52 protein-coding genes, 3 tRNA genes and 1 pseudogene (2 of these 56 only partly in view) are annotated in these 56,319 nt (G+C 69.2%); 38 read left to right on the top strand and 18 right to left on the bottom strand.

Annotation, left to right across the window (positions count from 1 at the left end; translation table 11 throughout):
- The 5 genes in view from ABD693_RS06945 to argS are tightly spaced (at most 10 nt apart) and all read right to left on the bottom strand, a layout consistent with a single transcriptional unit that may run on beyond the window.
- Positions 1-464, bottom strand: partial view of a segregation and condensation protein A gene (locus tag ABD693_RS06945; RefSeq protein ID WP_344696290.1) — the 5' portion only. Its footprint begins 280 nt before the window's first position; 464 of the gene's 744 nt are visible here — the first part of the coding sequence; the start codon lies at positions 462-464; its stop codon lies beyond the left edge, outside the window.
- Between the two features lie 10 nt (positions 465-474).
- On the bottom strand, positions 475-1,485 hold the full coding sequence (nagZ, locus tag ABD693_RS06940) for a beta-N-acetylhexosaminidase (RefSeq protein ID WP_344696289.1): 1,011 nt from the start codon (positions 1,483-1,485) through the stop codon (positions 475-477).
- A gap of 4 nt (positions 1,486-1,489) precedes the next feature.
- On the bottom strand, positions 1,490-2,155 hold the full coding sequence (locus ABD693_RS06935) for an SPOR domain-containing protein (protein WP_344696288.1): 666 nt from the start codon (positions 2,153-2,155) through the stop codon (positions 1,490-1,492).
- 2 nt (positions 2,156-2,157) lie between these two features.
- Positions 2,158-2,940, bottom strand: coding sequence for an SPOR domain-containing protein (locus ABD693_RS06930; RefSeq protein ID WP_344696287.1), 783 nt, complete (start codon positions 2,938-2,940; stop codon positions 2,158-2,160).
- A 3-nt stretch (positions 2,941-2,943) separates the two neighbouring features.
- Positions 2,944-4,674, bottom strand: a complete 1,731-nt coding sequence (gene argS / locus ABD693_RS06925; RefSeq protein ID WP_344696286.1) for an arginine--tRNA ligase — start codon at positions 4,672-4,674, stop codon at positions 2,944-2,946.
- Positions 4,675-4,781: 107 nt separating this feature from the next.
- Between argS and ABD693_RS06920 the strand changes: the two genes are divergently transcribed.
- From ABD693_RS06920 to ABD693_RS06910, 3 genes are all read left to right on the top strand, one after another.
- Positions 4,782-6,146, top strand: a complete 1,365-nt coding sequence (locus ABD693_RS06920) for a M48 family metalloprotease (protein WP_425567264.1) — start codon at positions 4,782-4,784, stop codon at positions 6,144-6,146.
- Positions 6,143-6,865 carry a DsbA family protein gene (locus tag ABD693_RS06915; RefSeq protein ID WP_344696285.1) on the top strand — a complete coding sequence of 241 codons (723 nt, stop codon included), beginning with the start codon at positions 6,143-6,145 and terminating at the stop codon, positions 6,863-6,865. Before ABD693_RS06920 ends, ABD693_RS06915 begins: the two co-directional genes overlap by 4 nt.
- 88 nt (positions 6,866-6,953) lie before the next feature.
- Positions 6,954-7,406, top strand: a complete 453-nt coding sequence (locus ABD693_RS06910) for a tRNA (cytidine(34)-2'-O)-methyltransferase (protein WP_344696284.1) — start codon at positions 6,954-6,956, stop codon at positions 7,404-7,406.
- Here ABD693_RS06910 and ABD693_RS06905 read toward each other — a convergent pair.
- Both ABD693_RS06905 and ABD693_RS06900 read right to left on the bottom strand, forming a co-directional pair.
- Positions 7,403-8,536 carry a DUF1501 domain-containing protein gene (locus tag ABD693_RS06905; RefSeq protein WP_344696283.1) on the bottom strand — a complete coding sequence of 378 codons (1,134 nt, stop codon included), beginning with the start codon at positions 8,534-8,536 and terminating at the stop codon, positions 7,403-7,405. The genes ABD693_RS06910 and ABD693_RS06905 overlap by 4 nt on opposite strands.
- Before the next feature lie 5 nt (positions 8,537-8,541).
- Positions 8,542-9,978, bottom strand: a complete 1,437-nt coding sequence (locus tag ABD693_RS06900; protein ID WP_344696282.1) for a DUF1800 domain-containing protein — start codon at positions 9,976-9,978, stop codon at positions 8,542-8,544.
- 94 nt (positions 9,979-10,072) lie between these two features.
- Between ABD693_RS06900 and ABD693_RS06895 the strand changes: the two genes are divergently transcribed.
- From ABD693_RS06895 to ABD693_RS06885, 3 genes are all read left to right on the top strand, one after another.
- Positions 10,073-10,333, top strand: a complete 261-nt coding sequence (locus ABD693_RS06895) for a hypothetical protein (protein WP_344696281.1) — start codon at positions 10,073-10,075, stop codon at positions 10,331-10,333.
- Positions 10,334-10,424: 91 nt separating this feature from the next.
- On the top strand, positions 10,425-11,348 hold the full coding sequence (locus tag ABD693_RS06890) for an ABC transporter ATP-binding protein (RefSeq protein WP_344696280.1): 924 nt from the start codon (positions 10,425-10,427) through the stop codon (positions 11,346-11,348).
- Complete coding sequence (locus ABD693_RS06885) at positions 11,345-12,835, top strand: ABC transporter permease (protein ID WP_344696279.1); 1,491 nt, start codon at positions 11,345-11,347, stop codon at positions 12,833-12,835. Before ABD693_RS06890 ends, ABD693_RS06885 begins: the two co-directional genes overlap by 4 nt.
- Positions 12,836-12,963: 128 nt before the next feature.
- On the opposite strand, the gene ABD693_RS06880 is transcribed toward ABD693_RS06885, so the two are convergent.
- Positions 12,964-13,620 (bottom strand): RlmE family RNA methyltransferase, encoded by a 657-nt coding sequence (locus ABD693_RS06880; RefSeq protein WP_344696278.1) that lies wholly within the window; start codon positions 13,618-13,620, stop codon positions 12,964-12,966.
- Complete coding sequence (locus ABD693_RS06875; RefSeq protein WP_344696277.1) at positions 13,617-14,675, bottom strand: Ppx/GppA phosphatase family protein; 1,059 nt, start codon at positions 14,673-14,675, stop codon at positions 13,617-13,619. Before ABD693_RS06875 ends, ABD693_RS06880 begins: the two co-directional genes overlap by 4 nt.
- Positions 14,676-14,843: 168 nt before the next feature.
- Between ABD693_RS06875 and ABD693_RS06870 the strand changes: the two genes are divergently transcribed.
- Positions 14,844-14,917, top strand: a tRNA-Gln gene (locus ABD693_RS06870).
- Between the two features lie 164 nt (positions 14,918-15,081).
- Positions 15,082-16,644 carry a peptide chain release factor 3 gene (locus tag ABD693_RS06865; protein WP_344697589.1) on the top strand — a complete coding sequence of 521 codons (1,563 nt, stop codon included), beginning with the start codon at positions 15,082-15,084 and terminating at the stop codon, positions 16,642-16,644.
- A 30-nt stretch (positions 16,645-16,674) separates the two neighbouring features.
- Here ABD693_RS06865 and ABD693_RS06860 read toward each other — a convergent pair whose 3' ends face one another.
- Positions 16,675-17,604: a YciC family protein gene (locus ABD693_RS06860; protein ID WP_344696276.1), complete on the bottom strand. Its 930-nt coding sequence runs from the start codon at positions 17,602-17,604 to the stop codon at positions 16,675-16,677.
- On the opposite strand from ABD693_RS06860, the gene ABD693_RS06855 reads away from it, so the two are divergent.
- The 7 genes and pseudogenes from ABD693_RS06855 to ABD693_RS06825 all read left to right on the top strand — a co-directional run.
- A complete protein-coding gene (locus ABD693_RS06855) occupies positions 17,594-18,298 on the top strand; it encodes a DUF4129 domain-containing protein (protein ID WP_344696275.1) in 705 nt (234 codons plus the stop codon). The two genes, ABD693_RS06860 and ABD693_RS06855, sit on opposite strands and share 11 nt — an antisense overlap.
- Complete coding sequence (locus ABD693_RS06850; protein ID WP_344696273.1) at positions 18,295-19,503, top strand: DUF4350 domain-containing protein; 1,209 nt, start codon at positions 18,295-18,297, stop codon at positions 19,501-19,503. Before ABD693_RS06855 ends, ABD693_RS06850 begins: the two co-directional genes overlap by 4 nt.
- Complete coding sequence (locus ABD693_RS06845) at positions 19,500-20,456, top strand: AAA family ATPase (RefSeq protein ID WP_344696272.1); 957 nt, start codon at positions 19,500-19,502, stop codon at positions 20,454-20,456. Before ABD693_RS06850 ends, ABD693_RS06845 begins: the two co-directional genes overlap by 4 nt.
- Positions 20,453-21,757 carry a DUF58 domain-containing protein gene (locus tag ABD693_RS06840; protein ID WP_344696271.1) on the top strand — a complete coding sequence of 435 codons (1,305 nt, stop codon included), beginning with the start codon at positions 20,453-20,455 and terminating at the stop codon, positions 21,755-21,757. The genes ABD693_RS06845 and ABD693_RS06840 overlap by 4 nt, the downstream gene beginning before the upstream one ends.
- Entirely contained in the window at positions 21,754-22,752 is a 999-nt protein-coding gene (locus ABD693_RS06835) for a stage II sporulation protein M (protein ID WP_344696270.1), read from the top strand. Before ABD693_RS06840 ends, ABD693_RS06835 begins: the two co-directional genes overlap by 4 nt.
- Complete coding sequence (locus ABD693_RS06830) at positions 22,752-23,606, top strand: RDD family protein (protein WP_344696269.1); 855 nt, start codon at positions 22,752-22,754, stop codon at positions 23,604-23,606. The genes ABD693_RS06835 and ABD693_RS06830 overlap by 1 nt, the downstream gene beginning before the upstream one ends.
- Before the next feature lie 17 nt (positions 23,607-23,623).
- Positions 23,624-25,834: pseudogene (locus ABD693_RS06825) on the top strand (autotransporter assembly complex protein TamA); the annotation flags it as partial.
- Positions 25,835-25,868: 34 nt separating this feature from the next.
- Here the strand turns inward: ABD693_RS06825 and ABD693_RS06820 are convergent.
- Complete coding sequence (locus tag ABD693_RS06820; protein ID WP_344696268.1) at positions 25,869-27,425, bottom strand: M24B family metallopeptidase; 1,557 nt, start codon at positions 27,423-27,425, stop codon at positions 25,869-25,871.
- A 153-nt stretch (positions 27,426-27,578) separates the two neighbouring features.
- Here ABD693_RS06820 and ABD693_RS06815 point away from each other — a divergent pair, with 153 nt between their 5' ends.
- From ABD693_RS06815 to ABD693_RS06795, 5 genes are read left to right on the top strand one after another with little or no spacing between them, the layout of a single operon-like run.
- A complete protein-coding gene (locus ABD693_RS06815; RefSeq protein WP_344697588.1) occupies positions 27,579-29,702 on the top strand; it encodes a S9 family peptidase in 2,124 nt (707 codons plus the stop codon).
- An 11-nt stretch (positions 29,703-29,713) separates the two neighbouring features.
- The gene (locus tag ABD693_RS06810) at positions 29,714-31,078 is read left to right on the top strand and encodes a gluzincin family metallopeptidase (RefSeq protein ID WP_344696267.1); all 1,365 of its coding nucleotides are present in this window, start codon (positions 29,714-29,716) and stop codon (positions 31,076-31,078) included.
- A complete protein-coding gene (locus tag ABD693_RS06805) occupies positions 31,075-31,479 on the top strand; it encodes an acyl-CoA thioesterase (RefSeq protein WP_344696266.1) in 405 nt (134 codons plus the stop codon). The genes ABD693_RS06810 and ABD693_RS06805 overlap by 4 nt, the downstream gene beginning before the upstream one ends.
- A 9-nt stretch (positions 31,480-31,488) precedes the next feature.
- On the top strand, positions 31,489-32,130 hold the full coding sequence (maiA, locus tag ABD693_RS06800; RefSeq protein ID WP_344696265.1) for a maleylacetoacetate isomerase: 642 nt from the start codon (positions 31,489-31,491) through the stop codon (positions 32,128-32,130).
- Between the two features lie 26 nt (positions 32,131-32,156).
- Complete coding sequence (locus tag ABD693_RS06795) at positions 32,157-32,942, top strand: class II aldolase/adducin family protein (protein ID WP_344697587.1); 786 nt, start codon at positions 32,157-32,159, stop codon at positions 32,940-32,942.
- Here ABD693_RS06795 and ABD693_RS06790 read toward each other — a convergent pair.
- Positions 32,939-34,681, bottom strand: coding sequence for a methyl-accepting chemotaxis protein (locus tag ABD693_RS06790; RefSeq protein ID WP_344696264.1), 1,743 nt, complete (start codon positions 34,679-34,681; stop codon positions 32,939-32,941). The two genes, ABD693_RS06795 and ABD693_RS06790, sit on opposite strands and share 4 nt — an antisense overlap.
- A 136-nt stretch (positions 34,682-34,817) precedes the next feature.
- Here ABD693_RS06790 and ABD693_RS06785 point away from each other — a divergent pair, with 136 nt between their 5' ends.
- Both ABD693_RS06785 and ABD693_RS06780 read left to right on the top strand, forming a co-directional pair.
- Complete coding sequence (locus tag ABD693_RS06785; protein ID WP_344696262.1) at positions 34,818-35,960, top strand: carbohydrate porin; 1,143 nt, start codon at positions 34,818-34,820, stop codon at positions 35,958-35,960.
- A 57-nt stretch (positions 35,961-36,017) separates the two neighbouring features.
- Positions 36,018-36,093, top strand: a tRNA-Thr gene (locus ABD693_RS06780).
- Positions 36,094-36,124: 31 nt separating this feature from the next.
- Here the strand turns inward: ABD693_RS06780 and ABD693_RS06775 are convergent.
- The 5 genes from ABD693_RS06775 to ABD693_RS06755 form a co-directional block, all read right to left on the bottom strand.
- Positions 36,125-38,056 (bottom strand): acyltransferase family protein, encoded by a 1,932-nt coding sequence (locus ABD693_RS06775; protein ID WP_344696261.1) that lies wholly within the window; start codon positions 38,054-38,056, stop codon positions 36,125-36,127.
- 62 nt (positions 38,057-38,118) lie between these two features.
- The gene (locus ABD693_RS06770; RefSeq protein ID WP_344696260.1) at positions 38,119-39,432 is read right to left on the bottom strand and encodes an ABC1 kinase family protein; all 1,314 of its coding nucleotides are present in this window, start codon (positions 39,430-39,432) and stop codon (positions 38,119-38,121) included.
- A complete protein-coding gene (locus ABD693_RS06765) occupies positions 39,429-39,776 on the bottom strand; it encodes a DCC1-like thiol-disulfide oxidoreductase family protein (protein WP_344696259.1) in 348 nt (115 codons plus the stop codon). The genes ABD693_RS06770 and ABD693_RS06765 overlap by 4 nt, the downstream gene beginning before the upstream one ends.
- 57 nt (positions 39,777-39,833) lie before the next feature.
- Complete coding sequence (locus ABD693_RS06760; protein WP_344696258.1) at positions 39,834-40,187, bottom strand: response regulator; 354 nt, start codon at positions 40,185-40,187, stop codon at positions 39,834-39,836.
- Complete coding sequence (locus ABD693_RS06755) at positions 40,180-42,510, bottom strand: PAS domain S-box protein (protein WP_344696257.1); 2,331 nt, start codon at positions 42,508-42,510, stop codon at positions 40,180-40,182. Before ABD693_RS06755 ends, ABD693_RS06760 begins: the two co-directional genes overlap by 8 nt.
- Positions 42,511-42,587: 77 nt before the next feature.
- On the opposite strand from ABD693_RS06755, the gene ABD693_RS06750 reads away from it, so the two are divergent.
- From ABD693_RS06750 to phoB, 14 genes are all read left to right on the top strand, one after another.
- Entirely contained in the window at positions 42,588-43,112 is a 525-nt protein-coding gene (locus ABD693_RS06750; protein ID WP_344696256.1) for a gamma carbonic anhydrase family protein, read from the top strand.
- Positions 43,113-43,151: 39 nt separating this feature from the next.
- The gene (locus ABD693_RS06745; protein WP_344696255.1) at positions 43,152-43,844 is read left to right on the top strand and encodes a pirin family protein; all 693 of its coding nucleotides are present in this window, start codon (positions 43,152-43,154) and stop codon (positions 43,842-43,844) included.
- An 86-nt stretch (positions 43,845-43,930) separates the two neighbouring features.
- The gene (locus tag ABD693_RS06740; protein ID WP_344696254.1) at positions 43,931-45,286 is read left to right on the top strand and encodes a hypothetical protein; all 1,356 of its coding nucleotides are present in this window, start codon (positions 43,931-43,933) and stop codon (positions 45,284-45,286) included.
- 60 nt (positions 45,287-45,346) lie between these two features.
- Positions 45,347-45,432, top strand: a tRNA-Tyr gene (locus ABD693_RS06735).
- A 217-nt stretch (positions 45,433-45,649) separates the two neighbouring features.
- Entirely contained in the window at positions 45,650-46,288 is a 639-nt protein-coding gene (locus ABD693_RS06730; protein ID WP_344696253.1) for a response regulator transcription factor, read from the top strand.
- A gap of 71 nt (positions 46,289-46,359) precedes the next feature.
- Positions 46,360-46,704: a hypothetical protein gene (locus ABD693_RS06725; protein WP_344696252.1), complete on the top strand. Its 345-nt coding sequence runs from the start codon at positions 46,360-46,362 to the stop codon at positions 46,702-46,704.
- Between the two features lie 76 nt (positions 46,705-46,780).
- Positions 46,781-47,209 (top strand): hypothetical protein, encoded by a 429-nt coding sequence (locus tag ABD693_RS06720; protein ID WP_344696251.1) that lies wholly within the window; start codon positions 46,781-46,783, stop codon positions 47,207-47,209.
- Between the two features lie 31 nt (positions 47,210-47,240).
- Positions 47,241-48,242: a sensor histidine kinase gene (locus ABD693_RS06715; RefSeq protein WP_344696250.1), complete on the top strand. Its 1,002-nt coding sequence runs from the start codon at positions 47,241-47,243 to the stop codon at positions 48,240-48,242.
- Between the two features lie 114 nt (positions 48,243-48,356).
- Positions 48,357-49,388, top strand: coding sequence for a substrate-binding domain-containing protein (locus ABD693_RS06710; RefSeq protein WP_344696249.1), 1,032 nt, complete (start codon positions 48,357-48,359; stop codon positions 49,386-49,388).
- 10 nt (positions 49,389-49,398) lie between these two features.
- Positions 49,399-50,790 carry a phosphate ABC transporter permease subunit PstC gene (gene pstC, locus ABD693_RS06705; RefSeq protein ID WP_344696248.1) on the top strand — a complete coding sequence of 464 codons (1,392 nt, stop codon included), beginning with the start codon at positions 49,399-49,401 and terminating at the stop codon, positions 50,788-50,790.
- Positions 50,783-51,676 carry a phosphate ABC transporter permease PstA gene (gene pstA, locus ABD693_RS06700; protein ID WP_344696247.1) on the top strand — a complete coding sequence of 298 codons (894 nt, stop codon included), beginning with the start codon at positions 50,783-50,785 and terminating at the stop codon, positions 51,674-51,676. Before pstC ends, pstA begins: the two co-directional genes overlap by 8 nt.
- Positions 51,677-51,860: 184 nt before the next feature.
- Positions 51,861-52,607, top strand: a complete 747-nt coding sequence (gene pstB / locus ABD693_RS06695) for a phosphate ABC transporter ATP-binding protein PstB (RefSeq protein ID WP_344697586.1) — start codon at positions 51,861-51,863, stop codon at positions 52,605-52,607.
- A 14-nt stretch (positions 52,608-52,621) separates the two neighbouring features.
- Positions 52,622-53,317 (top strand): phosphate signaling complex protein PhoU, encoded by a 696-nt coding sequence (gene phoU / locus ABD693_RS06690; protein ID WP_344696246.1) that lies wholly within the window; start codon positions 52,622-52,624, stop codon positions 53,315-53,317.
- Positions 53,317-54,009 (top strand): phosphate regulon transcriptional regulator PhoB, encoded by a 693-nt coding sequence (phoB, locus tag ABD693_RS06685; protein ID WP_344696245.1) that lies wholly within the window; start codon positions 53,317-53,319, stop codon positions 54,007-54,009. The genes phoU and phoB overlap by 1 nt, the downstream gene beginning before the upstream one ends.
- A 3-nt stretch (positions 54,010-54,012) precedes the next feature.
- Here the strand turns inward: phoB and ABD693_RS06680 are convergent, their stop codons facing one another.
- The gene (locus tag ABD693_RS06680; protein ID WP_344696244.1) at positions 54,013-54,345 is read right to left on the bottom strand and encodes a hypothetical protein; all 333 of its coding nucleotides are present in this window, start codon (positions 54,343-54,345) and stop codon (positions 54,013-54,015) included.
- Positions 54,346-54,422: 77 nt separating this feature from the next.
- On the opposite strand from ABD693_RS06680, the gene ku reads away from it, so the two are divergent.
- Positions 54,423-55,301, top strand: a complete 879-nt coding sequence (gene ku, locus ABD693_RS06675; protein ID WP_344696243.1) for a non-homologous end joining protein Ku — start codon at positions 54,423-54,425, stop codon at positions 55,299-55,301.
- A 6-nt stretch (positions 55,302-55,307) separates the two neighbouring features.
- On the top strand, positions 55,308-56,319 hold the start of the coding sequence (ligD, locus tag ABD693_RS06670; RefSeq protein ID WP_344696242.1) for a DNA ligase D. 1,508 nt of this gene lie beyond the right edge of the window; only the first 1,012 of its 2,520 coding nucleotides appear in the window; its start codon is at positions 55,308-55,310; its stop codon lies off the right edge, out of view.

Below are 56,319 nucleotides of genomic sequence, written 5' to 3'. Positions count from 1 at the left end.
CCGTAAGCGGCGGCGAGCTCGAACAGCGACACGTCCCACTTCGCCTTGCGCACCTGCCGCAGCCCCTCGGGCGCGCCCCGCACGAACACGTCGCGGCCAAGCCGGTCGCGCGCCATCAGCCGCGCCCCCGCCTCGCGCATCGCGTCCAATCGCTGCAACCGGAGTTGCAGCCGCGCCGCCAGTTCCTCGGGGCTCGGGTCCTGCTGCGGATCCTTGGGCAGCAGCAGGCAGCTTTTCAGATAGGCCAGCCACGCCGCCATCACGAGATAATCGGCCGCGATCTCGAGCCGCAACGCCTTGGCGCCCTCGAGATAGTCGAGATATTGTTCGACCAGCGCGAGGATCGAGATGTGCTTGAGGTCGACCTTCTGCGCCCGCGCGAGGCTGAGCAGCAGGTCGAGCGGCCCCTCCCATGCCCCGAGATGCAGCTGAAGCGTCTCGTCGGCGTCGGGGATCAGGGTCATGGGCTGCGCTTCAGGCCAGCGCCAGCAGCTCGTCGCGGACCGCCGCGGCCTCCGCGAAATCGGGGCCGTCCGAGCCGCCGAGCATCGCGCCCGCCATCGCCCGCGCCAGCCGCGCCTCGGCCTCGAGGGTCAGCGGCCCGACATGGCGGGCGACATCGACCATCTCGTCGAACTTGCCCGAGCAATGCAGCGTTAGGTCGCAGCCCGCCGCGATCGCCGCCGCCGAGCGTTCGCCCGCCGAGCCCGACAGCGCTTCCATCCCGATGTCGTCGGTCATGAGCAGGCCGGCGAAGCCGATCCGCTTGCGGATGATTTCCTCGATCACATAGGGCGACTGGCTCGACGGCCGCTCGGCGTCCCACGCCTCGAACAGGATGTGCGCGACCATTCCCATCGGCGCCTCGCGCAGCGCTTCGAACGGCTCGAGGTCGATCTCGAGTTCTTCGGCGGAAGCGCGGACGAGCGGCAGTTCCTTGTGGCTGTCGACCGTCGCCCGGCCATGGCCCGGCATGTGCTTGACGACCCCGACCACCCCGGCCGACGCCATGCCGTCGAGCACCGCCCGGCCGATCGCCGCGACCTGCATCGGCTCGGTGCCATAGGCCCGGTCGCCGACGATCTGGTCGGCATCGGGTTGGCGCACGTCGAGCATCGGCGCGCAATTGACGTTGATGCCATGCGCGGCGAGCAGGAGCCCGATCGCCCGCGCGTTCATCCGCGCCGCCTCGATCGCCGAGGAAGGCGCGGTACGGTAGAGCCGGTCGAACGCCCCGCCTGCCGGAAGCGCCGGCCACACCGGCGGCTTCATCCGCATCACCCGCCCGCCTTCCTGGTCGATCAGGATCGGCAGGTCGGCGCGGCCGTGGAGGTCGCGCAGCGCCGCGGTCAGCGCCTTCAACTGCTCGGGATCGCCGCAATTGCGCGCGAACAGGATGTAGCCCGCCGGATCGACCTCGCGGAAGAAGGCCGTCTCGTCCTCGGTGAGCGTCAGCCCCGACAGTCCATAGATTGCCGCCTGCATCGGCTCAGCGCACCAGGAAGCAGGCGTCGCCCGCGGCCTTGAGGAGCTGGCACGCCGCGCGCGCCTCGTCGGCACTGCCGAACACCGCGCGGAGCCGCTGCCCCTTCTGATAGGGCACGATCACCTTGCCCGCCCCCGCGATCGCCGGGAAACGGCCCGCGAGGCTGTTCCAGGCGGCATTGGCCTGCGCCGGATTGTCGTAGAAGCCGAGCTGCACGCTCGGGCCCGACGGAGCGGCGGGCGCAGCCGGCGCGGCCGGCTTGGCGGCCTCGGCCTCGGCCTCGGCAACCGGAGCCGGCTCCTTGGGCCGGGGCTTGGCGATCGCTTCCTCGGGAACGGCGTCGAGGTCGAGCTGTCCGTCGATATCCTCGCCCGCACCCGTGGCGAAGGTCGTCTCGCTGTCGCCCGCGACGTTGATCCCGCCCGGGTCGGTCGGCTTCACCTTGTACGGCCCCGGCTCGGCGCGGACGAGCTCGGGCGGTCCGCTGCCTTCCTCGGCGTGGCGCTTGCCGATCCAGTAGAGCGTGCCCGCGACCAGCCCGGCCGCGACCAGCACCACCAGAATGGCCGCGAGCATCTTGCGCGCCGACAGCGCGGGCGGTTCGTCCTCGTCCTCGACCGGCTCGAGCCACGGCAATGGCTCGCCCGTCACCCCTCGCGATGTCGCCATGATCAGTACACTACCACGCAGCTCTGCCCCGCCTTTTCGAGCTGCTGGCATATGACTGCCGATTGCGCTTGAGAAGAGGTCCCGAGCTGCAGGCGGAACATTCGCGTCCGCCGGCCCCCGCCGAGCGACCGGACGTCGACCGTGTTCACCATCTTGGGTTTGGTCGCGAGATAGGGATAGCGCCGCGTGACCCGCCGCCAGGTCTCTTCGGCCTGCGCCCGCGTCGGGAAGGCGCCGAGCTGGACCACCCGTCCGCGATTGGGATTGGGATTGTAGATGACCACCGGGGCCGGCCCGGTGGCCGGCGGCGCAGCGATGACGGGATCGTCGGCCGGGAAGGTCGAGCGGCCGGTCGCCTCGCCCGCCTCGCTAGCAATGCCGGAGTCCACCTCGATCGAGCCCCGGGTCGCGCGCGGAGCCGGGCCCTCGCGCACCGGCCGCCGGGCGGCGGGCGTCGGCGCTGGCGGCGGGGCCACGACCGGCGCGGTCAGCGGCGTATTCTCGCTGAGTGCCGGCGCGGGCGAGGTCGGCGCGGGCGCACGATTGACCGGAACCGAGACCGGGCCCTCGGCGGGCAGTTCGGGCGCGGCGGCGTCACGCTGTGCGGTGCCGAGCCACCAGGCTCCGACCCCGACCGCGACGACCAGCAATGCGAGGAGCAGGTACCAGGGCCACATGCCCCGCCCCGCATTGCCCTTGGACGAGGTCGCGCGAGCCGCGGCGGACGGGCGGGCCGCGACGGGCTCGTCTTCCAACCAGGGCAGCCGCTCGCTCGTCAACCGCATCGCCTAACGCAACTCCTCCGCCGGCTCGACGCCCATGAGGTCCAGACCGTTCCCGATGACCCGCTGAATGGCGTCCGCGAGCGCCAGCCGCGCGGCACTCAGCCCCGGCTCGCCCTCGATCAGGAAACGCCGGCCGGGATCGTCGTTGCCGCGGTTCCACAAGGCGTGGAACGCCGCCGCAAGGTCATAGAGATAGAAAGCGATGCGGTGCGGCTCGTGCGCCAGCGCCGCGCTCTCGACCACCCGCGGATAATGGCTGGCGAGCCGGACGAGCCCGAGCTCCTCGGCGTCGAGCAGCCCGAGGTCCGCCGCGCTCGCATCGAGCCCGGCCTCGGCCGCCTTGCGCTTGAGGCTGGCGATCCGCGCATGCGCATATTGGACATAGAAGACCGGATTGTCCTTCGACGCCTCGACCACCTTGGCGAAGTCGAAGTCGAGCGGCGTGTCGGCGCGCTTGGTCAGCATGATGAAGCGCACGACGTCCTTGCCGACTTCGCGCACCACGTCGGCGAGCGTGACGAAATTGCCCGCCCGCTTGCTCATCTTCACCGGCTCGCCGGCGCGCAGCAGCTGGACCATCTGCACCAGCTTGACGTCGAGATCGACGCGCCCGTCGGTCAGCGCGGTCACCGCCGCCTTGATCCGCTTCACCGTCCCCGAATGGTCGGCGCCCCAGATGTTGACCAGATGATCGGCGCTCTCCGCTTTCTGCAGGTGATAGGCCGCGTCGGCGCCGAAATAGGTCCAGCTTCCGTCCGACTTCTTCATCGGTCGATCCTGGTCGTCGCCATATTGGGTCGAGCGGAACAGGGTCAGTTCGACCGGTTCCCACGCATCGTGCTCGTCGATGCTCTTGGGTCGCTCGAGGGCGCCTTCGTAGACCAGTCCCTTGGCGCGAAGCGTGTCGAGCGCGCGGTCTGGCGCGCCCGAAGCCTGCAATTCGGCTTCCGAGCTGAACTTGTCGTGATGCACGCCGAGCAGGCCGAGGTCGTGACGGATGAGCTCCATCATTGCCGCGACCGACCGCTCGCGGAACGCCGAGAGCCATTCAGCCTCGGGCTTGCCCACCCATTGCGAGCCATATTCGGCCGCGAGCAATGTGCCGACCGGCTTCAGATAATCGCCGGGATAAAGTCCCTCGGGGATCTCGCCGATGTTTTCGCCGAGCGCTTCGCGGTAGCGCAGGTGCGCCGAGCGGGCGAGCACGTCGACCTGGCCGCCGGCGTCGTTGACGTAATATTCCTTGGTGACGTCGAAGCCCACCGCCTCGAGGAGCCGGGCCAGCGCATCGCCGACCACCGCGCCGCGGCAATGGCCCATGTGCATCGGGCCCGTCGGATTGGTCGAAACATATTCGACATTGACCCGCTCGCCCGCGCCGATCTTCGACAGGCCGTAATTGCGCCCCTCCGCCGCGATCCGGCGCAGTTCCTCGCGCCACACATCGTCCGTCAGCCGGATGTTGATGAACCCCGGTCCCGCGATCTCGACCGCCTTGACGCCCGGAAGCTTCTCGAGCCCCGCGGTCAGCAGCCCGGCAAGCGCGCGCGGATTGGTCCCGGCGGGCTTGGCCAGCACCATCGCCGCGTTGGTCGCAAGGTCCCCGTGGCTGGCGTCGCGCGGCGGCTCCACCGTGACATTGCCGCGCGGCAGCTCGGGCGGCAGCGATCCTGCCGCGGCAAGCTCGTCCAGCAGCCGGTTCAGATGGTCGGTGAAGGTGGCGAAGATGCTCAAAGCGTTTGGCTATTCTATGATCTGTGTCAGGAAGGGACATGCCTTTACGCCAGACCAGCGGCCACAGTCACCCCCCGTTAAGCCGCCTGACCCGAGAGGACACAGCCATGCGACGCCCGACCCTGGCCATGCGCTGGCTGATGCTGGCCCTGTGCGCCGTCTTCGCCGCGGCCCAGCCCGCCGTCGCGCAGGAGATATTGCGCGACAGCGAGACCGAAAAGCTCTTCGCCGACATGTCGAAGCCGCTGATCCAGGCCGCCCAGCTCGACCCCAAGAACGTCAAGATCGTCCTCATCAACGATCCCGAGATCAACGCCTTCGTCGCCGGCGGGCAGGTCGTCTACATCCACACCGGCCTCATCACCGCGGCCGACAACGCCAATCAGGTCCAGGGCGTCATCGCCCACGAGCTCGGCCACGTCGCCGGCGGCCACGCGATCCGCGACGATGGCGCCAAGAAGGCGACCGGAATCTCGATCCTCAGCCTCGTCCTCGGCGGCCTCGCGATCGCGGCGGGCGCGGGCGAGGCGGGCATGGGCGCGATGGCGCTCGGCACGCAGGTCGCGCAAAGCGGCTACCTCTCCTTCACCCGCGCGCAGGAGACCAGCGCCGATCTCGCCGGCGCCTCCTACCTCACCAAGTCCGGCATCTCGGGCAAGGGGTCGATCGACTTCTTCAAGAAGCTCCAGAACCAGGAATACCGCCTCGCCATCTACGCGACCGACAGCTACGCCCGGACCCACCCCCTGTCGTCCGAGCGCATCGCCTCGCTGACCCAGATCTACAGCAAGGACCCGGCCTGGAACCGGCCGACCGACCCCGCGCTCGAAGCCCGCTTCCAGCGTGTCCGCGCCAAGCTGATCGGCTTCATCAGCGAGAAGCAGTCGGTGCTCCGGACCTACCCCGCGAGCGACACCAGCGTGCCGGCCCGATATGCCCGCGCCTACGCCTATCACCGCCTCGGCGAGGACGAGAAGGCGCTGGTCGAGGCGAACGCGCTCCTCGCCACCGCCCCCAAGGACCCCTTCTACCTCGAGCTGAAGGGCCAGCTCCTTCTCGAAAGCGGCAAGCCCGCCGCCGCCCTCGACCCCTTGCGCGAATCGGTTGCGGTCGCCCCCGACCAGCCGATGATCCAGGCGATGCTCGGCCACGCGCTGATCGCGACCGAGAAGAACGACCTCCTCCCCGAGGCCGAGAAGGTGCTCAAGGCCTCGATCGGCCGCGACAACGACCAGCCCTTCGCCTGGTACCAGCTCGGCACCATCTACGAGCGCAAGGGAGATCCCGCCCGCGCCGCGCTCGCCACCGCCGAGCGCTACAACCTCGAGGGCAATGCCAAGTTCGCGCTCGCCAGCGCCAATGCCGCGCTGCGCGGCATCCCGGCCGGAACCCCGGACTATCTTCGCGCGCAGGATATTGCGATGGTGTCGAAGAACGAGGTCGACCGGAAGAAGGGCAAGAAGGACAAGTGAGCGAGACGGCGGGGGTGAAGAGCTGGGGCGCCGCGCTGATCGGCGCCGCCGGCGGCGCGGTGGCGGCGGTGGCGCTGGCGATCGTCGCCTTGCAGAGCGGCTGGGCCGACCGGCTGGTCCGCCAGGCGATGCTCGACAATCCCACCATCCTGCTCGAGACCGCCGACGCGCTCCGCGACCAGCAGCACGCCCCCGTCATCGCCGCCAACCGTCAGGCGATCGAAACGCCCTTCGGCTCGTCGTGGCAGGGCGCCAAGGACGCCGACGTCACGCTGGTCGAATTCTACGATTATGCCTGCGGCTATTGCAAAGCCTCGCTCCCGGTCCTCGCCCAGCTCATCAAGGAAGACCCCAAGCTGCGCGTCGTCTACCGTGAATTCCCCGTCCTCGGGCCGGGCAGCGAAGCCGCCGCGCGCCTCGCGCTTGCCGCCAGCAAGGCCGGCAAGTTCATGACCTTCCACGACGCCATGTACGAGGCCGGGCGACCGAGCGAGGCGACGCTCGCCAAGGCCGCCGCCGCCGCCGGCCTTCCCGCCGCCATCCCCTCGAGCCCCGAGTTCGACGCCGAACTCCGCCGCAACTACGAGATCGCCGGCCAGCTCGGCGCCACGGGCACCCCGCTGTTCGTCGTCGGCAACCGGGTGATGAACGGCGCGGTCGGCTATGATGCGCTCAAGAAAGCCATCGCCGACGCCCGCGCGAAGAAGAACGAGAGCTAGTGACCGACGCGTTCGTGCTGAGCGAAGTCGAAGCACGTTTGCGCTAAGGCCCTTCGACTTCGCTCAGGACCAACGATAGAGGTCCCCCATGCGCCTCGCCCTCTACGAGCCCGAAATCGCCGGCAACGTCGGGGCCGTCCTCCGCCTCGGCGCCTGCATGGGCGTCGCGGTCGACCTGATCGAGCCGATGGGTTTTGCCTGGGACGACAAGCGCGTCCGCCGTACCGCGATGGACTATATCGATCACGTGGCCGTCACCCGTCACGCCGACTGGGCCGCCTTCCACGCCACAGTCGCCCCGTCGCGCCTGATCCTCTTCACCACCAAGGCGACCGCCTCGCCCTACGACTTCGCCTTCGAAGCGAACGATGTCCTGCTGTTCGGCAAGGAAAGCGCCGGGGTTCCCGACCATGTGGCGCAAGCGGCCGACGCGGGCCTCCGGATCCCGCTCCGGCCGCAGGTCCGCTCGCTCAACCTCGCCACCTCCGCTGCGCTCGCGCTCGGCGAGGCGCTCCGCCAGACGGGACTTCTCCCCGCCTAGGCGACCAGCAGCTTGGGAAGCGGCTTCGCGCCCGTCTCGGGAAAGAGTGTCGCCGCCAGTCGCGCCGGATCCTGCCCGAACTGCTGCGCCAGCGCGGTCGCGATCAGCGAATCGAGCGCGGTCGTCGGCTTCAAGTCCCGGTCCTCGTAGAGCGCCGCCTGGCTGAGGCCCGGCCAGTCGGCCACCACCTTGCCACCGCTGACCGCCCCGCCGAGCAGCCACGCGACCGAGCCCGTGCCATGATCGGTCCCCCCGGTCCCGTTCTCGCGTGCGGTCCGCCCGAACTCGGTCGCGACCAGCACCAGCGTGTTCGACCAGTCGGCGCCAAGGCCCTCGCGGAACGCGGCCAGCATCGCGTCCATGCCGGTCAGCTGCGCATTCAGCCGCCCTTTCTGCCCGCTATGCGTGTCCCAGCCGTCGGTCTCGACCATCCCGATGCGCGCGCCGTTCGGGCCCGCCATCATCTTGGCCGCGAGCGCGCCCGCTGCCGCCGCGCCCCGCGCCGAGGCGAGGTCGCCCGCCTGCGCCCGCGCCGACAGCGCCTGGTTCCACAGCGGCCCCAATTGCTTGTCGGCCTGGTAGAGGTCGCCGACCCGGATCAGCAGGTCCTGGCTCGCATCGGGCAGGTTCGACGGCGCGTAGCTCGCCACCTGAGCGGCGCCGCGCAGCGCCGGCGGCACGGTCGGCGAGAAAGCGATCGCCTTGGGATCGTCGGGCATGGTCGACACCAGCCGGTTCATCCATCCGTCGCGCAGCCGATAGGGGAGCGAGCCGCCCGTCTCGAGCACGTTCTGCCCGTCGAAATGCGACCGGTCGCGATAGGGCGAGGCGACCGCGTGGACGAACATCGCCTGCTTCGCCGCATAGAGCGCGGCGGTCTGCTTCAAGGCCGGGTGCAGCGTGAACATCCCGTCGAGCTTCGTGCCACCCTCGACGGCAAGCTGCGGCCGGAGCGCGGCCAGCCCCGGATCGCCGGTGGGCATCAGCGTCATCAGCCCGTCGGCCGCGCCGCGCTGGATCACGAACAGGAATCGCTTGTCGGTCGCCGCCTTGGCGAAGGCGAGCGTCGGCGCGAAGGTCGCGGCGGCCACGCCGGCGGCCGAACAGGTCAGGAAGGAACGGCGGTCCATGGGTCTTACCTCCGCAGGAATTCAGGGGAGACGAGCATCAGCGCGAGGCCAGTCGCCGGGCTTTCGGCGCGGCTGATCGCGGTCGCGGTCGCCGGCGTCAGCCGGGCGCCGAGCACCCTGGGCGCCACAACGCGCGCGTCGAGCCCGGACACAGCCCCCGCCATCCTTTGCGCCGCCTCGACCCGCCGCATCAGCGCGTCGGGCGCGGCCCAACTGGCCGCCACATCGTCGAACCCCGCGGGCGAGGTCGGTCGCCACACCGGCATGCCGAGCTCCTGCAGCATTCCCACCGCGCGCTGGCCGGGCGAGCGCTCGACGCCCAGCGCCCGCAAACTCGCCACCGACCATTCCCACGGATTGCGGAACTTGGGGCTCGCCGCGTCCCACGCCTCGGGCGAGGCGAGGAGCGCACGATAGACCGTCGGCAAATCGCCCCCGCTCTTGAGGAATGCCTGCTCCAGCCGGGTCACCATCGCGGGCGGCGGATCGTCGGCCGCGAAATGCCGGGCGAGCTTGGTCGCGACGTGCCGCGCGGTCGCCGGATGCACCGCCAGGTCCATCAGCACCGCCCGGCCCTGCTCCTCGCCGCCCTCGCCGTAGCGCTTGCCGAGGATCGTCCGGCTGCCCGGCTCGTGCAGCATGGCGGCAAAGGTGAAGTCGCCCTCCGCCCCGTCGATCGCCCGCCCGCGCCCGAGGCCCGCGATCGTCCATCCGGTCAGCGCGCGGGCGAATTCGGTGACGTCGGCCTGCGCGTAGCCGGTCCGCACGCCGAGCGTGTGCAGCTCCAGGATCTCGCGCGCGAGGTTCTCGTTCAGCCCGACGTCGCGCCCGCGCTGGCCTGCGCGCTGCCCGGCAACACTGTTCGGCCCGACCGACTGCGCCTGGTCGAGATAGAGCAACATCGCCGGATGCCGCTCGACCGCCATCAGCATGTCCGCGAACCGCCCCGTCAGGTGCGGCCGGATGGCCTCCATCTCGAGCAGGCCGGCATAGCCGATTGTCGTCGCCTTGGTCGCGCCGACCGCGAAATGGTTCGCCCAGAAATGCGCCAGCCGCTCGAGGAAGGGCTGCTCGGTCGTCAGCGCCGCCCCGATCCGCGCATCGACCAGCCGCAGGTAAAGCTCACGCTGCTCGCGCCGCGCCATCTGCAGCTCGTGCGGGCGCGGCGCCTTGGCCTCGGCCGCCGGCGTTATGGTCATCGTGCCCCCCGTCGGCATCGCCGCCGGCTGCATCGCCGCCTGCCCCTGCCGCGCATTCTGCCGTTCCTCGCGATAGGCGAGGAGCGCCGCCGCCGCATCGGCCCGGGTCGGAATGCCCGGTAGCCCCGCGAGCCGCTGCCCGACCTGCGCCTCGGCCCAGCCGCGCCCGTCGCTCCGCCCCGGCGACTGCCCCGATCGCGGCCCCAGCCCGAAGCGGTTCTCGGCAAAGATCAGGTCGTTCATCGGCATCGTCCCTGGCATGCAATCGGCGCGAGGCTGCGCCGCGCCACGTGAACGGACGCTTGCCAGCCTTGCCCCAGGCGCTACCCGCAAGCCGATGGACTTCGACGACCTCCTCGTGCGCTATTTCGCCACCACCGACCTCGCCGCCGTTTCGCCCGCGATGCTTGAGGCGGGCGTCGACCGGATGCTCGTCGACTTCGGGCTCGAGACCGACCGCGCCCGCCGCTTCGCCCTCTGGTCGCTGCTCTTCATGCTCGGCCACGCGCCCGATCTCGACGTCGCTTTCGCCGAGCCCGCCGACCGCGACGCCGCGCGCAACCTCATGGACCTCCTCGACCGCCACGCGGAAGACTGACGCCCGTCGTTCGACGAACGGCGGTCGCTTCGCCTTGACCCCCGCCGCCGGCTCGGCTCCCTAGGGCCACAAGCTGGGGGAGTAGGGCCACGTGGCCGATCACGCATTGCGTCTGACCAACGTCACCAAGACATTCGGCGACGTCACCGCCGTCGACGATCTCAGCTTCGCGGTCGGCGAGGGCGAGGTGTTCGGCTTCCTCGGCGGCAATGGCGCGGGCAAGACCACCTCGCTCCGCATGGTCCTCGACATCATCCGCCCGACGAGCGGCAGCATCTCGGTCCTCGGCCGCCAGCCCGGCCGCGAGAACAGCGCCCAGCTCGGCTTCCTTCCCGAGGAACGCGGCCTCTACCGCGCGATGACCGCGATCGACACCATCGTCTACTTCGGGCGCCTGAAGGGCATGACCGCCGCCGATGCGCGCCACGCCGGCCTCGCCCTCCTCGACCGCTTCGGTCTCGCCGCCAACGCCCGCTCGACCCTCGACAAGCTATCGAAGGGCATGGCGCAGAAGGTGCAGCTCGCCGCCGCGGTGGTGAACCGCCCGCGCCTGCTGATCCTCGACGAGCCCTTCTCGGGCCTCGACCCGGTCAACCAGGGCCTCCTCGAGGACGAGATCAAGCGCGCCGCGGCCGACGGCGCCACGGTCGTCTTCTCGACCCACGTCATGCAGCATGCCGAGCGCCTGTGCGAACGGCTCCTGCTCCTCGCCAAGGGGCAGAAGCGCTTCGAAGGCACCGTCGACGACGCCCGCCGCCTGCTTCCCGCGCAGCTCACGGTGGTCGCGCAAGCGCCGCTGACCGACATTCCCGGCGTCGCCGCGGCCGAGGAACGTGGCGCTGCCGGCGATGGCTGGCACGAATACAGGCTCACCCTCGCGCCCGGGGTCGAACCCGGCGACGTCCTCGACCGAGTCTCCGGCGCGGGCCGCCGCCTGCGCCGCTTCGACGAGCGCCAGCCCAGCCTCCACGACGTCTTCCTCCACATCGTCGGCGCGCAAGGAGCGCATTCGTGAACCAGATCCTGCTCGTCGCGGCGCGCGAATATCGCCAGATCACCCGGATGCGCAGCTTCTGGCTGACGCTGCTGATCCTGCCCCTCGCGTTCGGAATTGCGCCGCTCACGCAGAAGTTCATGAGCCCCGACCGGACCGACCGCGTCGTGCTCCTTGACGCCGGCGACGGAAGCTCGGCCGCGGCGGTCACGCAGCGTCTGCAGATCGACGACCAGCGCCGGGTGCTCAACGCGCTCGTGCGCTACGTCCAGCGCCACAAGATCGCGGTCGATCCGTCGGCGATCTATGCGCAGGGCGACCGCTGGTTCACCGACGCCGAGGTCGCGCGCTTCGTGGCGGACGGCGGCAAGGACGCGGCGATTGCTCGCCTCGCCGCCGCCAAGCCGAGCGGCGTCCCCGACTTCGACCCGCCGGAGCCCAATTACGCGCTCGTCGCTCCCCCCGCCGGCCTTGCCCGCGCGACCGGCCCCGCGCTCGACGCCGGGGTCGACCGGCTCCTCAACCCGGCCGACAAGAAGGCCGACCGCGCGGCTTACGTTCTTTACATTCCGGCCGACTTCACCGCGACCGGCGCGGTTCGGCTATGGACCGGAGGCCAGCCCTCGCCGCAACTGGTCGCGAGCGTCCAGGACGTTCTCACCCGCACCCTCCGCCAGCGGCTGCTCACCGATCGCGGGGTCGCGCCCGACGTCGCCGCGGCCGCCGCGACCGTCACCCCGGCCATCGCCGTCACCCAGCCCAAGCCCGGCGGCGGCGCCAAGGAAGCGATGCTGGTCCGCTCGATCCTGCCGCTCGCCGCCTCCTACATGCTGATGATGGCGCTGATGCTGTCGGGCAGCTGGATGCTCCAGAGCATGGTCGAGGAGCGGTCGAACAAGCTGCTCGAGACCGTGCTCGCGACCGTCAGCCCCGAGCAGCTCATGTACGGCAAGCTATTCGGCGTCGTCGCGGTCGGCCTGACCATGCTTGCCGCCTGGATCGGCTGCGGGATCGTCGCCGCCACCGCGACGCAAGGCGCGATCGCCGACTTCATCCGGCCCGCGCTTGCGCCCCTGACCTCGCCCGGCACGATCGCGGCGATGATCTACTTCTTCATCATGGGCTATATCTGCATCGCCATCTTCTTCCTCGCGATCGGCGCGATCAGCGATTCGATGAACGACGCGCAGGGCTATCTCATGCCCGTGATCCTGATGATCATCCTGCCGATCACCGTCCTCATCCAAGGCGTCATCAGCGGCGGCACCGGCATCGGCATTACCGTCCTCACCTGGATCCCGATCTGGACCCCCTTCGCGGTGCTCGCCCGCCTGGGCTCGGGGATCGCGGCCTGGGAGGTGATCGGCTCGGGGATTCTGCTCGCCGCCTTCGTCGCGCTCGAGCTGGTCCTCCTCGGTCGCCTGTTCCGCGCCAGCCTGCTCGCCACCGGCCAGCGCCCGGGTCTCGCGGAACTCGGCCGCCGCCTCAGCGGACGCGCGCCCGCCTGAGGCTTGCGCTGTAGGAGAAAAGATGCTGAACTAACCCGATAGGTTTGTTCTGGCTCTTTCTCAGCGGGGGTGAAGGCGGTCGAAAAACGACTCGCTTACCCTTGGACCTTCGAGACCTTGTTCAGGTTTCAGGCCGCGTCTGAGGTGCGTCCCTTGAAGCCCTGCGCGACGACATACCACTCGCTCGAGTCCTTGCGGCTCGCGGGCGGCTTGGCATGCTTCACCGTCGAGAAATGCTTCTTGAGCTCGGCCAGCAGCTGGTTGTCGGTCCCGCCGGCCAGCACCTTGGCGACATAGGCGCCGCCGGGCCTCAGCACGTCCTTGGCGAATTCGAGCCCCAGCTCGACCAGCCCCATGGTGCGCAGGTGGTCGGTCTGCGGATGGCCGACGGTGTTCGCCGCCATGTCCGAGAGCACGAGGTCCGCCGGCCCGCCGAGCGCTTCCTTGAGCCTCGCGTCGGCGTCCTCGTCGGTGAAGTCCATCTGGAGGATCGTCACCCCGTCGAGCGGGGCCACCTCGAGGAAATCGATCCCCGCGACCTTCGCCTTGGGCGCCTTCTTGCGTACCACCTGGCTCCACCCGCCGGGCGCGATTCCGAGGTCGACGACCGCGGTCACCCCGCGCAGCAGGCTGAACTTCTCGTCCAGCTCGATGAGCTTGTAGGCGGCGCGGCTGCGATAGCCTTCGGCCTTGGCCTTCTTGACATAGGGGTCGTTGAGCTGCCGCTGCAGCCACTTGGTCGACCCCACCTTGCGGCCCTTGGCGGTTTTGACTCGGGTATTCAAATGACGTGCCCATCCTTGGCCATGAGGCTGCGCAAGATCCCTTCGCGGATCCCGCGGTCGGCGATGCCGAGCTGTTCGGCCGGCCAGATGTCGAGGATCGCCTCGAGGATCGCGCAGCCCGCGACCACGAGGTCAGCCCGCTCCGCCCCGATGCAGGGCAGGCCTGAGCGCTCGGTGAAGTCCATTTCGGCGATCATGGTCGAAATGTCGCGCATCGCCCCGATCGGCACGTGCAACCCGTCGACCGCCCGCCGGTCGTAGCTCGGCAGCGCGAGATGGACCGAGGCGAGCGTCGTCACCGTGCCACTGGTCCCGAGCAGCCGGATATTCTCCTTGTTCTCGGGGAGCATCTCGGTGAACCGGGCAAAGGCATGCCGCGCCCGCTCGCGCATCCGGCTGTAGGCGGCGACCCGGTCCGGCCCCTCGAGCGCCTCGCGGCCTTCGCTTTCGGTCAGCGAGACGACGCCCCATGGCGCGCTCCACCAGGCCTTGATCCGCGGCGCCGCGTCCCCTTCGCCGGGCTCCACCAGCACCAGCTCGGTCGACCCACCGCCGATGTCGAAAATCAGCGCCGGCCCGTCGCCCGGCTCGAGCAGCTTGTGGCAGCCCAAGACCGCCAACCGCGCTTCTTCCTGCGGGGCGATGATCTCGAGCACGATCCCGGTTTCCTTGCGGACCCGCTCGATGAAGTGGCGGCCATTGGCGGCGCGGCGGCAGGCCTCGGTCGCGACCGAGCGCGCGATGCCCACCCGCCGCCGCCGCAGCTTGTCGGCGCAGACCCCAAGCGCCTCGACCGCGCGGTCCATCGCCGCGTCGGTCAGCCGTCCGCTCGTCGCCAGTCCCTCGCCCAGCCGCACGATCCGGCTGAACGCGTCGACCACGGTGAAGCCCTCGCCGGTCGGGCGCGCGATCAGGAGCCGGCAGTTGTTGGTGCCGAGGTCGATCGCCGCATAGCTCTGGTGCGAAGGAGCGGCGCCCGCGTCGGCGCGGGGCCTCGAATTTCGTTGTCCGGCCGGATGTCCCGGCATCGGCGCGCTCGGCTGGTGCGACGCCATCACTTCTTCCAATTACTGCACCGGTGCGGGCGATACCGACCGGCTGACTTGCCACCGGACTACGCCACTTTGCCAAACAAGCGCAAGTTCGGACCCGTGCCATTGACAGCGGCAAGCGCCCTTTCTAGGTGGCGCGCAGCCAACGGCTCCGTGCCGGGCGCATGCGATTGCCCGATCGTCTAATGGTAAGACTACGGACTCTGACTCCGTCAATCGTGGTTCGAATCCACGTCGGGCATCCATCCTCCGCAGCGCTGGCGGCCCCTCGCATGTCCCAGGAACGGCCCCGCGCCCCGCGGATGCCGATCACCCATCCGGCGTGTCCCGCGCCGCGCAGGAGCCGATGTTGACCCTCGATTCGTCCGTCCGCGAGAGCGACCCCGCCGGCACCGTCCCGTTCAGCCGGATGGAGCGGCGCACCTTCGCGATCATCTCGCACCCCGACGCCGGCAAGACCACGCTGACCGAAAGCCTGCTGCAGGCCGCCGGCGCGGTGCACGAGGCGGGCGAGGTCAAGGCACGCGGCGACCGCCGTCGGGCCCGCTCGGACTGGATGAAGATCGAGCAGCAGCGCGGCATCTCGGTGACAAGCTCGGTGATGACCTTCCAGCGCGGGGACATCCTGTTCAACCTGCTCGACACGCCCGGGCACCAGGACTTCTCCGAAGACACCTACCGGACGCTGACCGCGGTCGACTGCGCGATCATGGTGATCGACGCGGCCAAGGGCATCGAGCCGCAGACCCGCAAGCTGTTCGAGGTTTGCCGCCTTCGCAACGTCCCGATCGTCACCTTCGTCAACAAGGTCGACCGCGAGGGTTTGAGCCCCTTCGCACTCCTCGACGAGATCGCCGAAGTGCTCCAGCTCGATGTCAGCCCGCAGAATTGGCCGACCGGCATCGGCGGGCTGTTCCACGGCCTCTACGACCTGCGCCGTTCGGGGCTACTCGTCGCCGACCGGAGCGACGGCGTGGTGCCGGGCCGCTGGATTGCGACCGAGAGCATCGAGGACCCCGCGATCGACACCGCCATTCCCGTCGATGCGGCCGAGAGCCTGCGCGAGGACGGCGGGCTCGCGCTCGCTTCCTATCCGACGTTCGACCTCGAGGCGTTCCGCCAGGGCGACCTGACGCCCGTCATCTTCGGCAGCGCGCTCCGCGGCTTCGGGGTCGAGCAACTCCTCGACGTCCTTGCCGACGACGGCCCGCCACCCCAGCCGCAGCCCGCCCGCCCCGCCCCCGTGGACCCGGGCGAGTCGCGGCTCACCGGCTTCGTGTTCAAGGTCCAGGCCAACATGGACCCGAACCACCGCGACCGCGTCGCCTTCGTCCGCATCTGCTCGGGCAAGCTCGAACGCGGCATGAAGGTCACCAATACCCGGATCGGCAAGCCGATGGCGCTGCACAATCCGATCACCTTCTTCGCGCGTGACCGCGAACTCGCGCACGGCGCGGTCGCCGGGGACATCGTCGGCATTCCCAACCACGGCACGCTCCGGGTCGGCGACACGCTGACCGAAAAGGGCGACGTTACCTTCACCGGCCTGCCCGACTTCGCGCCCGAAATCCTCCGCCGCGTCCGCCTCGGCGACCCGCTCAAGGTCAAGCAGATGCGCCGCGGCCTGTCCGACCTTGCCGAGGAAGGCGTCATTCGCCTGTTCAAGCCGGCGCTCGGCTCGCAATGGATCGTGGGAGTGATCGGCGAGCTGCAGCTCGACGTGCTGCAGACGCGGCTCGACCAGGAATATGGGGTCGCGCTCGAATTCGAGCCCTCGCCCTACGAAGTCGCGCGCTGGATCAAGTCGGACGATCCCGCCCTGCTCAAGAAGCTGATGGAGACCCATCGCTCGAGCATGGCCGAGGACCAGGACGAGGTGCCCGTGCTGCTGATGCGCAACGGCTGGGAATTTGGCCGACTCCAGGAGGAGTGGCCGGGGATCACCTTCAGCGCGGTGCGCGAGCGGAGCTAGGAACTCCGCCCGGCACGCCGCGCGTCGGGCTCAGCTGAAGACCTGCTCGAGCTCGCCCGCGCCGCCGCCTTCCTTGGCGTCGCGCAGTTCGACGAACAAAGCGGGCTGGATCGTTGCCCAGAGCAGGCCGAAGAGCAGGCCGCTGATCGCCGAATAGACGATCAAGGTGATGGGAGGTCCGTTCGCGGAATCAACCATCGAGCTCACGCCGACGCCTGCGAGACCGACCACCGCCATCAGGATGATGGCGAGATAGAAGCTGACGATGATGACGGCGAGGAGGCCGAACACCTTCCAGCGATGACCGCGCGTCAGCTCGCGGCTGCGACCGAAAGCGCCGATGATGCCGGTGCGTTCCTCGACCAGCGCCGGGATGGCGACGGCCCACATGCAGACCAGCATGATCCCCGGGATGATCAGCAGCATGAAGCCGACGGCCACGGCGATGGTCCAGAGGATGTAGAAGAGCAGGATCCAAAGGGCAAAGCGCAACCCCTGCGACAGGCATTGGCCGAAGGTCGGTCGCCCACCTTCGTGCGCCACGACCAGGCCCCTGGTTATGGTCGCCTGCATCAGTCCGCTGAAGACGAGGCTTACGACGCCGAGGATGAACTGAAGCGCGACAACTCCCGTCGCGACGGAATTGTCGACGGTCTCGGCGCTCGACATCCGCATGAACGTCAGGAACTGCGACAAGATCGATGGCAGCGCACCGAACAGAAATGCCGATCCGAACGTAATCGCCGGATAGCGGAACGCGAACGAAAATGCTCGCGAGAAAATACGCCCGATGGAGACTGTTCCGTCCCCGCCGAGATCACGCGTCATGGTTGCCATGCCAGTAACTGCCCCCTGTTGTCTGGTAAACTTGCGAGGAAGTTCGGCCACTGTCCAGTCATAACGGCTTGCATGCGCCGTTTGCCCGCGCCATGCTTGGGCTCGTTCGGGGGTGAGCGTCATTAGTGCAGGGCGGCAAGGTGCGGCGCAGCCGTTCGACAAGGCGTGGGAGGCCCTGAAGGCCGACCGCTCCGTCCAGTTCGACCTCACGCCCGCGCCGCCCGAACCCAAGCCGCCCGAATGGATCGAGGCATTCGGTCGCTTCGTGCAGGCGGTGATGCGGCCGGTCGGTCGCTTCCTGCGCTGGCTGTTCGATTTCCTGCCCGACGCGCCTTACGCCCGGATCCTGCTCGGCGCGCTGCTCGTCGCCGGGCTGCTCATCATCATCTGGCTGATCGTCGAGCGGGTGCGGGCTGGCCACTGGCACCTGCCATGGCGGCACGAGGCCGAAGACGCGCCCGACATGGCGAACGCCGAACTCGCCTGGCTGCCCGACGAACAGCCTGTGCGAAGCTGGCTCGAGGAAGCCGATGTCCTCGCCCGGCAGGGCCGGTTCGCCGAAGCGGTGCACTGCCTGCTGCTGCGCTCGGTCGAGGACATGGCACGGCGGCGCCCCGACACGGTCCGTCCCGGCCTCACCAGCCGCGAACTGGCGGGAAGCGCCCTGCTGCCCGAGCGAGCCCGCGGCCTGTTCGCGCGACTGGCGCGGACGGTCGAGGCGAGCCTGTTCGGTGGCCGACCGGTCGCGGAGAACGGCTGGATCGAAGCGCGCGACGCTTATGCGAGCTTCGCCCTTCCCGAGACGTGGCGGCGATGAGTGCGCGGCTCGAGAAGGGCGACCACGGGCCGTTCCGGCAACGGGCGATGCTGCTGCTCGCCGGCCTCGGGATCGTCGCCTTCCTGCTGAGCCTCGTGCTCGGCGCCTATGCGCCCACCATGCGCAGCGGCAAGGACGGCGGTCCCCACGCCATGTCCAATGCCGCGGTCGGCTTCGGCGGGCTGTTCGAGCTGGCGAGCGCGACCGGCCGCGAGCCGCGCCTCGTCCGCGACGTGGGACAGCTGCGGGGCGAGGATCTGGTCGTGGTCTCGCCGCCCGACGGCGCGGTGCCGCTCGGCGACATTCTCAAGGTCCGGGGCCCGCGCGCGACACTGATCATTCTCCCCAAGTGGGAGGCGAAGCCCCGGGAGGCCCCCAAGGGCTGGGTTTCGGTCGACGAACTGATGGAAGCGGACCGGATCGAGAATGTCCTCGAACCGACCTTCAAGGTTGAGATCGCCCGGCGAAAGGGACAGCGCCTTCCGCTTCAGAGCCGTTCGCCGCTGGTGCAGGCGGTCAAAGGTCTGCGGGAGCCGGCGATCGTTCAGTCGATGAAGGGGCCCAAGATCACGCCGATCCTCGTTGACGGTCAGGGTGAGACCGTGCTCGGCAAGATGGGCAAGGGCAGCCTCTATCTCCTCGCTGATCCCGACCTCCTCAACAATCACGGCCTCGCCGATCGCGATCAGGCGGCCGCGGCGCTGCGCCTGCTCGACCAGCTCAACAGCACCGATGCCGAGGCCATTCTGTTCGACCTGACCGCCAACGGCTTCGGCGGCACCCGCAATCCGCTGCAGCTTCTGTTCGGCCCGCCGTTCCTGGGCGTGACCCTCGTGATCCTCGCCGCGCTGGTGCTGGCCGGGTGGCAGGCGCTCGTCCGCTTCGGTGCGCCGCGGCTGCCGGTCCGGGCGATCGGCTTCGGCAAGGCCGCGCTGGTCGAGAACAGCGCTGCGTTGATCCGCAAGGCCGGACGCGAGGCGGGGCTTGGCCCGCGCTACGCCGACCTCATCCGCGAGCAGGCGGCCGCGCTGTTCCACCTGCCGGGCCAGCTCACGCCCCACGAAATCGACGAGACGCTCGACCGGCTGCGGCCCGAACGACCCTTTTCGTCGCTCGCCGGGGCCATCGCCTCGGCCCGAACCCGACATGAACTCACCGCGGCAGCGCGCGCGCTCAACCGCTGGCTCCAGGAGGCAAGGACGTGAATTTCGCCGATGTACAGAATCTGGCCGAGGCCATCCGCCGAGAAATCGGCAAGGCGGTCGTGGGCCAGGAGGCGACGGTCGACCTCATGCTGGTCGCGCTCTTCGCCCGCGGGCACATCCTCCTCGAGGGGCCGCCGGGCACCGCCAAGACGCTGATCGCGCAGTGCTTCGCCCGCGCCATCGGGGTCGATTACGGCCGCATCCAGTTCACGCCCGACCTGATGCCGAGCGACATCGTCGGCGCGAACCTGTTCAACTTCCAGACCTCGACCTTCACACTGACCCGCGGTGCGATCTTCACCGACCTGCTGCTCGCGGACGAGATCAACCGCACCCCGCCCAAGACCCAGGCCGCATTGCTCGAGGCGATGCAGGAGCGGCAGGTCACGATCGACGGCGAGACCCATTCGCTCGGCGATCATTTCCTCGTCGTCGCGACCCAGAACCCGATCGAGCAGCAGGGCGTCTATCCGCTCCCCGAGGCGCAGCTCGACCGCTTCCTGTTCAAGCATCTGGTTGATTATCCGAGTGCCGAGGAAGAGCGGCGGATCATCGCCAGCCACGGCAGCCGCCCGCGGGCGATGGAGCCCGCCGATTGGGGCGTGGCCGCGGTCGCCGACAAGGCGCAGCTCCTGGCCGCGACCGAGGCGGTGGCGAATGTCCGGCTGGTCGACGAGGTGGTCGATTATGTCGCGGCGCTGATCCGCGGGACGCGCCAGGCGCCGGACCTCCAGTCGGGCGCCTCGCCGCGCGCCGGCGCGATGCTCGCCGGGGCGGCCCGCGCCCGCGCCGCGCTCGACGGCCGCGACTTTGTCATCCCCGACGACGTCAAGGTGCTCGCCCCCTCGGTGCTCCGCCACCGCGTGCTGCTGTCGCCCTCGGCCGAGATCAACGGCCGCCGGGTCGAGGACGTGGTCACGGGGATCATCGACGAGATCGAGGCGCCGCGTTGATCTATCCGACGCGCCGGGCGGTCCTGCTCGCGGCGGGAGGTGCGCTGGCGGCGCTGCTCGTCGCCGCGCTGGCCGCCGAGCGCTGGTACCTGGCGCTCGCCTGGCCGCTCGCCATCGCCATCCTCATCGCGGTCGATGCCCGCCGTGCCGGCAGCAAGGCCGCGCTCGACGTCGCGGTGCCGCGGAGCGCTTTCGTCGGCGAGACCCGCGATGCGACCATTGCCCTCCAGCTCAGCTCGGGGGCGCCGAATGCCGAAGTGGCCTTCGACCGGTCGCCGCTGGTCGACATGGCCAATGAGGGCCGGGCCGGCGTGACGCTCTCGCCCGAAGGTGGCCGCACGACCCTCGCCATGACCATGCTGCGGCGCGGGGCGGCGCGGTTCGAGACGCTGTGGCTGCGCTGGCCAGGGCCGCTCGGGCTGGTCTGGCGCCAGCGCGAGATCGCGCGCGGCGACACCGTCCACATCCTGCCCGACCTGCGCCCCACCGAGCGGCACGGCGTCCGCCTGTTCGAGCGCTTCGCGACCGAGGGCGCGCTCAAGCAATTGCTGCGCGGCGAGGGCAGCGATTTCGACGCGATGGTCGAATTCCGCACCGGCATGGACCGTCGCTCGATCGACTGGAAGAGCAGCGCCCGGGCGACAAAGCTCCTCGCCCGGGTCTATCACGGCGAGAAAAATAACCAGATCTGCTTCGCGCTCGACTGCGGCCGCCAGATGTCGGAGCCGGTCGCGGGCGTCGCCAGGATCGACCGGATGATCTCGGCGGTGCTGCTGACCGGCTGGCTGGCGCTGCGCGTCGGCGACCGGGTCTCGGTCAGCGCCTTCGACAGCCGCCCGCGAGTGAGCAGCGGCTTCTTCGCCGGCGCCAGCGCCTTCGCCAACCTCCAGCGCCTCGCCGCCGGGGTCGACTATGGCACCGACGAGACCAACTACACCTTCGCGCTGACCGAGCTGAACGCCCGGCTCCATCGCCGCTCGCTGATCATCCTCTTCACCGAGGTCACCGACCGGATTGCCGCGCGCTTCCTGCTGACGACGCTCCGGCTCCTGATCAGAACGCACCTCGTGCTCGTCGTCATGCTTCGCGACGAGGAACTCGAAAGCATGGCGACGGCCGAGCCCGCCGACGCCGATGCCGTCACCCGCGCGATCACCGCCGCTTCGCTGCTGCGCGAGCGGCAGGAAGTTGTCGCCGAACTTCGGCGCCTCGGGGTCGACGTGCTCGAGACTCCTTATGACGAGGTCGCCCCGCGGATCGCCGAGGCCTATCTCCAGATCAAGCGGCGGGACCGGCTGTGAGCGGCGCGCTGGTCAACGCCACCCGCTTCCGGGTCGAACATTCGGCCGACTGGGAGAAGCTCGACTCGCTCGTCGAGCGGCTCGAAAAGAAATCGCTTCGGGCGCTCAGCGACGACGACATGCTCGAACTGCCGCGGCTCTACCGGACGACGCTCTCCTCGCTGGCCATGGCGCGCGACACCTCGCTCGACCGTGCGCTTCTCTCCTATCTCGAGCAGTTGAGCACGCGCGCCTATTTCCAGATCTACGGGGTGCAGACTTCGCCATGGCGGCAGGTCACGCATTTCTTCGCCGTCGGCTGGCCGGCCGCAATCCGTGCGCTGTGGCGCGAACTCGCCTTCTGCGCGGCGCTGACCATCGCCGCCGGAATTGCCGCCTTCTTCCTCGTGCGCGGCGATCCCGAATGGTTCTATGGGATCATCCCGGCCGGTCTCGCGCAGGGCCGCGATCCGTCGGCGAGCGTGGGTGCATTGCGCGCCACGCTCTACGACGGCGGCGACGGGCCGCTCGCCCTGTTCGCGACCTTCCTCTTCACGCACAATGCGCAGATCGCGATCTTCTCCTTCGCGCTGGGCTTCGCGCTGGCGGTGCCGACCATCCTTCTGATCGGCTACAACGGGCTGATGCTCGGCGCGATCTTCGCGGTGTTCGAAGCCAAGGGCCTCGGCCCCAATTTCGCGGCCTGGCTGATGATCCACGGCACCACCGAACTGCTCGCCATCTGCGTCGCGGGCGCGGCGGGAATGAAGATCGGAATGGCGCTCGCTTTTCCCGGCGCGCTCACCCGCATGGACGCGACCATCGCCGCAGGCCGCGTCGCCGCCACCGCCATGCTCGGTGCGGTGGTGATGCTGGCGGTCGCCGGCCTGCTAGAGGGGATCGGCCGGCAGACGATCAACGACGACTGGCTCCGCGCCCTGATCGGCGGCGTCGCGCTCGCCGGATGGCTGATCTACTTCTTCTGGTCCGCCCGGCGGCGGCGCGGGGCCGAGTGATGGCGAGGAGCCGCAAACCCCGCGACCTCCACCGCCCCTTCGTCACGCCCGAGGGCGTCGACCTCCGGCTCGAGCTCGCCTCGGCCGGCGCCCGGGCCACGGCCTTCGCGATCGACGCGATCCTGCTTTTAGTAATCCTCGGGCTCGCGACCGCCCTGCTCGCCTTTCTGGCGGCTGGCAGTGGCATGTTGCAGGGCGTGGGCATCATCTGGCTGGTCGGCTTCTTCCTCCTCCGGAACTTCTGGTTCAGCCTGTTCGAGATGGGCCGGCGCGGCGCGACCCCGGGCAAGCGGCTGGTCGGGCTTCGGGTCGTGGCGCGCGACGGCAACCGCCTGACCGGAGCGGCCGTGGTGGCACGCAACGCCATGCGCGAGATCGAGGTGTTCCTCCCCCTCTCCTTCCTCTTCGCCCAGTCCGCGCAGGGGCTCGCCAACACCTTCCTGACCGTCTTCGCCCTGGCGTGGAGCGGGATCTTCCTCTTCTTTCCTCTCTTCAACCGAGACCGGCTGCGGGTCGGCGACCTCGTCGCGGGAACGTGGGTCGTGGAGGTACGCAAGGCCGCCTTGTCCTATGACCTCGTCGGCGAAACGCGCCGCGTGTCGCGCCATTTCCCCGAGGAGGCGCTTGGCGCCTACGGCATCTACGAGCTGCAGCGGCTCGAGCAGGTGCTCAGGGCCGAGCAACCGGTGGCGGTCGCCGCGGTCGCGCGCACCATCCGCGACAAGTTCGGCATTCCCGACGACCGTGACGATTACGGCTTCCTGTCGGACTTCTACGCCGCGCTTTGCGCCCGGCTCGAGCAGGGCATGATCTTCGGTCGCAAGCGCGAGTCCAAGAACCAGGCCGCCGCCTGACCGGACCCGTGCCCCCAATGCCACACTCTCGCCGACTTTCCGCCCGAGCGGAACCGACGGCAATCAGAGGCCTTTTTCCCATTATCGTTTCGTTCGTGCACTTTCCGCCGCAAGGTCGCGTTCTCGTCCGCCCGGGTCACCGCCCGGCGCGGCTGCTGGCGACCGCCGCATTCCTGCTGGTCGGACTGACCGCAACCGCCGAGGCGCAGATCCGCCCGCCGGCGCGCGAGCGGCCACTCTGCCCACCCGAAGCGCAGACGATCGCCCCCACCCCGCCGGCCAGCGCGAACCTGCCGCAGGTCCCGACCATCGTCTGCCAGGAAGAAATCGAAAAGGCCGCGCCGCCGCTCGGTCCTGACGATCCCGCACTGTCGCAGCCGCTCGAGAGCGTCGCCGAGTTCGAAGCCAAGCTGCGCGCTGCCGAGCAGACCCCCGGCGATGTCGCCCCGACCGCCGATCCCGAAATCGCCCGTCCGCTGCCGCCCTTGAACCAGTTCGACGTCACCGAGGTCGAACTGGCCCAGCCCGAAGCCGACGCGCCGGCGGCCGAGCTCCGCTACACCGTCCGCGTCGAGGGCCTCGATCAGGCCGATGGTGCCACAGACGCCGCGCTCCAGGACGAATTCGACCGGCTGTCGACGCTGCGCGACGGCAAGGGCAAGGCCGCCAACGAGGCGCAATTGTCGGCCCGGATTAGCGAGGACAGCAAGCTCGTCGAACGCCTCCTTCAGTCCGAAGGCTGGTACGACGCGACGGTCCAGACGCGGATCGACCGCGGCGCCGCCGGCGCGAACCAGCCGACCACCGCCGTCCTCACCGTGGCGCCCGGCGAACGCTACAAGATCGGCAGCATCGCGGTGACCGCCGATCCGACGGTCCCGCCCAACCTCATCAGCGACAATCTCGCGCTTATCGTCGGCGAACCGATCGTCGCCCAGCGGATCCAGGGCGCCGAGGCCAATGTCGCGATCGTCCTTCCGCAGAAGGGCTATCCCTTCGCCACCGTCGGCCAGCGCGACGTGCTGCTCGATCCCGAGACCCAACAGGGCGACTATACGCTGCCGGTCACCGTTGGCCCCCGCGCCCGCTACGGCGCTTTCCGCACCACCGGCGACCTCGCCTTCGACACCCGACACATCGGCGTCCTCGCGCGCTTCAAGCAGGGCGCGCTCTACGACAGCCGCGACATCGACGACCTGCGCCAGGCGCTGGTCGCGACCGGCCTCTTCTCGACCGTCGCAGTGCAGCCCGAGCGCTCGGGCCAGGTCAATGCCGACGGGACCGAGAACGTCACCCTGCTCGTGACCCAGGACGCCGGCCCGCCGCGGACGCTCGCCGCCACCGCCGGCTATGGCACCGGCCAGGGCTTCCGGGTCGAGGGCAGCTGGACCCACCGCAACCTGTTCAAGCCCGAGGGCGCGGTCGTCGCCTCGATCGTCGCCGGCACGCAGGAGCAGGGAGTCAGCGCCATCTTCCGCCGCTCGAACGCGGGCAAGCGCGACCGCACCTTCCAGGCCGGCCTCGAAGCGCTGCGCAGCCGCTACGACGCCTTCGACGCCACCACCGGCCGGCTGTTCGCGCGACTGAGCTACGATTCGACCCCGATCTGGCGCAAGACGATCACCTGGGGGATCGGCGCCGAGATCCTCGGCACCGTCGAACGAGACTATAATTTCGCGCTGGGTCGCCGCGACAATCGCAAGTTCGGCATCGGCAGCCTCGTCGGCCAGCTCGGCCTCGACAAGAGCGACAGCCTGCTCGACCCGACCAAGGGGTTCCGGGCGCAGATCCTCGCCCAGCCCGAGGCGGCGATCGGCGGCGGCTTCAATCCCTATTTCCGCTCACAGCTCGACGGCAGCGGCTATTACCCGATCGGCGACAGCCTGGTGCTTGCCGCGCGCGGGCGCCTGGGGACGATCCTCGGCACCAACCGCTTCGACCTCGCGCCCTCGCGCCGCTTCTATGCCGGCGGCGGCGGCTCGGTCCGCGGCTTCGGATACCAGCAGCTCGGGCCCAAGGATCCGCTCGGCAATCCGCTCGGGGGCCTGAGCCTTGTCGAGGGTGCGGCCGAGGCGCGCTACCGGTTCGGCGACTTCGGCGCGGTCGCGTTCGTCGACGCGGGCCAGGTCTACGATCGCAAGGTCCCGACCTTCCGGAACCTGCGCGCCGGGGTCGGCGTCGGCGCCCGCTATTACACCAGCTTCGGGCCGATGCGGATCGACGTCGCGACCCCGGTCGGTCGCAAGCCGGGCGAGAGCCGGCTCAACATCTACATCTCGATCGGCCAGCCGCCTTGTAATAGCCGGGCTCGTTCGAGAGGATCATCCCCGGCGCCAGCGGCTCGTCGGAGCCCGACTGGCTGCTGCCCATCGGCGCGATCCGCTGCGGGCCCTCGTGGACCGAGAGGAAGCTGCCGACGCCGTGGCCGGTGCCATGGGCATAGTCGACGCCCGCTTCCCACAGCGGCCGGCGGGCGAAGCTGTCGAGCTGGCCGCCGCGCGTGCCCCTGGGGAAGACCGCGGTCGCAAGCGCGATATGGCCCTGGAGGACGCGGGTGAAGCGGTCGCGCATTTCTTGCGTCGGCTCGCCGATCGCGACGGTGCGGGTAATGTCGGTGGTCCCATCCTGATACTGGCCGCCCGAATCGATCAGGTAGAGCGAGCCGGGCGCAAAGGGGACGTTGCTCTTCTCGGTCGAATGATAATGCGGGCTCGCGGCATTGGCGCCGAAGGCCGAGATGCTGTCGAAACTGAGGTCCTTGAGCGCCGGGTCCGCGCGGCGGATCTCCTCGAGCTTCGCCGCGGCCTTCAACTCGTCGAGGTCGCCCGTCTCCTCGACCCATTTGAGGAAGCGGCTGATGTAGGCGCCGTCGCGGGTCTGCGCGGCGCGCTGGCCGGCGAGCTCGGTCTCGTTCTTGATCGCGCGCGGAAGCACCGTCGGATCGCGCAGCTCGACGACCTTGGCGCCGGCCTTGTCGAGTGCTTCGAAGATGGCGGCGACCGAGCGCTCTGGATCGACCGCGACGGTTTTGCCCCCAAGCTCGCCGAGCGCGGTTTCGAAGGCGGCGCGCTCGTGGAGGCGAACGCCGTTGCCGAGGTGCTGGCGAAGCTCGGCCGTCACCTTTTCGCCGGCGACGAACAGGTCGGCGGTGCCGTCGGCGTGGACGAGGGCATAGGCGAGCGCGACCGGCGTGCGGGCGACGTCAGTGCCGCGGACGTTGAAGGTCCAGGCGATCGAATCGAGCGCGGCGAGGACCGCGGCGTCGGCGTTCTGGGCGGTGAGCCAGTCGCCGATCGCCTGGCGCTTGTCGGCGCTCGAACGGCCCGCGAAGCTTTCGGGGTGGACGACCAGCGCCGCCTTGCTCGGCTGTTCGCGGTCGTGCCAGATCCGGTCGATCGGGTTGGTCTCGACGGGGACGAGGGTCGCGCCGCGGTCGGCCAGCGCCTTGGTCGCCGCCTTCACCCAGTCGGCGCGATGGAGCCAAGGGTCGTAGCCGATGCGCCCGCCTTGCGGCGCATGGTCCTTGAGCCAGCCGGCGATGCTCGTCTCGGGGACCGACTGGTAGGACCAGTGGCTCCCGTCGACCTGCTGGCGGACCTGGAGCGTGTAGCGCCCGTCGGTGAAGATGGCGGCTTCTTGCGGAAGCACCACCGCGGAGCCGGCCGAGCCCTCGAACCCGGTCAGCCAGGCGAGGCGCTGGGCGTAGCTTCCGACATATTCGCTCATATGTTCGTCGGTGAGGGGGACGACGAAGCCGTCGAGGCGGTCGGCGGCAAGCTGGGCGCGAAGGGCGGCGAGGCGGTCGGCATGGCTGGACATGGGCACTCTCTAGCGTGGGACGGGGGCTGGACGAAAGCCGCTCTCTTGCGCCATCCCATGCCCGCACTCACTTGGGGGGCCGAGACGATGCACCTCTTCCTGCTGGCCGCGCTGCTCGCCGCGGCCGTTCCTGCCACTGCCCAGAAAGCCGCGATGACCGATCTGCCCACTCCGCCCAAGGCCGACCAGCGCCCCCACAGCACCACCTGGCACGGGGAGACGCTGTCCGACCCCTGGGCGTGGCTGCGCGATCCCGGCTATCCGACCGTCGATGACAAGGACGTGCTCGACTATCTCAAGGCCGAGAACGCCTATTTCGAGGCGTGGAAGAAGCCGCACGAGCCGCTGGTCGAAACGCTGTTCGAGGAATTGAAGGGCCGGCAGAAGCAGGACGATGCCTCGGTTCCGGTCAAGGACGGCGAGTTCGTCTATTGGTGGGCGTTCGAGCCGGGCGCGCAATATCGGCAATGGTATCGCCGGCCGCTGATGAAGGGCGGTGTCCCGGCCGGCGGCGCGCCGCTCGGCAGCGGACCGGTGGTCATCAACGAGCTGCCGCCCCGCCAGCTGATCCTCGACGAGGTCAAGGAAGCGGCGGGCAAGGAATATTATCGCCTCGGCGCGCTCGAGGTCAGCCCCGACGGGCGGCTCGCCGCGGTTTCGGCCGACGTCAACGGCTCCGAGCGCTTCCGCCTCGAAATCCGCGAGCTTGCCACCGGCAAGACGCTCGAGACCGTGTCCGAGGTCGCCAGCGGGACCCCGATCTGGAGCGCCGACGGCAAGGCCATCCTGTTCACCGAAACCAACAAGGAATGGCGCAGCTACCGTGCGCGCCATCATCGCCTCGGCGACGATCCGAAGAACGACCGGACGCTCTACGAGGAAACGCAGGACAAGGGGTTCTCGGTCGGGCTGTCGAAGAGCCAGGACGACAGCCTGATCTTCATCACGGCCGGGGACAACCGGACCAGCGAGGTCCGCTTCGTGTCGGCCGCCGATCCGCTCGGCGCGCAGGTGCTGATCAGCCCGCGGCAGGAGAACAGGCTCTACGAAGCCGATGCCGCGCACGGCAAATTGTGGATCCTCACCAATGACAAGCACATCAATTTCCGGGTCGTCTCGGCCGATCCGGCGCGGCCCGGCGAGTGGCAGGAGGTCGTGGCCGGATCGGACCGGACCTATCTTCGCGGCGCGACGTCCTTCGCCAGGCATCTGGTGCTGTCGGCGCGGGTCGACGGCCTCGACCAGATCCTTCTGCGCGACTACGCCACCGGCACGATCGAGCCCATTCCGTTCACCGAGGCGAGCTACACCGTATCGCTCGGCAGCAACCCCGAATTCGACCACCCGACCTATCGGCTGAGCTATTCCTCGATGGTCACGCCCGCGACGGTCTATGACTATCATCGCGACGGGAAGACGCTGACGGCGCTCAAGGTCCAGGAGATCCCCTCGGGCTACGATCCCTCGCAATATGCGACCGAGCGGCTGATGGTGACCGCGCGCGACGGCAAGAAGGTGCCGGTCAGCGTGGTCTACAAGAAGGGCTACAGGAAGGACGGCAGCCAGCCGCTCTTCCTCTACGCCTATGGCGCCTACGGCTATGCCATTCCGCCGAGCTTCTCCTCGGCGCGGCTGAGCCTCCTCGATCGCGGTTTCGCCTATGCCATCGCGCACATCCGCGGCGGCGACGACCTTGGCTACGGCTGGTATCTGGACGGCACCGCCAAGAACCGCTGGAACACCTTCCACGACTTCGTCGACGTCGCGAAGGGGCTGAATGCCGCGGGCTTCGCCAAGCCGGGGCGGATCGCCATCCAGGGCGGCTCGGCGGGCGGCAAGCTGATGGGCGTCGTCGTCAACACCGATCCCCAGCTATGGGGCGCGGTGATCGCCGACGTGCCCTTCGTCGACGTGGTCAACACCATGGTCGACGACACGCTGCCGCTGACTCCGGGCGAATGGCCGGTGTGGGGCAATCCGATCACCGATCCCGAGGCGTTCAAGCTCCTCCGGAGCTACAGCCCCTACGACAATGTCGCGGCCAAGGCCTATCCGCCGATGCTCGTCACGGCGGGCCTCAACGACCCGCGCGTCACCTATTGGGAACCGGCCAAGTGGGTCGCGAAACTGCGCGCGACCAAAACCGACCGGAACTTGCTCCTTCTCAAGACCAACATGGGCGCGGGCCATGGCGGCAAGTCGGGCCGGTGGGACAGCCTCAAGGAGACGGCCGAGGATTATGCCTTCGTCCTGACCCAGCTGAAGGTCGCCGAGTGATTCTAGCGTTGGTGGCCGCTCTGGCCGTGGCGGCTCCCGCGCCGGTCGCGGCGGCACCGGCCGAGGTCAGCGTGACGCGCCGGGGCGACAGCTTCGAGGCCGACTTCACGCTGCCGCGCGCCGCGCCCGCATGGGGCTTCTTCCGCTCCTCGCTCGCCGCCGACGACCGCCAGCCGTGGCGGGCGCGGAGCTGGACGATCCTGACGCCCGGTGTGCGGCTCGAGCGGCGCGGCAATTACGATGCCTTCGTCGGGGAGGGCGGGCGCGACGTGCCACGCAAGATCCGCGTCTGGGTCGCGCCCTACACCCGCGAGGTGCTGAGCGACTACGTCCCGGCGCTTCGCCTCGGGCAGGACGGGATCGCGCTGTTCGACGGGCAATTCTCGGTCTTCTCGGTGAGCTCGGCCGCGCGGCTCGACAGCCTCGGGCTCGATCCGCAGGACGCCGGGGTCGGCGACGGCGGGACGAAGGTCCGCTTCCGGGGCGACCCCTCCACGCTCCGGCTCGCCGGCGACGTGCGCGGCTATGCACGCGGCACCAGCGCGGGCACCTACGGGCTCTACAATGTCCCCGGTGCGGTCGACCATGGCGGGATGGCGACCGTGGTCGATCCCGGCATGCCGGCCTGGCTCGCGACCGACATCCGTACGTTCACGCCTCGCCTTCTCGACCGCTACCGGCGGCTGCTCGGCTCGCCGGGCGACCTCGACCCGACCGTGCTCGCGAGTTGGGCCGGGGCCGACCAGCCCGGCGCGAGCCTCAATGGCGGGGTACTCAAGGGCCTCGTCCTGATGCGCATGTCGGGCCGCGCCGCGCTCCAGCCCTCGCCGCCATTGCGCGCGCTCGCCTATCGCTATGTCGCGCACGAGAGCGCGCATTTCTGGCTCGGGCAATTGCTCGACTATGACCGGGTCGCCGACAACTGGATCATGGAAGGCGGCGCCGACCTTCTCGCGATCCGCGCGCTGGGCGCCTCCGATCCCGCTTACGACACGCGCGCGTCCTTGCAGAAGTCGCTCAGCCAGTGCGTCGCCGCGTCGCGCAAGGGCGGCCTTGCGACCGCGTCGGACCGGCAGGACTTCCAGGCCAAATATGATTGCGGCGCGGTGCTGTCGCTGGTCGCCGAACGGGTGGCCGGGGGCGATTTCCATGCCTTCGTCCGCCGCCTGATCGCCGCCAATGCCGCCGACCGCAGCGTCTCGACCGAGGACTGGATCGCGCTGCTCGAGAACTACCCGGCAGGGCGTGGTCTCGGCGCCCGCATCCGCCCGCTCCTTGCCGGAGCGCAGGCGGACGGGCAGGGTTGGACCGACCTCCTGACCGCCGCCGGGGTCCGCACCCGGCCGGGGTCCGATCTTGCCCCGGAGCTGTTGTGACGACGCCAGATTATACGCTTCAACTGACCGCCGAGCCCGGGCACATCGACGAGCTCGGCCACGTCAACAATGCGGTCTGGGTGCAGTGGATCCAGGCGGTCGCGACCGGCCACTGGTATGCCGCCGCGCCCGAGCAATATCGCGATGCTTTCGTCTGGGTCGTGATCCGGCACGAGATCGACTATCTCCGGCCCGCACTGGTCGGCGACATCGTGACCGGCCGTACCTGGGTTGCCGACGCGCCCAAGGGCGCCCGCTTCGACCGGTTCATGGAATTCACCGGCGCCGACGGGAAATTGCTGGTCCGCGCCAAGACCACCTGGGCGATGCTCGACAAGGCGACCGGCCGGCCGCAGCGGATCACGACCGAGATCGTGGCGCCGTTTCTCTCGGCGGCGTAGGAGGAACCCATGCCCAGAGTCGTCCTTCACGATTACTTCCGCTCCTCGGCCAGCTACCGGGTGCGGATCGCGCTCAACCTCAAGGGCGTCCGCTACGAGCAGCACAATGTCAGCCTCGCCAAGGGTGAGCAGAAGGAAGCCGCCTACAGGGCGATCAACCCGCAGGGCTTCGTTCCCATGCTCGAGTGGGACGACAAGCGCTTCACCCAGAGCCTCGCCATCTTCGACTGGCTCGACGCACAGGTGAAGGAGCCGCACTTCGTCCCCCACGATCCCGAGGGCCGCGCGCACGTGCTGGCGCTGGCGCTGACGATCGCCTGCGACATCCACCCGCTCAACAACCTGCGGGTGCTGAAATATTTGAAGGGCGAGCTCGGACAGGACCAGGAGGCGGTCGATGCCTGGTATCGCCACTGGGTCGCCGAGGGGCTGGCCGCGCTCGAGGAACTGGCGAAGCCGACCGCGGGCAAATTCCTCTACGGCGACGAGGTCGGCATGGCCGATATCTGCCTCGTCCCCCAGCTCTACAACGGCCGCCGCTTCGACGTGCCGATGGACGCTTATCCGACCCTGCTCCGCGCCGAGGCCGCGGCGCTCCAGCTCGAGGCCTTCGAGGCCGCGCACCCCGATCGTCAGGAGGCACAGGCATGAACCGCGTGGACAATATGATGGGCGACATGGGCAAGCTTCGCGCCCTGTCGGAAGTCGAGATCCCGAGCCTCGAGGGGAAGGTCAGCGACGAGGAATGGAAGCTGCGCGTCGACCTCGCCGCCGCCTATCGCCTGGTCGCGCATCACGGCTGGGACGACCTCATCTTCACCCACATGAGCGTGCGGGTGCCGGGGCCCGAGCATCACTTCCTCCTCAACCCCTACAACCTCATGTTCGAGGAAGTGACCGCAAGCTCGCTGGTGAAGGTCGACCTCCAGGGCAATCCGGTCGAGCCCTCGCCCTTCATCACCAATCCCGCGGGCTTCACCATCCATTCGGCGGTGCACATGGCCCGCGAGGACGCGCATGCGGTGATCCATCTCCACACGCCCCACGGCCAGGCGGTCGCAGCGCACGAGGAGGGGCTGCTCCCGCTGACCCAGACCGCCATGCTGATCCGCGGCGACCTTGCCTTCCACGACTACGAAGGCGTCGCGACCGATCATGAGGAGCGCGAGCGGATCGTCGCCGACCTCGGCACCAAGAACGCGATGCTGCTGCGCAATCACGGGACGCTCAGCGTCGGCGAGACGGTCGGGGAGGCGTTCATCCGGATCTACTTCCTCGAGCGGGCGTGCGAGGCACAGATCTATGCGCTGTCGGCCGGCGACCGGATCAACAATCCGCCGCAGGGAACGCCCGAGATCGCTGCTCAGCAGGGCGCGCAGGGGCTGAAGCTCGCCGCGCAGTTCCTCGCCTGGCCCGCGCTGCTGCGGAAGGCCTACCGGCTCGATCCGGCCTTCGCCAGCTAGGCGGCGAGGCGGCCTTCGGGCACCGCGCCCGGGAGGACGAAGCGGCCCGAAGACTGCGCCAGCCGCTCGGCCTCGCTGGTCAGCTTGGCGGCGGCCGCGGCGCTTTCCTCGACCATCGCGGCATTGTGCTGGGTCGTCTGGTTCATGCTCTCGATCGCGTCGCGGATCTGGCTGATTAGGCCGGCCTGCCGGTCGTTGGCCTCGGCGATGCCGCTGATCCGGCCGTTCACCGTCTCGACATTGCCGGCGATCGCGTCGAGCGCCTGGTCGACCGAGCGGACCGCTTCCACCGCTTCGCCGATCTCGGCGCGGGTGGTGGTGAGCTGGTCGCGGGCGAGCTTGGCTTCTTCCTCGGCCCGCATGGCGAGCGCGCTGACGAGGTCGGCGACGACCGCGAAGCCGCGGCCCGCCTCGCCCGCCCGGCCGGCCTCGACCGCGGCGTTCATGGCCAGCACGCGGGTCTGGAAGGCGATCTTGTCGAGGCCCTCGATCACCGCGTCGATGCCCTGCGCGCTGTCGCTGACCCGGCCCATGGCGGCGACCGCACCGTCGGCGGTCTCGCGGCCCTTGCTGACGATCGCGAGCCCGCCCTTGGCGACGCTCTCGGTCTCGATCGCGGCAGCGGCGGTGCGTTTCACTTCGCCGTCGATTTCGCTCAAGGCGGCCGAGGTCTCCTCGAGCGCCGCAGCATTGCTCTCGATCCGCCGCGCGATCTCGCCGCTCGCGCCCGAGATCTCGCGCGCGCCGAGCCGCAGCACGGTGGCGCTGTCGCGGACCTCGCCGACGATCTCCGCGAGGCTGTGAAGGGCTTGGTTGAAGTCGGTGCGCAGCGCCGCGAAGGGCGGGTCGAGGACATTGTCGACCGTCCGGCCTAGGTCGCCTCGGGCGAGCGCTGACAGGCCTTCGCCGATGCTGGCGACGATCAGTGCCGACTGTGCGGCCTTGGCTTCCTCGGCGGCGGCGAGCTGGGCGCGGAACGCTTCCATTCCGCGGGCGAGCGCGCCGAGCTCGTCGCTTCGGTCGGTGCCGGCGACCGCGGTGCCGCGCTCTCCTTCGGCCATGCGCAGGATCGTGTCGGCAAGCCCGGTGAGTGGCTGGATGAGGCGGGTCCGCATCGCGGCCGCGACCCGGGCCGCGACCAGCAAGGCGCAGGCCATGGCGGCGAGCACGCACAGGACCGCGGCCAGGCCGAGCCCCGAGGCCCAGCGACTCTGCGCCGCCGTATGCGCTTCGATCGCCTCGGTCACTTTCTCCATCCCGCCCTCAAGCTGCTCGAATCGGGTGAAAAATTGCGGCAGCGCAGCCCCGGCGGCGGCGGGGTCGGTGGCCGAACGGTCCGAGATCGCCAGCGCGGCGCGCTGGTAGTCGGCGAGCGGCGCGGCCACTGCGTCGAGCGCCGCGGTGACTTCGCGGCTGTGCCGGTAGGTCCGGCTCTTCTCGATCGAGGCGCGCAGGGTCGCGAGCCGCTCCTTCAGGCTGTCGCGCGCCTTGGCCGCGTCGAGCTTCAGCGCAGGGTCACGCGCGGCGATGATCTCGAGAACGTCGCCGCGAACGGCGTCGTGCATCATGTCGGCGGTCATGTGGCTGCGCAGCAGCAAGGCGGCATCCTCCTGCTGGTGGATCGCCTGCCGGAGCAGGAAGGCCGAAGCGGCGCCGAGCCCGCCGCACATCAACAGCAGCGCGAACATCAGCATCTGGACCTTGCGGGTGAGTTCCACCAGCGACGTTGCAGCGTTCAAACGATCCTCCCCGGGCAAAGGCACGCGCCACCCCGCAGCGTGCCACGCATCTTTATAGGTGGCCCGCGCCCGCCGCCGCCGGGGCCCTCTAGAAATCGACGAGATATTTCCTGTTTTTCGCGAAGGGGGTCTTCCGATGCGCTTGCCCTGCCTGCTCCTCGCCGCCGCGCTGGCGGTGCCCGCGGCCGCGACCGAGACGATGCCGCCGGCACCGCCGCCCAAGGCCAAGAGCGAAAAGGCGCTGACGCTCGGCGCGAGCTATACGATCGACCTCGCGGTCGCCGGCCGCGGGTCCAACCGCCTTCACCGGCTCGACCGGCTCGACCTCACCGGCGCGCTCGCGTCCGAGCGGTTCGGGTGGAGCGGCGGACGGCTGTTCGTGCGGCTGCTCGGCAACAGCGGAACGCGTCCAAACGAGGATGCCGGCACCCTCCAGGGCGTCGACAATATCGAGGTCGACAAGGACGGGCTGCGCCTGTTCGAAGCGTGGGTCGAGCAGGACCTGGGGCGCGGCTCGGTCCGGCTGGGGGCCTATGACGTCAACAGCGAATTCTATTTCACCGACAGCAGCGCGCTGTTGCTCGGTCCCTCGTTCGGGATCGGCGGCGAATTGTCGGGCACGGGCCCGCGCGGTCCCGCCATCTTTCCTTATTCGGCGCTCGCGCTGCGGGGGGAAGCGAAGGTCGGGCGCTCGGGGCTCGTCCGTGCGGCGGTGGTCAACGCCGACGCGGGAACGCTGACCGATCGCGGCGGGCTTGGCCTCGGCTTTCGCGAAGGCGTTCTCGGAATCGCCGAGGCGGGGAGCGAGGGGCCGGGCGGCAAGCTCATGGTCGGGGGCTGGGCCTGGTCGCACCGTCACGACCGCCTCGGAAAAGAAGGCCAGGCGCGAAGCCTCGGCGCCTATGTCCTCGCCGAGCGGCCCTTCGGCGAGCGGCTGACCGGCTTCGCCCGGCTCGGCATCTCGGACGGGCGGACCTCCTCATTCCGTGGCGGCTGGCAAGCGGGATTTACCGTGGCCCCGGCTCCGCTCGGCGGGAAGGACAGCGCGCTCGCGCTCGGGCTTCACCAGGCCTTTCTGTCGCGGGGCGAGCGCTCGGCCGTCGCCGACGATGGCCTGCGGCGCGCCCACAGCGAGCATGGGGCGGAACTCACCTACCGCGAGCGCTTTTTCGATTTCGTCGCGGTGCAGCCGAGCGTGCAGCTCATCCGCCACCCCGGCGGTCTTGCCGAGGCCCGGCCGGCCCTCGTCGGCACCCTTCGGCTCGGCTGGGAATATTGAGCCGCCGCCACAGGGCGCTTGAGCCGCCGCCTCCACCCTGTTAGGGCGCCCACCGCTGCCGCTTTAGCTCAGTTGGTAGAGCACCTCATTCGTAATGAGGGGGTCACAGGTTCGAGTCCTGTAAGCGGCACCACTTTCCCCACTTCGCCCCAGGCACGGCGCGCTCAGTTCGTGGTGCCCCGCAGCGCCGGCCGGAGCGCGGTCTCGGCGACGTAGCGCGATCCCATCGGTGTCAGGTGGCCGTAGTCGAGGGTCAGGATGTCCTCGGTCGGGCGTCCGGGCACATGGGCGATGCAGCCGCTGGCGTTGCAGAGGCGATCGATCACCGACACATATTCGAGCGCGGTCCAGCGGCGGCGTTGCGCCCGGAGCGCGCGGTCGGCGTCGAGGATGTGCCCGTCGAGCCCGTCGGCGATCCGCTCGCCCCGGTACGGCCAATGATGCGCGGCGATGACGAGGGGAAGCGAGGGCTTCCACTGCGGTAGCGGGCCGACCAGCAGGATCCGCTTCACGCCCAGCGCCTTCAGGCGGCGCGCCAGCGCCGGCCAATCCCGCGCGAGGTGATCGTCCGCCTGCGCGATGATCAGGAGGTCGGGTTTTTCGGCCGCGATCAGGCGCGCGGCGAAGCGGTTGCTCGCGGCGCACGACTGCGCCAGCGCCGGGTTGGAAGAAGGCTGACTGCCGATCTCTAGATCGGGCCGGCAACCGCTCGTCGCGACTTGGTGAAGCGGGACCTCGCCCAGCAATCCGGAGAGACCGAGCGACAGCGACTGCGCGTGGGAATCGCCCCACAGAAGAACATAAGGACCGGGCTCACGCTTCCAGCAGGAAGGGGCGATCGCGCTCCTCGCCTTGAGCGTTCCCCATTCGGCGAAGTCGCATTCCGAGCGATAGGCGCGCGCGATCCCGTGGAGGTGCATGTCCTGGTAGCGGGCGACGAACAGCCGGCGCGGGTCCCGGGCGGCGGAGCGGGAGGGGAGGCCGCCGGCGTGAAACACCGCGAGCCCGGCGGCGAAGACGAGCCCCATCGCGGCGAGGAGCTTCAAGGGCGTGTAGTGGCGGCGGAGCGCCGGCGGCCGCTCGACGAAGCGCCAGGTCGCCCAGGCGAGAAAGACGCTCAGCAACAAGAGACCCGCCCGCACGGGCCCGGGGAGCACCTCCTGATAATTGGCGAGATAGCCGAAGGACAGCAGCGGCCAGTGCCACAGGTAGAGCGGGTAGCTGATCAATCCGATCCACACGGCCGGCTGCAGCGACAGGAGATAGCGGTTGCCGACCGCTAAAGGACCGGCGGCGATCACCAGCGTCGCGCCGCCGACCGGGAGCAGCGCCCACCAGCCGGGGAACAGGGTCCGCTCGTCGATCAGGAGCAGCGCGGCCGCGATGAGGACGAGCCCCGCCATCGACGCGGCGTGGGCGGCGACGGCGTTGAGGCGAAAGCCCTGCCGCTCGAGATGGACCAGCCCCGCGCCGGCGAGCAATTCCCAGAAGCGGGTCAGCGGCGAATAGAAGGCCGCGGTCGGATCGGTCGGCGCGATCGCCACGCAATAGCCGAGCGAGAGGAGGAAGATGACGGCAAGCGCGGCGCCGATCCCGTGGCGCGTGCGGCGCGCGGCGATGATGACCAGCGGCCAGAGGAAGTAGAATTGCTCCTCGACCCCGAGCGACCAGAGGTGGAGAAGCGGCTTGGTGATCGCCTGCGTGTCGAAATAGCTCGCCTCCGACCAGAAGACGAGGTTGGCGACGAAGCCCGCGCCGCCCGCGACATGCTTGCCGAGGCGCGCGAAATCGGCCGCGAGCAAGGTGAGGAAACCGGCCGCGATGCAGGCCAGAAGCACGACGAGGAGGGCGGGGAAGATCCGTCGGATCCGTCGCCGGTAGAATTCGCCCAGCAGCGCAAGGCCGCTCGCTTCCGACCGAAGCAGGATCGCGGTGATGAGATAGCCCGAGATGACGAAGAAGACGTCGACGCCGACGAAGCCGCCGGGCAGCCGTTCCGGGAAGGCGTGGAAGACGAGGACGGCGAGAACGGCGACGCTGCGCAAGCCATCGATGTCGGCGCGGTATTTCGCCGTGCTCGGAACCAGCAATTTCAACGTTAAGCTCCGGTATCCGGCGATGTGATCGACGCCTCTAGCACGGCGCTTCGCTCAGACAATCAGCCGGCGAGCGCGCTCGCGACAAGGGCGCGCACGTCGACGCGGGCGCGGAAGCGGGCGCCGAGGAGCGCGGTGCCGCTGATCTTGCGCTGGACGAACAGCAGGTCGGCGGGCGGCAGGTGCCAGCTTGCCTTGTCGGCGGCGATGCCCATCCCTTCCTGGCGCAGGATGTCGAGAAAGGCGCGGTCGCCGAAGTCGAAGGGGCCGGGCTTGTGGAGCTCGGCGAGCACCACCGCGACCATCCGGTCGAGGGCGGGGCCGTGGCGCTCGGCCACCGCCGCGTTGATGAAGCCCGCGGCGACCGCGCCGGCCTTCACCGCTTCGGCATGGTTCGCCAGCGCGGCGGAAAGCAGGGTGCGGTAGCCCTCGGCAATGGACGCCGGCACGTCCTGCGCGGCACCGAAGTCGAGGAGCGCGATCCGCCCGTCCTCGAGCAACCGGTAATTGGCGAAATTGGGGTCGGTCTGCATCACCCCGAACTCGAACAATTCGCGCAGCACGAGATCGACGATGCGGCCCATCGCCAGGTCGCGCTCCTCCTGCGGGGCGTCGTCAAGGGATTCGATCGGGCGGCTCTCGACAAAGCTCATCGCCAGCGCGCGGCCGGTGGTGAACTCGGGGTCGAGCGTCGGCACGACGAACTCGGGGCGGTCGGCAAGGAGCGCGCGATAGCGTTCGAGCTGGACGCCCTCGCGGCGGTAATCGGCCTCGCGGGCGAGTTGCGCCTTGGCCTCGGCGAGCAGTGGGGCGATGTCGAGCTCGGCCGGGAGCAGGCCCGAGACACGGAGCAGCGCGGCGACATTGTCGACGTCGGCGTCGATGCTCTCGGCGACGCCGGGATACTGGACCTTGATCGCCAGCGTGCGGCCGTCGAGCGTCTCGGCGCGGTGGACCTGGCCGATCGAGGCGGCGGCCACCGGATGCGCCTGGAAGCGCTTGAACCGGCGGCGCCAGTCGGCGCCCCATTCCTCGGTCAGCACCTGCGACAATTGCGCGGGCGGCATGTGGAAGGCGTTGCTGCGCAGCCGGGCGAGGATGTCGGTCAGCTCGGGCGGCAGGAAGTCGCCGCTGTCGAGGCTGATCATCTGCCCCAATTTCATCGCCGCGCCGCGCAGGTGGGCGAGGCGGTCGGCGACACGGGTGAGGTTACCCGGCGTCAGCAGGAGGTCGCGGGCCTTGGGGCGCTGGCCGTCGGCAAGGCGCCGCGCGCCCTCGGCCAGCATCCCGCCCGCGATCCCGCCCGCCAGCCGACCGAACTGGCCCGCGCGGGCGAAGCGCGAGCGGGGGACCGCGCGGCCCTTTTCCTCGCTCATGCCGCGAACCAGCGCTGAAGCTGCGGGCGGACGCGCAGGAAGCGGACGTAGGCGCGCTCGAGCAGGGCGAGGACGCGCGGGTTGCGGGCGGCGAGGCCGAGGGGCCGGAGCCAGGGAATCGCCCGCCACATCGCCGCGAAAGCTGCCGCACCGCTCAGCAGCCGACCATCTTCCTCCGCATGGAAACGGGCAAGGAGCGCGCCGCGGTCGATCGGGCAATTGTCGCCCGCTGCCGGATCGGCGACGTCGACGAAGCGGATCCGCCCGCGCCGGTCGAGCCGCCGCATCAGCGCGATCTCGCGCCGGCAAAGGGGGCAGGCCCCGTCGAACCAGACGATTGTCATGGGGCCGATATAGGTGGCGGGGGGCAGGGCGTTACCCCGCCTCAGGACCATGCCGCGTCAGGCGGGAAACAGGAGCCGCAGGGCCGCGGCCAGCTGCTCGCGGCTATAGGGCTTGGCGATCACCGGCGCGTCGCCCGGCCAGTCGATCCCGCCCTCGGCATATCCGGTCGCGAAGAGGAAGGGGATGCCGCGTTCGGCCAAAACCGCCGCGATGGGATAGCTCGTCTGTTCGTTGAGATTGACGTCGAGGATCGCGCCCTCGAACTCCTCGCCAGCCGCGGCAACCAGCCCCTCGGCGAGGCGATAGACGGGGCCGACCACCTCGAACCCCATGTCGAGAACGATGTCCTCGAGGGCGAAGGCGATGACGGGCTCGTCCTCGACCAGCAGGAGGCGGCGGGGCTCAGCCATAAGCGGGCATGGGGGCGTCGACGATGCAGCGCACGCCGCTCGGCTCGAAACGGATGACGACGCTTCCGCCGAGTTCGGCGGACAGGCCGCGCTCGATCATCCGGCTGCCGAAGCCGCGGCGGCTGGGCGCGGTGACGGGCGGACCGCCATGCTCCTTCCAGTCGAGATGAAGCCGGCCATCGTCCTTGCGCCAGCGGATGTCGACCGTCCCCGTCTCGCTGCTGAGGCTGCCATATTTGAGCGCGTTGGTGGCGAGCTCGTGGACCGCCATGGCAAGGCTGACCGCGACCTTGGGCGGGAGGAGGAGGTCGGGCCCGTCCATCCGGAATCGTTCGTCGTCCGAGCGAACCGCGGTGAAGGTGTCGCAGATCAGCCGGCGTAGCGGCACCGCTTCCCACTTCTCCTGCGTCAGGATTCCGTGCGCGGCCGACAACGCCCCCAGCCGGCCTTCGAAACGGGCAAGCTGCGCGGGCGTGGGATCGTCGCCCCTGAAGCTCTGCTGCGCGATGCTCTGGATGATCGCGAGAAGGTTCTTGGCGCGGTGGCTGAGCTCGTTGATGAGAAGCTGCTGGTGCGCGTCGGCGGCCTTGCGCTGGGTGATGTCCTGGATCGCCACCACCGCGATCTTGGCCTGACGGTCGTGGTCGATGATGGGCGCGGCATTGGCCAGCAGGTTGACGACGTGGCCGTCGGGACGGCGATAACGCAGTTCCTGATCGGTCACCGTTTCGCCCTGCACCGCGCGATAGAGCGGATAGGATTCAAGGGCGAGCGGCGCGCCCGTTTCATCGATCCCGCCGTATTGGTCATACTCCGTCGTGCCGACAGGCAGCGCCTTGTGGCCGAGTATCTCCTCCATCGCCTGGTTGTAGTTCACAATCTCGCCGTCCGAGACCCGGGCGATCGAGACCCCGACGGGCATCTGGTCGATCACGGCGCGAAGCTGCTCCTCGCTCTGCCGGACGCGCTCGACGGCCTCGCGGCGCTCGTCGACGTCGATCAGGGAACCGACATAACCAAGGTAGCGGCCCGTGCCGTCGAAGCGCGGTGCGGCCGCGTCGATGCACCAGCGATACGTGCCGTCGGCGCGGCGGAGGCGGAAGTCGGCCTCGTAGCGTGCCTGCGATTCGTTGGCGGCGAGAAAGGCGCGCTCGGTGCCGGGCCGGTCGTCCTCGTGGATCGCGTCGAGCCAGCCGAAGCCCTCGCCCTTGCCTTGCTCCTGGCCGGTGAATTCGTACCAGGTGCGGTTGAGGTAAATGCAATAGCCGCTCTCGTCGGTCATCCACAGCATCACCGGCGTATGATCGGCGATGTTGCGGAAGCGGTCCTCGCTTTCGCTCAGGATGACGGCCGAGCGGAAGCCGATGACATGCGCCCAGCTCCGCTCGGTGACCTCGGAGATGAGCGACAATTCGTCGGGCGACCAATCGCGCGGTTGGTCGTGGTTGACCGCCATCAAAGCGGCCAGCCGCCCGCCCTGCATGTAGGGCATGCAGACCGCCGCAGCGATTCCGAGCTCGGCGAGCGCCCCGGCTTCGACGGGCGAAAGGTCGGCGTTTGCGTCGCGCACAATGAGCGGGCGGCCGTTGCGAAGAGCGCCGGTGGCAGTCCCTCCGAAGGCGTCGAGGCTGTAGCGGCCGACAATGCTGCGGATCCCGGGCGCGGCCCAGTCGCCGCGAATATTGAAGGTGTCCTCGTCGGCCTCCAAGTCGGCGAAGGTCACGATCGAGACACCGAGGTGCTGCCCGAGCAGGCGCGCGGTCTCCTGCAAGATGCCGCCTGGCTCGCGATGGTCCCGGATCGCCTCGGACAGGCGGTCGAAGAAGGCGAGCCGCTCCACGCGGGCGGCTTGGGCGCGGGCGGCCTCGACCCGGCCGGTGGTCTCCATGACGACCGCGAGCACGCCCGCAGGGCGGCCGTCGTCGCCGAGCACCGGCGAATAGTCGAGGTCGAAGAATACCGTCTCGGGTCGCCCGTGGCGATGGAGCACCATCTCCTGGTCGCGGAAGGAAAGGGTCTCGTTGGCGAGGCCGACTTTCATCACGTGGTCGTTGAAGTCGGCGACTTCGGGCCAGCCTTCGCGGACGGGCCTGCCCAGCAGTTGCGGATGACGGCTGGCGGCGATCACCGAATAAGCGTCGTTGTAGAGCATGATGCCGTCGCTGCCCCACAGCATCGCCATCGGCACGGGCGAGCGGAGCAGAAGTCCCGTCGCCGCCTTGAGGCTGAGTGGCCAATTCTCGACCGGCCCCAAACTGTCGGACCAGTCGCGGGCCATGATCAGGGCGCCACATTCGCCGCCGCCATCGAGAAACGCAGGCATTGTCATGCGCTAGCGAAGCACAAGGCCGACGGAAAGGCCGACGTTGCACGGCAAGGCAGAAAGGCTAGGTGTCGGTCATGCCTTGCTACGCGCTCAACGGGATCGGCCCCTCTTTCGGCGAGGGGAGCTGGGTCGCGCCCTCGGCCGACCTCATCGGCGACGTCCGCCTCGGCGCGGGCGCGAGCGTCTGGTTCGGTGCGATCGTTCGGGCCGACAACACGCCGATCCTCATCGGCGATGGCAGCAACATCCAGGACGGGGCGGTCCTTCACAGCGACCCCCACGCGCCGCTGACCATCGGCCGCGAGGTCACGGTCGGCCACCAGGCGATCCTCCACGGCTGCACCGTCGCTGACGGAGCGCTGATCGGCATGGGCGCGCGGGTCTTGAACGGCGCCTTCATCGGCGAGCGCTGCATCGTCGGCGCCGGCGCGCTCATCCCTGAAGGCAAGACCTACGAGCCCGGCCATCTCATCGTCGGCGCGCCCGGGCGGATCGTCCGCGCGCTCAGCGAGGAGGAGCAGCAGATGCTCGCGGCGGGCGCGCTTCACTATGTCGAGAAAGCCCGGCTCTACGCCAGCGAGTTGCGGTTACAGCGCTGACACTTGAGGGGCGGCCGGGGCCACGCCAGATTGCCCTCCATGATCGAGATTCGCCCCTTCGCATCGCTCGGCCACGCCGATCACGGTTGGCTCGACGCGCGTCACCACTTCTCCTTCGCCAACTATTACGATCCGGCCCGCATGGGCTGGGGGAGCATCCGCGTCTGGAACGACGACCGGATCGCGGCCAAGTCTGGCTTCCCGCCGCATCCCCACCGCGACATGGAAATCGTCACCTATGTCCGGACCGGCGCGATCACGCACCAGGACAGCATGGGCAACAAGGGCCGGACCGGCGCCGGCGACGTTCAGGTGATGAGCGCGGGCCGCGGCGTCACCCATGCCGAATATAATCTCGAGGACGAGGAAACGACCCTGTTCCAGATCTGGATCGAGACCGACCGTCCGAATGCGACCCCGAGCTGGGGGGCGATGCCCTTCCCGCGCGAGGCCCGCAACGGCGCCTTCCAGCTCCTCGCCAGCGGCAATGCCGACGACGGCGCGCTCACGATCAACGCCGACGCGCGGATCCTCGGCGCGACCCTGCCGGCCGGCGGGCACATCGAGCTCGAAGCCGATCCCACGCGGCACCTCTATCTCGTCCCGTCCGCGCCGGTGCGCGTCAATGGGGTGGAGGCGGGGCCGCGCGACGGAATCGCGATCACCGGCGAGGCCAGCATCCGGATCGAGGGCGACGCCGACGCCGAGTTGGTGCTGGTTGACGCCCGCTGACCGGGCGGCGGCTTGCCGCGGCGCGGCGGGTGGTTCATTAGGGCGAGGAAATCCCTTTCCTTTTCATGTGAAACGCTGACGCCCCCGTGCCGCGGACCCTGCCTTTCCTCGCCTGCCTGCTGCTGAGCTTCGGCGCCGCCGCCAACGCGCAGACCACGACCACCCCCTCGAATGTCGTCGTGCCCACGCCGACGCCGCGCGAGGGGACGGTCGGGCCCGAGCAACTGCGCGACTTCTCGCTGCCCGGCACGCGCACCACCACCGCGCCGGCGACCAACGACAATACGCCGGCTCCGACGCCCCGCGCGACGGCGCCCGCGACGAGCCCCACGCCGCGGCCGGCCCCGACCGAGCGACCCGCGACTACCGCCAGCCCGACCGAGACCAGTCGCGCTCCCGCGCCGACTGCGCGCCCGGCCGAGACGACGGCTTCGCCGACGGTCGAGCGCAGCGCCCCTGTTGCCGTTCCGAGCCCCGTGCCGGTCGACCAGGGGACGATCCGTCCGACGCCCGCACTGCCCTCGACCGATCTTGGCGCACCGTCGACGAGCCTGCCGGTCTCGACACCCCTGCCGACGCCGACCGCAACCGAGGCGCCATCGTCGAACTGGTGGGCCTGGCTGATCGCCGCCGCACTCGCCGGCGGCGCCATCGCCCTGCTGTTCCACCAGCGGCGCCGGCGGAGTACTGCGGGCGGCTACGAGGAGCCGGTCGCGCCTTATGCGGAGCCGGCGCCCGAGCCCGTCCAGCCGGTTCGCCCGCTCGAGCGCGCCGCCCTGCAACCAGCGCCAGCGCCTGCGCCTTCGCCGGCTCCGGCACCCGCGCCGGCGCCCGCGCCGACTGGCATCGTCTCCACCCGCCTCCGCGCGGCGCCCGCCGCACCGGTAGCCGCGCCCACGGCGCCGGAGCCGGCCGTGCCCGTCGGTGCGGTGGTCAGCACGCGCCTTCGCTCGTGGATCGACCTCGACCTCGCGATGCGCGAGATCGTGATCGACAGCAGCGAGGCGATCCTTCGCTTCGATCTCGCCATCATCAACGGCGGCGCCGCGGCGGCGCGCGACGTGATCGTCGAGGCGCTCGCATTCAACGCGGGTGAGCAGCAGAGCGAGGAACTGCAGAAATTCTTCGCCCAGCGCGCCGGCAGCACCGACGGCATCCCCGAAATGGCGCCGATGGGCTCGGCCGTGGTCAGCCACGAGATCCGCATGCCGCGTGCCGCGATCCGCGCCTACGAGGCGCAAGGCCGAACCCTGTTTGTGCCGATCATCGCCTTCAACGCCAGCTACCGCGCCGGGGCGACCACCGGGCGGACCAGCGCCGCCTGGCTCCTGGGCCGCGAAATGCCTGGTTCGGAGCGCCTCGCGCCGCTTCTCCTGGGCGAGGGAAGCAGCCGGCTGCTCGGTCTCGGCGTGCGCCGCCTCGAGGATTCGGTGCGCCGCTGAAGCCATCAAGGCGTTGACAGGGTGGCTGCCGGGCGGCATTGGCGCCCGGCCTGACCTCGTGGAGAGGTGGCCGAGTGGTTAAAGGCAGCAGACTGTAAATCTGCCCGCGCAAGCGTACGCTGGTTCGAATCCAGCCCTCTCCACCATCAACCACCAATATCGGTGCGTTTTGATCTAGGTTGTTGCCGAAAATCAGGTAATTCTCATGAAGATCGCGAATCGCTTTGGTGCGCTCGCGAATCATTGCCATGAGCACCTTGAGACCGGTTTCCTAACTATTGGCAGAAAACGGCAGATTTCCGGTGTGATTTCCAGCTCGATTACGGACTAACTCAAGTTTGTCTTTTCTGGTAATAAAACAGCATGACCTCTCATGCTTCGGCACTGTGCAGGTCGACAGGGGTGAATGAGCTGGTCGGGGGCCAAGGCTCTTCAGGTCCGGTCGGGGAGGCCGGGATCGATCGCTGCTCGAGACTGAGCAGCGGTCAGCTTGAAGTGCTTCGTCTCGTCAACAACCATCTCAATTCGAAGGAGATCGCCGGCGCGCTCGGGATCTCCAGCCACACCGTCGACCAACGCGTTCGTGGTGCGATCCGCACCCTTGGCGTCACCCGCCGGAGCGAAGCCGCGCGCTTGGTCGCCGCCTACGACCGCGCGCTGGGCATCATCACCCCCTCCGACGCGGCATATCAGCGATTGATACATCAAGCGCCGGATATCGACCCCGATCCGGTCCGACCGCAAATCGATGAGGCGGTCAGTTTTCAGATTCGGCACGCTGATCGCACAGGGGGGGTCGGGGCGGAACGCCTCGAAACCGAGCAGAGGTCAACGCACCGGCCCCTTCTGTTACTTCCGTGGTCGACACCACATCACCCCCGCAACGGGTGGAGCGTGGGACAACGGTTGGCCGCGATCGTCTCCGTTGCGATCGCCGCCAGCTTTTCGGCCGGGATGCTCCTCGCGGGCCTCGAGAGTCTGGCTCGCCTGGTAAGTCCCTGACGATCCCCTCGCGTCCTCCAAGCGGACGGACACCAAATTCGGCAGCCCGCGGGTTGCGAAGAGGAGAGGTCATGCGCAGGCAGATTCTTGAACAAACCGCTCTTGAAGTCGCCAACCAGGTCCGCGCGGTCGAGGACAGCATCGAGGCCGCATTGATCGAACTCGCCGAACTCCAGAACCGCATGATCCGCGCCCGCTCCGTCGCCGGTGTCGGCATCTCGACCGGCCATGGCGCGCTCGAGCAGGTCGCCGTGTCGCTCCAGGCGCTGGTCCATGCCCGTGGGGGCATGGCCAACTGCCATTCGCAGCTGGTCGAGGCGAAGCAGCGTGTCCCCGGCCTGCGGACGGTCGCATTCGGCGACGGCGTCGAATGCCCGCCGCCGGGAGCGCTCGGCCCGCTTCGAGTGGTGGCTTGACAGCGAGCAACCCTCTTCCGGTCAAAGCGCCGTCGTCCTCCGGGCGGCGGTGCTTCCGCATGGGTGCGACACGCCGATGCGCCTGATCTTCTATTATTCCTTCCTGTTCGCGGTGGTCGCCATCGCCTTCTGGCGCGGCCGCCGGGAGGAGCGCGTCGCCGCCGTCACCTGCCTCGTCGGCACGCTCGTCACCGCGCTTGGCGCGGGCGCGATGTCGCATCGCTTCGCCGACTTCAACAGCCTCCTCTTCCTTGCCGACCTCGGCGTCTTCGTTTCATTCCTGGCCATCGCGCTGAGGACCGAGCGCTTCTGGCCGATCTGGGTGGCAGGGCTGCAGCTCACCGCGACCAGCGTCCACCTGCTCAAGCTCATCAATCCCGACCTGATGCGCTTCGTGTTCGGCGCGGCGCTCGCCTTCTGGTCCTATCCGATCCTCGCGCTGATCGCGGTCGGGGCCTTTCGGACGCGGCTGGTCGAGGGCTGGCGCCGCGACCTGATTGCCTGAGGCGCGCTGAGCCCCTAGCGCTGTCGCGGCCATGTCCGAAACGCCGCTGGTCCTCGCCATTCTCGACGCGCTGGAAGAGCCGGCGCTGCTCGTCGCTGGCCAGCGGACCCGGGCGGCCAATGCGGCGGCCGAGGCACTCCTCGGCCGCGACCTCGTCGACCAGGACGTCCGCTTCGCCATCCGCCAGCCCCAGGCCCTCGACGCGATCCGCGCGCGCCGGGCAGGCGCCTTCGAGGTGCGCGGGATCGGCGGGGTCGACCGGATCTGGGAAGTCGCGCTGACGCCGCTGTCGGGCGAGCTCCTGCTGGTCCGGCTGATCGACCGCTCGGCCCGGCGCGCGGCGGAAAAGGCGCAGGTCGATTTCGTCGCGAATGCGAGCCACGAGCTGCGCACCCCGCTCGCCGCCGTGCTCGGCTTTTCCGAAACGCTCGCCGAGGAAGGCGAACTGCCCGAGCCCCTGCGCCGCCGCTTCGGCCAGCAGATCCACGACCAGGCCGGCCGCATGATGCACATCATCCGCGACCTGATGAGCCTGTCGCGGATCGAGGCCGATCGCTTCAGCGAGCCGCGCCAGCAGGTCGACCTGGCTGCCCTCGTTCGCGAGAGCGTCACCGCGGCGGCGCATCTCGCCGAGGAGCGCGGCTGCGCGATCAGTGTCACCGTCGAGACCGCCAGCGCGCTCGTGCGCGGCGACCATGGACAGCTTCGCCAGCTCGCCGACAACCTCGTCGCCAACGCCATCCGCTACGGTTGCCGGCCCGACACCCCGCCGATCGCGGTGCGCGTCGGACAGGCAGGGCAATGGCTCCGCCTCAGTGTCCGCGACCATGGAGAGGGCATCGCCGCCGAGCATCTCCCCCGCCTCACCGAGCGTTTCTACCGGGTCGATTCGGCGCGCAGCCGCGACGGCGGCGGAACCGGGCTAGGCCTCGCCATCGTCGCCCAGATCGTCGAGCGTCACCGCGGCCTGCTCGATATCCGGAGCACGCCGGGCGAGGGTACCGAGGTCGCGGTGAGGCTGCCCGCGCTCTGACGAGCCGGCCACTGTCACGGTTCTGTCATTCCCGCGTCACATGGCAGCCGCGCACGCGGCGCTAAGGGCGGCGCGGGGGGCGTAATGCCCGACATGATGAAAAGGGATTCGACCATGGCCAGGATCTGGCTCGCGCTTCCGCTTGCCGCCGCGCTCACCGCTTGCGGCGGTGGTGGCAACAATGCCGCCCAGCAGATCAAGATCGTCGGTTCGTCGACGGTCTATCCGTTCACCACCGCGGTCGCCGAGGCGTTCCAGAAGGCGAATCCGGGCACCAGCGTGATCGTCGAATCGACCGGCACCGGCGCGGGCATCAAGCTCTTCTGCGAGGGCGTCGGCTCCAAGTTCCCGGACATGGTCAACGCGTCGCGGCCGATGAAGAAGAGCGAATATGACAATTGCGTCGCGGCCGGCGCCAAGCAGATCATCGAAGTGCCGATCGGGATCGACGGCCTGACTCTGATCGAATCGAACAAGGCCGAGCCGCTCAAGGTCAGCCTCGCCGACATCTACGCCGCGGTCGCCGCCAACCCTTATGGCAAGGGCCCGAACAAGGCGCAGACCTGGAAGGACGTCAATCCGGCGCTTCCCGCGATCAAGATCCGCGTCCTCGGCCCGCCGCCGACCAGCGGCACCCGCGACAGCTTCGCCGAGCTGATGCTCACCAAGGGCTGCGAGAGCGACCCCGCGATGAAGGCGCTCAAGAAGAGCGACGAGGCCAAGCACAAGGACCTGTGCACCAAGGTTCGCGAGGACGGCGTGTTCGTCGAGGCGGGCGAGAACGACAATCTTCTCGTCCAGAAGGTCGAGAGCGATCCGGGCACCATCGGCGTGCTGGGCTATAGCTTCCTCGCCGAGAATGCCGACAAGATCCGCCCGGTCGAGATCGACGGCGTCGCGCCGACCGAGGCGACCATCCAGAACCTGTCCTATCCGGGCGCCCGCAAGCTCTACATCTACGTCAAGGGCGAGCATGCGGCGGTGAAGCCGTCGATCAAGGCCTTCCTCGCGCAATATGCCAAGGAATGGGCGACCGGCGGTCTGCTCGAGAAGCGCGGGCTGGTGCCGTTCACCGGCGCGGATGCGCAGGGCGCGACCAAGGCGGCGACCGAGATGACGCCGCTCGACGCCAAGAACCTCAAGTAAGCCTCATCACGTGAGCCTGCTCGTCGGCCTTCTCCTGGTTCTCTGCGTCGCGGGCGCGGTCTTCGTGGTGGCACGGGGACGCGCGGCCGCGCTGCGGACGGCCGGGCCGGGCCGGCGGCGGCTCAACAGCCTGCCGGGCTATCACGGCAGCTACGCCTTCCTATGGGCGATTGTCCCCGCGCTCATCTTTCTCGCCGTCTGGACCCCGATCCAGAGCCGGCTCGTCGAGCAGTCGGTGATCGCCAGCCCGGCCGGCCAGACCCTCCCCGACTTCGACCTCGCCCGCGACAGCATCCTCCAGGAAGCCCGCGCGGTCGCGACCGGCGCGAGCGACCTTGCCTTCAATCCCGCCGCCAATGCGCTGGTGCCGGTCTACCAGTCGGCGCTCGGCAAATACGGACTGATCGGCGGCGGGTTCGCCCTGCTGCTCGCGCTGGCCGGCGGGGGCTGGGCCCTGTCGCGGGTCAGCGTCGACCTGCGTGCCCGCACCGGGGTCGAGCGCTGGTTGATGGGCCTCCTCGTCGCCGCCTCGCTGATCGCCATCCTGACGACCTTCGGGATCGTGCTCTCGCTTCTGTTCGAGACCTTGCGCTTCTTCTCGATGGTGCCCGCGGGCGACTTCCTGTTCGGAACCAGCTGGTCGCCGCAGGTCGCGATCCGCGCCGACCAGGCGGGCTCGTCGGGCGCGTTCGGCTCGATCCCGCTGTTCTGGGGCACGATCTTCATCGGCGCGATCATCGCCATGATCGTCGCCATTCCGCTCGGGCTGATGAGCGCCATCTACCTCACGCAATATGCGCATGAGAAGGTCCGCAAGGTCCTGAAGCCGCTGCTCGAGATCCTCGCGGGCGTGCCGACCGTGGTCTATGGCTATTTCGCCGCGCTGACCGTCGCGCCGCTGGTCCGCGACCTCGGCCTCGCGATCGGGATCGAGAGTGCGTCGAGCGAGAGCGCGCTCGCCGCCGGCCTCGTCATGGGCGTGATGATCATCCCCTTCGTCAGCTCGATGGCCGACGACAGCATCGCCGCCGTGCCCCAGTCGATGCGCGACGGCAGCCTCGCCATGGGCGCCACCCGCTCCGAGACCATCCGCAAGGTCATCCTCCCGGCCGCGCTCCCGGGCGTCGTCGGCGGCGTGCTCCTCGCGGTCAGCCGCGCGATCGGCGAGACGATGATCGTGGTCATGGCCGCGGGGCTTGCCGCCAATCTCACCGCCAACCCTTTCGGCAGCGTCACCACGGTCACCACCCAGATCGTGCAGCTGCTCACCGGCGACCAGGAATTCGACAGCCCCAAGACCCTCGCCGCCTTCGCGCTCGGCCTGGTGCTGTTCCTCGTCACCCTGCTCCTCAACCTCATCGCGCTCCGGGTCGTGCGCAAGTATCGGGAAGCTTATGAATAGCGCCACCCGTCGCTGGTCGAGCGAGGCGATGAACAAGCGCGTCGCCCGCCGTTATGCCGCCGAGCGCCGCTTCAAGGCGCTTGGGCTCCTCGCCATCGGCATCAGCCTCGCGTTCCTCGTCTTCCTGCTGGTCACCATGACGGTGCGCGGGATCGGCGGGTTCAGCGCCGGCTTCCTGTCCGCCAGCGACGCGACCGACCCGGCCGCGGCGGGCGTGTGGGGGGCGCTCAAGGGCTCGTTCCTGACCATCGTCGTGACGATGGCGCTCGCCTTTCCGGTCGGCGTGCTCGCCGCCATCTACCTCGAGGAGTTCGCCCGCCGGAACCGGTGGAACGACTTCATCGAGGTGTCGATCAACAACCTCGCCGCGGTCCCGTCGATCATCTTCGGCCTCCTCGGCCTCGCGGTGTTCCTCAACTTCATGCACCTGCCGCGCTCGGCCGCGCTGGTCGGCGGACTGACGCTCGCGCTCATGACCATGCCCGTGATCGTCATCGCCGGGCGCAACGCGATCAAGGCGGTGCCGCCCTCGATCCGCGACGCGGCATTGGGCGTCGGCGCGTCCAAGATGCAGGTGGTCTTCCACCACGTCCTGCCGCTGGCGCTCCCCGGCATCCTCACCGGCACGATCATCGGCATGGCCCGCGCGCTGGGCGAGACCGCGCCGCTGCTGATGATCGGGATGCGCGCCTTCATCGCCTCGCCCCCGCAAGGCTTCACCGATCCCGCCACGGTTCTTCCGGTCCAGATCTTCCTCTGGTCGGACGAGGTCGACCGCGCCTTCGTCGAGAAGACCAGCGCCGCCATCATCGTGCTGATGCTGTTCATGCTCCTCATGAATGGCCTCGCCATCTATCTTCGCAATCGCTTCGAGCGCCGCTGGTAAGGCCGCACCCATGACCGACGAAAAACAGCCGATCCTCACCAATTCGACGGTGCCCTTCCCCTCGGTCGCGGTGGCCGCCGAGGCGGCGCGCGACGGGGCCGTTACCGGCACCGAGCCCGACGCCCTCGCCTCGGGGGATGCGCCCGCGCGCCAGCCCGATCAGGTCGGCGGCCCCGAGCCCAAGATGCGGGCCACCGACGTGCGCGTATTCTACGGCCAGAAGGAGGCGCTCAAGGGCGTCTCGATCGAGGTCCACGACGACAAGGTCACCGCCTTCATCGGCCCGTCGGGCTGCGGCAAGTCGACCTTCCTGCGCTGCCTCAACCGGATGAACGACACGATCGCGGGCGCGCGGGTGACCGGCACGATCCTCCTCGACGGCGAGGACATCACCGCGCCCGAGATGGACGTCGTCCAGCTCCGCGCCCGCGTCGGCATGGTGTTCCAGAAGCCCAACCCGTTCCCCAAGTCGATCTTCGAGAACGTCGCCTACGGTCCGCGCATCCACGGTCTGGCCCAGGGCAAGGACGAGCTCGAGGCCATCGTCGAGAAGAGCCTTCGCCGTGCCGGCCTGTGGGAGGAGGTCAAGGACCGCCTCGCCGAGAGCGGCACCGCGCTGTCGGGCGGCCAGCAGCAGCGCCTGTGCATCGCGCGCGCCATCGCGGTCGATCCCGAGGTCATCCTGATGGACGAGCCCTGCTCGGCGCTTGATCCCATCGCCACCGCCAAGATCGAGGAGCTGATCCACGAGCTTCGCGGCCGCTATGCGATCGCCATCGTCACCCACAACATGCAGCAGGCCGCGCGCGTCAGCCAGCGGACCGCCTTCTTCCACCTCGGCGAGCTGATCGAATACGGCAAGACGAGCGACATCTTCACCAATCCGCGCGAGCAGCGCACCCAAGATTACATCACCGGCCGCTACGGCTGAGGGGGACTGACCACGTGGCTACCAACGGACACACGCTCAAGGCGTTCGACGAGGATCTCGACCGGCTGCGCGCGCTCATCACCGAGATGGGCGGACGCGCCGAGCATGCGATCATCGAGGCAATGCGCTGCCTTTCGGAGCGCGACCTCGACGGCGCCCGCGAGGTCATCGCCGCCGACAAGCGGATCGACGAACTCGAGACCGAGACCGAGCGCCGCGTGATCCAGCTCATCGCGCTCCGGGCGCCGATGGCCGGGGACCTGCGCGACGTGGTCGCCGCGCTCAAGATCTCGGGCGTGGTCGAGCGGATCGGCGACTATGCCAAGAACATCGCCAAGCGCGTCGCGGTGCTCGAGAATGCCGCCAAGATCGAACCCTTGTCGCTGCTCCCCGAGATGGCGCGGATCGCGACCGGCATGGTCCATGACGTGCTGAACGCGTTCGTCCAGCGCGACGCCGAGGCCGCGCTCCGGGTCTGCGCCCGCGACAAGGCGGTGGACGATTTCTACGACAGCGTCTTCCGCACGCTCCTCACCCACATGATGGAGAACCCGCACAACATCGGGCAGTCGGCGCACCTCCTGTTCGTCGCCAAGAACCTCGAGCGGGTCGGCGATCACGCCACCAACATCGCCGAGATGGTCTATTATGCGGCGACCGGCCAGACCATGGCCGACCGGGTCAAGGGCTCGGAAGGGATCGGTCTCTGATGGCCGCGCAAGGGCGCCTTCTCCTCGTCGAGGACGATCGCTCGCTCGCCGAGCTCATCACCTTCCACTTCGAGCGCGAGGGCTATGCCGTCACCCGCACCGGTGACGGCGAGGAAGCGCTGATCCTCGCCGAGGAAGTGCGCCCCGACCTCATGGTCCTCGACTGGATGATCGAGGGGATCAGCGGGATCGAGGTCTGCCGCCGCCTCCGCCGCCGCCCGGCCACCTCGAACCTCCCGATCCTCATGCTCACCGCGCGCGGCGAGGAGGACGACCGGATCCGCGGGCTCGAGACCGGGGCCGACGACTATATCACCAAGCCGTTCAGCCCGAAGGAGCTGGTCGCCCGCGCCGCCGCCGTGCTCCGCCGGGTCCGTCCCGCGCTCGCCGCCCAGACGCTCGACTATGCCGGGCTCGAGATGGACATCGGCGCGCACCGGGTGAAGCGCGACGGCAAGACGCTGTCGCTCGGGCCCACCGAATACCGCCTCCTGCGCCACTTCCTCGAGCATCCCGGCCGGGTCTTCTCGCGCCAGCAATTGCTCGAGACCGTCTGGCCGCACAGCGAGGAGATCGAGCTCAGGACCGTCGACGTCCACATCCGCCGCCTGCGCCTCGCGCTCGGCGAGCCTGATCTCATCCGCACTGTCCGCAGCGCGGGCTATGCGCTCGACGGCGACGGCAACGCCTGAGGCTCAGCTCAGCCGGCTGAGGATCGCGACGAGACTCGCCCCGGCGCTGAGCAGGAAGGCGACTACGATCAGCGCCATGTAGGTGGCACGCGAATTGGCCGCCGCGACGGCGTCCTGGTCGATCCAGTAGCGGCCCTCGCCTGCGCTCCGCAGCAGGCCCTTGTCGGCCAGTGCCCGCACCACCTTGTCCGCGCCCTTGAGGCTGAGGTCGGGCGCGGCGGCGGTCTTGGCGTTGACCGCCCCCTTCTTCTTCAGGTCGGCCAGCACGCCGCTGCTGCTCGCCTGGCCCGCGTTCGCCGCGTTGATGATGGCGGTGGTGAGGATCGGATTGGCCATGCCCGCCAATCTATCGGAACCGTCGCGCCTCCCCAAGCGATTCCCTTGCGTAACGATTTTCTCGTGGAGCTTGCACCATGGCCGCTCGTCCCAGCTGGCGCGGACAGATCCGCCTCGCCCTCGTCTCGATCCCGGTCGAAATCTACCCGGCGTCCAAGTCGGGCGCGGGAATCGCCTTCCACCAGATCCACGAGCCTTCGGGCAAAAGGATCAAATATGAGAAGGTCGTGCCGGGCGTCGGCCCGGTCAGCACCGACGACATCGTCAAGGGCTTCGAGATTTCGAAGGGCGAGTATGTCCTTCTCGAACCCGAGGAGATCGAGAGCGTGAAGCTCGAGAGCCGCAAGACGCTCGAACTCGCGCATTTCGTCGACGTCGACGACATCGACCCGCTGTATTACGAAAAGCCCTATTTCGTCGTGCCCGCCGACGACCTCGCCGAGGAAGCATTCATCGTCCTGCGCGAGGCGCTGCGCCGGGCGCGCAAGGTCGGGGTCGGCCAACTCGCCATGCGCGGGCAGGAATATGTCGTCGCGATCAAGCCGTGCGGGCGCGGCATGCTGATGGAAACGCTCCGCTACGCCGACGAACTCAACAAGGCGTCGAGCTATTTCCGCGACATCGAGGACGCCGAGCCCGACGCCGACCTCCTCGAACTCGCCACCACCTTGATCGACAAGAAGAGCGGCAAGTTCGACGCGGGCGAATTCCACAATCGCTACGTCGATGCGTTGAAGGGCCTGATCGAGGAGAAGCGCAAGAAGAAGGGCGGGGGTCTCGTCATCCAGGACAAGGACTCCGACAAACCCGCGAAGAGCAACGTCATCGACCTGATGGCGGCCCTCAAGAAGAGCCTCGGCGACGGCGGGGAAAGCGCCGCGAAGCCTGCCGCGAAGAAACCCGCCGCGACGAAGAAATCCGCGCCGGCGAAGAAGACCGCTGGAGGAAAGAGGTAGGGCCCGATGGCGCGTGCCCCTCGCCCGACCGGCCTCGGCATCGAGACCTACAACGCCAAGCGTGACTTCGCGAAGACCGGCGAGCCCAGGGGCCGCAAGCGCAAGGGCAAGGGCGACAGCTTCGTCGTCCAGAAACATGACGCGACCCGTCTTCACTACGATTTCCGCCTCGAACTCGACGGCGTGCTGAAAAGCTGGGCGGTCCCGCGCGGGCCCTCGCTCGATCCCAGGACCAATCGCCTCGCGATGCGGACCGAGGACCATCCGCTCGACTATGGCAGCTTCGAGGGCATCATCCCGGAAGGCGAATATGGCGGCGGCACGGTCATGCTGTGGGACCGCGGCCGCTGGATCCCGCATCCCGACAAGGACCCGAGGAAGACGCTCGAGGAAGGCCACCTCCACTTCACCCTCGAAGGCGAGCGGATGAAGGGCGAGTGGGTGATGTTCCGGATGAAGCCCAAGCCCGGCGAGAAGGGCGAGGCGTGGATGCTCAAGAAGGTCACCGACGCGGAGGCCAGGCCGGACGAGGGCGACGCACTGGTCGAAGCCTGCCTGACCAGCGTGGACACCGGCCGGAGCATGGCCGAGATCGCCGCCGGAGAGGATGTCTGGGAATCGAACAAGACCGGAAAGAAGGGTGGCCGGACCACCCGCAAGGTCGAGATGCCACCGGCGTTCGAAGCGCCCCAGCTCGCCACGCTCGCCGACCATGTCCCGACCGGGAGCGGCTGGGTCCACGAATATAAATATGACGGCTATCGCCTGCTCCTGAGCGTCGGCGGCGGCGGGGCGCTGGCCTTCACCCGCAATGGCAAGGACTGGAGCGAGCAGTTTGCGCCGCTGGTCGAGGCGGCCGCTGCGCTTCCCCCCGGCTGCCTGATCGACGGCGAGGCGGTGGCGCTGAACGAGAAGGGCAAGCCCGACTTCCAGCTGATGCAGGCGACGGTGAAGCGCGGTCACGGCAAGGCCGGGCCGACCATCGCCTACTACGCCTTCGACCTGCTGATCGATCGCG

Source organism: Sphingomonas rosea, assembly GCF_039538065.1.
Lineage (GTDB): Bacteria > Pseudomonadota > Alphaproteobacteria > Sphingomonadales > Sphingomonadaceae > Sphingomicrobium > Sphingomicrobium rosea.
Note: the sequence above shows the minus strand (reverse complement) of the source record. Positions and strands in the feature narration are given on the sequence as shown.

Coding starts and splice junctions, on each gene's coding strand:
- nagZ (WP_344696289.1), bottom strand. CDS start 1,485: ATGCAGGCGGCAATCTATGGACTGTCGGGGCTGACGCTCACCGAGGAC.
- ABD693_RS06935 (WP_344696288.1), bottom strand. CDS start 2,155: ATGGCGACATCGCGAGGGGTGACGGGCGAGCCATTGCCGTGGCTCGAG.
- ABD693_RS06930 (WP_344696287.1), bottom strand. CDS start 2,940: ATGCGGTTGACGAGCGAGCGGCTGCCCTGGTTGGAAGACGAGCCCGTC.
- ABD693_RS06920 (WP_425567264.1), top strand. CDS start 4,782: ATGCGACGCCCGACCCTGGCCATGCGCTGGCTGATGCTGGCCCTGTGC.
- ABD693_RS06910 (WP_344696284.1), top strand. CDS start 6,954: ATGCGCCTCGCCCTCTACGAGCCCGAAATCGCCGGCAACGTCGGGGCC.
- ABD693_RS06905 (WP_344696283.1), bottom strand. CDS start 8,536: ATGGACCGCCGTTCCTTCCTGACCTGTTCGGCCGCCGGCGTGGCCGCC.
- ABD693_RS06900 (WP_344696282.1), bottom strand. CDS start 9,978: ATGAACGACCTGATCTTTGCCGAGAACCGCTTCGGGCTGGGGCCGCGA.
- ABD693_RS06895 (WP_344696281.1), top strand. CDS start 10,073: ATGGACTTCGACGACCTCCTCGTGCGCTATTTCGCCACCACCGACCTC.
- ABD693_RS06875 (WP_344696277.1), bottom strand. CDS start 14,675: ATGGCGTCGCACCAGCCGAGCGCGCCGATGCCGGGACATCCGGCCGGA.
- ABD693_RS06865 (WP_344697589.1), top strand. CDS start 15,082: ATGGAGCGGCGCACCTTCGCGATCATCTCGCACCCCGACGCCGGCAAG.
- ABD693_RS06860 (WP_344696276.1), bottom strand. CDS start 17,604: ATGACGCTCACCCCCGAACGAGCCCAAGCATGGCGCGGGCAAACGGCG.
- ABD693_RS06850 (WP_344696273.1), top strand. CDS start 18,295: ATGAGTGCGCGGCTCGAGAAGGGCGACCACGGGCCGTTCCGGCAACGG.
- ABD693_RS06830 (WP_344696269.1), top strand. CDS start 22,752: ATGGCGAGGAGCCGCAAACCCCGCGACCTCCACCGCCCCTTCGTCACG.
- ABD693_RS06820 (WP_344696268.1), bottom strand. CDS start 27,425: ATGTCCAGCCATGCCGACCGCCTCGCCGCCCTTCGCGCCCAGCTTGCC.
- ABD693_RS06815 (WP_344697588.1), top strand. CDS start 27,579: ATGACCGATCTGCCCACTCCGCCCAAGGCCGACCAGCGCCCCCACAGC.
- maiA (WP_344696265.1), top strand. CDS start 31,489: ATGCCCAGAGTCGTCCTTCACGATTACTTCCGCTCCTCGGCCAGCTAC.
- ABD693_RS06795 (WP_344697587.1), top strand. CDS start 32,157: ATGGGCAAGCTTCGCGCCCTGTCGGAAGTCGAGATCCCGAGCCTCGAG.
- ABD693_RS06785 (WP_344696262.1), top strand. CDS start 34,818: ATGCGCTTGCCCTGCCTGCTCCTCGCCGCCGCGCTGGCGGTGCCCGCG.
- ABD693_RS06770 (WP_344696260.1), bottom strand. CDS start 39,432: ATGAGCGAGGAAAAGGGCCGCGCGGTCCCCCGCTCGCGCTTCGCCCGC.
- ABD693_RS06765 (WP_344696259.1), bottom strand. CDS start 39,776: ATGACAATCGTCTGGTTCGACGGGGCCTGCCCCCTTTGCCGGCGCGAG.
- ABD693_RS06760 (WP_344696258.1), bottom strand. CDS start 40,187: ATGGCTGAGCCCCGCCGCCTCCTGCTGGTCGAGGACGAGCCCGTCATC.
- ABD693_RS06755 (WP_344696257.1), bottom strand. CDS start 42,510: ATGCCTGCGTTTCTCGATGGCGGCGGCGAATGTGGCGCCCTGATCATG.
- ABD693_RS06750 (WP_344696256.1), top strand. CDS start 42,588: ATGCCTTGCTACGCGCTCAACGGGATCGGCCCCTCTTTCGGCGAGGGG.
- ABD693_RS06745 (WP_344696255.1), top strand. CDS start 43,152: ATGATCGAGATTCGCCCCTTCGCATCGCTCGGCCACGCCGATCACGGT.
- ABD693_RS06730 (WP_344696253.1), top strand. CDS start 45,650: ATGACCTCTCATGCTTCGGCACTGTGCAGGTCGACAGGGGTGAATGAG.
- ABD693_RS06725 (WP_344696252.1), top strand. CDS start 46,360: ATGCGCAGGCAGATTCTTGAACAAACCGCTCTTGAAGTCGCCAACCAG.
- ABD693_RS06720 (WP_344696251.1), top strand. CDS start 46,781: ATGCGCCTGATCTTCTATTATTCCTTCCTGTTCGCGGTGGTCGCCATC.
- ABD693_RS06715 (WP_344696250.1), top strand. CDS start 47,241: ATGTCCGAAACGCCGCTGGTCCTCGCCATTCTCGACGCGCTGGAAGAG.
- ABD693_RS06710 (WP_344696249.1), top strand. CDS start 48,357: ATGGCCAGGATCTGGCTCGCGCTTCCGCTTGCCGCCGCGCTCACCGCT.
- pstA (WP_344696247.1), top strand. CDS start 50,783: ATGAATAGCGCCACCCGTCGCTGGTCGAGCGAGGCGATGAACAAGCGC.
- pstB (WP_344697586.1), top strand. CDS start 51,861: ATGCGGGCCACCGACGTGCGCGTATTCTACGGCCAGAAGGAGGCGCTC.
- phoB (WP_344696245.1), top strand. CDS start 53,317: ATGGCCGCGCAAGGGCGCCTTCTCCTCGTCGAGGACGATCGCTCGCTC.
- ABD693_RS06680 (WP_344696244.1), bottom strand. CDS start 54,345: ATGGCCAATCCGATCCTCACCACCGCCATCATCAACGCGGCGAACGCG.
- ku (WP_344696243.1), top strand. CDS start 54,423: ATGGCCGCTCGTCCCAGCTGGCGCGGACAGATCCGCCTCGCCCTCGTC.